This window comes from Bifidobacterium aemilianum (assembly GCF_003315635.1).
Lineage (GTDB): Bacteria > Actinomycetota > Actinomycetes > Actinomycetales > Bifidobacteriaceae > Bifidobacterium > Bifidobacterium aemilianum.
Window position 1 is genome coordinate 285533 of record NZ_PDCG01000001.1, and the last position, 57671, is coordinate 343203.

Annotated in this window: 38 protein-coding genes, 1 other RNA gene and 2 pseudogenes (1 of these 41 cut by a window edge); 12 read left to right on the forward strand and 29 right to left on the reverse strand. The window is 60.9% G+C overall.

What is annotated here, in order from left to right:
• Positions 1-34: 34 nt before the first annotated feature.
• Complete coding sequence (locus CRD60_RS01265; RefSeq protein WP_113859496.1) at positions 35-352, reverse strand: hypothetical protein; 318 nt, start codon at positions 350-352, stop codon at positions 35-37.
• Positions 353-397: 45 nt separating this feature from the next.
• Complete coding sequence (locus CRD60_RS01270; protein WP_330848971.1) at positions 398-1195, reverse strand: sigma-70 family RNA polymerase sigma factor; 798 nt, start codon at positions 1193-1195, stop codon at positions 398-400.
• A 218-nt stretch (positions 1196-1413) separates the two neighbouring features.
• On the opposite strand from CRD60_RS01270, the gene CRD60_RS01275 reads away from it, so the two are divergent.
• Complete coding sequence (locus CRD60_RS01275; RefSeq protein WP_236630757.1) at positions 1414-2130, forward strand: exonuclease domain-containing protein; 717 nt, start codon at positions 1414-1416, stop codon at positions 2128-2130.
• A gap of 229 nt (positions 2131-2359) precedes the next feature.
• Positions 2360-3967 (forward strand): Mur ligase family protein, encoded by a 1608-nt coding sequence (locus CRD60_RS01280; RefSeq protein WP_113859651.1) that lies wholly within the window; start codon positions 2360-2362, stop codon positions 3965-3967.
• A 74-nt stretch (positions 3968-4041) separates the two neighbouring features.
• On the opposite strand, the gene CRD60_RS01285 is transcribed toward CRD60_RS01280, so the two are convergent.
• The gene (locus CRD60_RS01285) at positions 4042-7791 is read right to left on the reverse strand and encodes an AAA family ATPase (RefSeq protein WP_113859497.1); all 3750 of its coding nucleotides are present in this window, start codon (positions 7789-7791) and stop codon (positions 4042-4044) included.
• 264 nt (positions 7792-8055) lie between these two features.
• Positions 8056-9513, reverse strand: coding sequence for a bifunctional folylpolyglutamate synthase/dihydrofolate synthase (locus tag CRD60_RS01290; protein ID WP_113859498.1), 1458 nt, complete (start codon positions 9511-9513; stop codon positions 8056-8058).
• 356 nt (positions 9514-9869) lie between these two features.
• Between CRD60_RS01290 and CRD60_RS01295 the strand changes: the two genes are divergently transcribed.
• From CRD60_RS01295 to CRD60_RS01315, 5 genes are all read left to right on the forward strand, one after another.
• Positions 9870-11468 (forward strand): aminopeptidase P family protein, encoded by a 1599-nt coding sequence (locus CRD60_RS01295; RefSeq protein WP_113859499.1) that lies wholly within the window; start codon positions 9870-9872, stop codon positions 11466-11468.
• Positions 11469-11590: 122 nt separating this feature from the next.
• Positions 11591-12112, forward strand: coding sequence for an NUDIX hydrolase (locus CRD60_RS01300; RefSeq protein ID WP_113859500.1), 522 nt, complete (start codon positions 11591-11593; stop codon positions 12110-12112).
• 512 nt (positions 12113-12624) lie between these two features.
• A complete protein-coding gene (locus CRD60_RS01305) occupies positions 12625-13629 on the forward strand; it encodes a retron St85 family effector protein (protein ID WP_113859501.1) in 1005 nt (334 codons plus the stop codon).
• Positions 13626-14555: a retron St85 family RNA-directed DNA polymerase gene (locus CRD60_RS01310; RefSeq protein ID WP_113859502.1), complete on the forward strand. Its 930-nt coding sequence runs from the start codon at positions 13626-13628 to the stop codon at positions 14553-14555. Before CRD60_RS01305 ends, CRD60_RS01310 begins: the two co-directional genes overlap by 4 nt.
• Positions 14556-14638: 83 nt before the next feature.
• Positions 14639-15001 carry a hypothetical protein gene (locus tag CRD60_RS01315; RefSeq protein WP_236630758.1) on the forward strand — a complete coding sequence of 121 codons (363 nt, stop codon included), beginning with the start codon at positions 14639-14641 and terminating at the stop codon, positions 14999-15001.
• Positions 15002-15236: 235 nt separating this feature from the next.
• Here the strand turns inward: CRD60_RS01315 and CRD60_RS01320 are convergent, their stop codons facing one another.
• From CRD60_RS01320 to CRD60_RS01330, 3 genes are all read right to left on the reverse strand, one after another.
• The gene (locus tag CRD60_RS01320; protein ID WP_407923157.1) at positions 15237-16502 is read right to left on the reverse strand and encodes an N-acetylglucosamine-6-phosphate deacetylase; all 1266 of its coding nucleotides are present in this window, start codon (positions 16500-16502) and stop codon (positions 15237-15239) included.
• A gap of 270 nt (positions 16503-16772) precedes the next feature.
• Positions 16773-17561, reverse strand: coding sequence for a glucosamine-6-phosphate deaminase (gene nagB, locus CRD60_RS01325; protein ID WP_113859652.1), 789 nt, complete (start codon positions 17559-17561; stop codon positions 16773-16775).
• Between the two features lie 411 nt (positions 17562-17972).
• Entirely contained in the window at positions 17973-18722 is a 750-nt protein-coding gene (locus CRD60_RS01330) for a copper homeostasis protein CutC (RefSeq protein WP_113859504.1), read from the reverse strand.
• A 215-nt stretch (positions 18723-18937) separates the two neighbouring features.
• Here CRD60_RS01330 and CRD60_RS01335 point away from each other — a divergent pair.
• From CRD60_RS01335 to CRD60_RS01350, 4 genes and pseudogenes are all read left to right on the forward strand, one after another.
• Positions 18938-20128, forward strand: a pseudogene (locus tag CRD60_RS01335) (ROK family transcriptional regulator); the annotation flags it as partial.
• A gap of 98 nt (positions 20129-20226) precedes the next feature.
• Entirely contained in the window at positions 20227-21123 is an 897-nt protein-coding gene (locus CRD60_RS01340; RefSeq protein WP_113859506.1) for a carbohydrate kinase family protein, read from the forward strand.
• Positions 21124-21279: 156 nt separating this feature from the next.
• Entirely contained in the window at positions 21280-22575 is a 1296-nt protein-coding gene (locus CRD60_RS01345; protein ID WP_113859653.1) for a glycoside hydrolase family 125 protein, read from the forward strand.
• Positions 22576-22704: 129 nt separating this feature from the next.
• Entirely contained in the window at positions 22705-23940 is a 1236-nt protein-coding gene (locus tag CRD60_RS01350) for an AGE family epimerase/isomerase (RefSeq protein ID WP_113859507.1), read from the forward strand.
• Positions 23941-23969: 29 nt separating this feature from the next.
• Here CRD60_RS01350 and CRD60_RS01355 read toward each other — a convergent pair whose 3' ends face one another.
• The 13 genes and pseudogenes from CRD60_RS01355 to ssrA all read right to left on the reverse strand — a co-directional run bounded on the left by CRD60_RS01355 (position 23970) and on the right by ssrA (position 43891).
• Positions 23970-25097 (reverse strand): ROK family transcriptional regulator, encoded by a 1128-nt coding sequence (locus CRD60_RS01355; RefSeq protein ID WP_161522157.1) that lies wholly within the window; start codon positions 25095-25097, stop codon positions 23970-23972.
• A gap of 54 nt (positions 25098-25151) precedes the next feature.
• Complete coding sequence (locus tag CRD60_RS01360; RefSeq protein ID WP_113859509.1) at positions 25152-26234, reverse strand: glycoside hydrolase 5 family protein; 1083 nt, start codon at positions 26232-26234, stop codon at positions 25152-25154.
• A 197-nt stretch (positions 26235-26431) separates the two neighbouring features.
• Positions 26432-27265: a carbohydrate ABC transporter permease gene (locus CRD60_RS01365; protein WP_113859510.1), complete on the reverse strand. Its 834-nt coding sequence runs from the start codon at positions 27263-27265 to the stop codon at positions 26432-26434.
• Positions 27265-27483: pseudogene (locus CRD60_RS01370) on the reverse strand (sugar ABC transporter permease); the annotation flags it as partial. The gene CRD60_RS01365 and the pseudogene CRD60_RS01370, both read right to left, overlap by 1 nt.
• Positions 27484-27516: 33 nt before the next feature.
• Positions 27517-30645: an alpha-mannosidase gene (locus CRD60_RS01375; RefSeq protein WP_113859511.1), complete on the reverse strand. Its 3129-nt coding sequence runs from the start codon at positions 30643-30645 to the stop codon at positions 27517-27519.
• A 156-nt stretch (positions 30646-30801) separates the two neighbouring features.
• Positions 30802-32088, reverse strand: a complete 1287-nt coding sequence (locus CRD60_RS01380; RefSeq protein WP_113859512.1) for a glycoside hydrolase 5 family protein — start codon at positions 32086-32088, stop codon at positions 30802-30804.
• A gap of 9 nt (positions 32089-32097) precedes the next feature.
• A complete protein-coding gene (locus tag CRD60_RS01385) occupies positions 32098-32931 on the reverse strand; it encodes a carbohydrate ABC transporter permease (RefSeq protein ID WP_113859513.1) in 834 nt (277 codons plus the stop codon).
• Positions 32924-33868 carry a carbohydrate ABC transporter permease gene (locus CRD60_RS01390; protein ID WP_113859514.1) on the reverse strand — a complete coding sequence of 315 codons (945 nt, stop codon included), beginning with the start codon at positions 33866-33868 and terminating at the stop codon, positions 32924-32926. The genes CRD60_RS01385 and CRD60_RS01390 overlap by 8 nt, the downstream gene beginning before the upstream one ends.
• Before the next feature lie 44 nt (positions 33869-33912).
• On the reverse strand, positions 33913-35226 hold the full coding sequence (locus CRD60_RS01395; RefSeq protein WP_113859515.1) for an ABC transporter substrate-binding protein: 1314 nt from the start codon (positions 35224-35226) through the stop codon (positions 33913-33915).
• A gap of 166 nt (positions 35227-35392) precedes the next feature.
• On the reverse strand, positions 35393-38599 hold the full coding sequence (locus tag CRD60_RS01400) for an alpha-mannosidase (protein WP_113859516.1): 3207 nt from the start codon (positions 38597-38599) through the stop codon (positions 35393-35395).
• A 139-nt stretch (positions 38600-38738) separates the two neighbouring features.
• Positions 38739-41996 carry an alpha-mannosidase gene (locus CRD60_RS01405; protein WP_113859517.1) on the reverse strand — a complete coding sequence of 1086 codons (3258 nt, stop codon included), beginning with the start codon at positions 41994-41996 and terminating at the stop codon, positions 38739-38741.
• Positions 41997-42294: 298 nt separating this feature from the next.
• On the reverse strand, positions 42295-43188 hold the full coding sequence (locus CRD60_RS01410) for a hypothetical protein (RefSeq protein WP_113859518.1): 894 nt from the start codon (positions 43186-43188) through the stop codon (positions 42295-42297).
• 305 nt (positions 43189-43493) lie between these two features.
• Positions 43494-43891: a transfer-messenger RNA gene (ssrA, locus tag CRD60_RS01415) on the reverse strand.
• 177 nt (positions 43892-44068) lie between these two features.
• Between ssrA and dtd the strand changes: the two genes are divergently transcribed.
• Positions 44069-44551: a D-aminoacyl-tRNA deacylase gene (dtd, locus tag CRD60_RS01420; RefSeq protein ID WP_113859519.1), complete on the forward strand. Its 483-nt coding sequence runs from the start codon at positions 44069-44071 to the stop codon at positions 44549-44551.
• Between the two features lie 122 nt (positions 44552-44673).
• Here the strand turns inward: dtd and CRD60_RS01425 are convergent, their stop codons facing one another.
• From CRD60_RS01425 to CRD60_RS01465, 9 genes are all read right to left on the reverse strand, one after another.
• Positions 44674-45882 (reverse strand): cell division protein FtsQ/DivIB, encoded by a 1209-nt coding sequence (locus tag CRD60_RS01425; RefSeq protein WP_113859520.1) that lies wholly within the window; start codon positions 45880-45882, stop codon positions 44674-44676.
• The gene (locus tag CRD60_RS01430; protein WP_113859521.1) at positions 45882-47570 is read right to left on the reverse strand and encodes a UDP-N-acetylmuramate--L-alanine ligase; all 1689 of its coding nucleotides are present in this window, start codon (positions 47568-47570) and stop codon (positions 45882-45884) included. Before CRD60_RS01430 ends, CRD60_RS01425 begins: the two co-directional genes overlap by 1 nt.
• Positions 47571-47832: 262 nt before the next feature.
• Positions 47833-49068 (reverse strand): UDP-N-acetylglucosamine--N-acetylmuramyl-(pentapeptide) pyrophosphoryl-undecaprenol N-acetylglucosamine transferase, encoded by a 1236-nt coding sequence (locus CRD60_RS01435; RefSeq protein ID WP_113859522.1) that lies wholly within the window; start codon positions 49066-49068, stop codon positions 47833-47835.
• Between the two features lie 44 nt (positions 49069-49112).
• Complete coding sequence (locus CRD60_RS01440) at positions 49113-50582, reverse strand: peptidoglycan glycosyltransferase FtsW (protein WP_113859523.1); 1470 nt, start codon at positions 50580-50582, stop codon at positions 49113-49115.
• Positions 50575-51993, reverse strand: coding sequence for a UDP-N-acetylmuramoyl-L-alanine--D-glutamate ligase (gene murD / locus CRD60_RS01445; protein ID WP_113859654.1), 1419 nt, complete (start codon positions 51991-51993; stop codon positions 50575-50577). The genes CRD60_RS01440 and murD overlap by 8 nt, the downstream gene beginning before the upstream one ends.
• An 89-nt stretch (positions 51994-52082) precedes the next feature.
• Complete coding sequence (gene mraY / locus CRD60_RS01450) at positions 52083-53186, reverse strand: phospho-N-acetylmuramoyl-pentapeptide-transferase (RefSeq protein ID WP_113859524.1); 1104 nt, start codon at positions 53184-53186, stop codon at positions 52083-52085.
• Between the two features lie 51 nt (positions 53187-53237).
• Complete coding sequence (locus CRD60_RS01455; RefSeq protein WP_113859655.1) at positions 53238-54896, reverse strand: UDP-N-acetylmuramoyl-tripeptide--D-alanyl-D-alanine ligase; 1659 nt, start codon at positions 54894-54896, stop codon at positions 53238-53240.
• A gap of 177 nt (positions 54897-55073) precedes the next feature.
• Positions 55074-55955, reverse strand: a complete 882-nt coding sequence (locus CRD60_RS01460; protein ID WP_236630776.1) for a UDP-N-acetylmuramyl peptide synthase — start codon at positions 55953-55955, stop codon at positions 55074-55076.
• A 104-nt stretch (positions 55956-56059) separates the two neighbouring features.
• Positions 56060-57671: the 3' portion of a peptidoglycan D,D-transpeptidase FtsI family protein gene (locus CRD60_RS01465; protein ID WP_407923150.1), read on the reverse strand. Its footprint extends 194 nt past the window's final position; only the last 1612 of its 1806 coding nucleotides appear in the window; its start codon lies off the right edge, out of view; its stop codon occupies positions 56060-56062.

Below are 57671 nucleotides of genomic sequence, written 5' to 3' on the forward strand. Positions count from 1 at the left end.
CCGGTGTGCCGTCTGGGGCAGGGCATGGACCAGACTACTGCTCGTCGTCCGCATCGTAGAGACAGCACTGGTCCAAGGTGGCGGAAAGCCTGGTGAAGAGGCACTGCGGAGCCGAGGGAGGGCGCAGGTAGCGGCGCAGGGAGGCAATCAGGGCCCTCTCCTTGGCATCACAGGAAATCTCTATGTCAAAGTGGTCAGCCACATCGGCTGCCTCGTTGGCCCCCAGCGAAACGATGGACGACTCCTCCTGGGGAGTATGAACATGGGTCAGGTGGACTTCGGCATGCATCGCACCGGTCGAACTATGACTGGTCACAGACATGTGGCTATGGTATTCCACAGTGTCACTCATACTGGTCACCCTCCTTGATTGATCGCCCACTCACTTCAGCCTTACTCACTGACGCTTCCCACTATTATGTACACCCGAGTGCTTGTCGGGGTTCGCGCTCAGAGAATACTTCTTCTGCGTGTCTGTCTTGTCACTACTGGTAGATGGCTTTGCCTGACCCTCTGCGCCATCAGGCAAAGACCCGGCCTCGTGACTGCCAGCCGGTGGAACCCTGGCGGTTCCTGCCAGGTCCTTGGGCCTGCCATAACCGCGCTCACGGGCAAAACCCGAAAGCTCCTCCTTCAACTGGGTACGTGCCCGGTTGAGCCGACTCATGACCGTACCGATCTTGATGCCTTGCTCATCGGCGACCTGCTGGTAGGACTTGCCATCAATGGCGGCGTCGATGAAGACCTGCCGGCGTTCCGGGCTGAGCTTGGCCAGAGCGGCCATGACCTCCTGGGGGGCAAAGGCCTCCAAATACTCCTGCTCGGCTGACCTCAGCCCCTCAGAGGAGTGCTCAGCCGCTGAGTATATGTCCCAGTCGTCGTATTCGCCGGTGGAGTCGTTGGCCCTGCGGGGGCGGCGCTTGGCTTTAGCGTACTGGTTGAAGTAGGCGTTGCGCTCAATGGTGACCATCCAGGCCTCGAAATTACTGCCGGGACGGAAGGAATCGAAGGCCTTGAAGCCACGCTCAAAGGTGTCCTGGACCAAATCCTGGGCATCCTCGGGGTTGTTGGTCAGCTTCATGGCCTGACGGTAGAGCACATTCACTGCAGGCATGGCCAGCTCTTCAAAACGCTTGCGCTTCTGAGCCAGGGTCTCATCCTTGATCTCGAGATGCTCGGTCTGCTCTGTTGTCATCACGACCTCCATACTAGTCGTCGGCCAAGTCAGCCAGAGTATGTCAGACGGTCTCATATACGGCAGACATGCCGGTAACCCGCCTGAGATAAGTCGGGAGAAGACCTACAGACCCATTGTCTTCAGACCATTCCCTGAAAAACGACAGGAATAACCCAGCGAATTTACAGACACCACTCACTACCATGTCAGGTATGACCCCTGTGTTCAAACAACTCATGCAAGCAATTGACAAAGCCCCTGCGCAAGGCAGCGACACCCTCCTGTGCGACTCCCAGCTCCTTGGTTTCGACACCGAAACCACGGGAACACGCGCAGGCAAGGATGCCATCGTCTCCGCCTCCTTGGTCCTGCGCGACCCGGCGGCAGGCTACCAGGGGGACGTGGTCGGCGAGTGGATCATCAACCCCCACTGCGCCATGAACCCCAAGGCCAGCCAGGTCAACGGCTTCACCGACGAATTCCTGGCCCAGCATGGCGAGGAACCGACCGAGGCTGTGGACCAGGTGGCTCGAATCATCGACGCGGCCCAGACCAAGCGCATACCCCTCCTGGCCTATAACGCCTGCTTCGATATCGACATGCTGTCGGCCGACCTCAAACGCTGGGGCCTGGCTCCGCTGGCCGAGCCGTTGGTGGTCGACCCCCTGGTCATCGACCGGGCCATCTCCAAGCGTTCCGGCCGCAGGACCCTGGAATACACCACCCAGTACTACGGAGTGGAACCGCACGGGGACTTCCACGATGCCCGGGCCGACACCGTGGCGGCAGTAGACCTGATCAAGCCCATGAGCACCCTCTACCCGCAGGTGGGGAAGATCAGCTTGGATGAACTGATGCAATGGCAGCGTTCGGCCTTCGAGACCTGGAAGGAATCCTTCAACGAATGGCTGTCCTCCAAAGGACGGCGGCCGGTGACGGACACCTGGCTCTAAGCTGCCTGCCCAACCTTGAGATGCCCGGGCAATGTTGGGATCTGGACCCATTACCATATTCCCTCCCCGGTGTCTAGCCTTGGCTATGCTGTAAGGCGAGGTCTGCCCGTCGGCGGTCAGGAGTATTAGTCGTGAGCAGAGACGGTAGACTCCAGACGGTCAAGGCATTGCCCCCCCCCAGAGCGCTACCGGGAACCACAGGCACAACGAATCGGATAGGACCATGGCCATGACAGCACCGCAGGCCCCAACACAGAAAGGGCCCGTACACCGCCAGGGTCTCACCTATGCCGACGCGGCACGCATCCTCCAGGAGCACGGTCTCCTGCGGGAGATCATCCAAGGAGATCTGTGGACCCTGAACCCCGACCGTATCCAGGGACTTGACCTGCCGATCGCCAGCATCAGCTATGACAGCCGGCAGGTGACGACGGGGACCATGCTCTTTGTCAAAGGCAACTTCAAGGCCCACTACCTGCAGGGACTGGACACCAAAGGCCTGACCTGCTACGTGGCCGAGACCGAATATTCCGCCATGACCACAGCGGCCGGACTAATCGTCTCAGACGTCCACCAGGCCATGTGCCTGCTTGCTGCCGAGTTTCATGGCCACCCCGAGCGCCGGATGACCCTCGTGGGCATCACCGGAACCAAGGGCAAGACCACCAGCACTTATCTACTCCACGCCATACTGAACGACTATTCCCATGGCAGGGCGGCCATGTCATCGTCAGCCGGCATCTGCCTGGATGGCAGGAGCTACCAGCACGCCGAGCTGACCACGCCGGAGTCCCTTGATCTGTTTGCCATGCTGCGGCAGGCGGCCGACCAGGGCATGGACTATTTCGTCATGGAGGTCTCCTCCCAGGCATACAAGGTCAACCGCGTCTACGGGCTGACCTTCGATGTCGGAGCCTTCCTCAACATCAGCCCCGACCATATCAGCCCCATCGAGCACCCGACCTTCGAGGACTACCTCTACTGTAAGCGCAGGCTCATAGCCAACAGCAGGACCCTGGTGCTGGGGGCGGGCTGCGACCATGAGGACCTGCTTAAGGAGGATGCGCGCCGGGCCGGCATAGCCGTCAGCCGCTTCGCCGCCGCCAGGCGGGGAGGAAAGGACCCGCTGACCACAAGCCAGCCGGGGGATCTGACAGCCCTGATCGGCGAGCAACCGACCCAAGGCTACGAACTCCTCAAGGCGGGTCATCGCTTGGGGACATTCCACCTTTCCATGGACGGCGATGTCAACATCCTCAACGCGGTTGGAGCCCAGGCCATGGCCCTGGCCTGCGGGATCCCAGCGGACGACCCCAGCCTTCATGCAGTCGACCAGGTCCAGGTCCCCGGGCGCATGGAGCATTTCATCAGCAAGGACGGCATTGTCGTCTATATCGACTTTGCCCACAACTATCTCAGCTCCAAGACCCTGGTCGATGAGGTGGAGGCCCTCTACGGCAACCGCAACCCCCGTATCACCATGGTCTGCGGGTCAACCGGCGGCAAGGCCCTGGACCGGCGCGAGGGCATCGTCAAGGGTGGCCTGGGTCGTGTCGAATCCTTCATCTTCACCATGGATGACCCCAATGATGAGAACCCCCAGGCCATAGCCGAGGAGATGCGCTCCTACGTGACCGACCCCAAGGCCAGCAGCCAGATCATCTTGGACAGGGAGGCGGCCCTGGCGGCCGCAGTTCAGGGGGCACGGGCCCACGCTGACCGGCTCAACGTCATCCTGGCCATCGGCAAGGGCAGCGACCAGTACATGGTCCTCAAGGGCCGCAAGAAAGCCTACCGGGGCGATCGGGCCGCGTTGTTGGAGGCCATGGGAGACTAGCGTGCCCGGCACAGCCGCAAGACCACTGTGCCCGAGGGCGCAGCTACTGTAGCCTACCTGGAGGCCTGGGCCAGCTACTGCTGACCTTCAGTCTGCTGCCCATCCTCGGCCGACCGGTACTCCAGCTTTTGGCTGATCACCGAGGTGACGCCGTCCCCCCGCATGGTGATGCCGTAGAGGGCGTCCGCGATGCTCATGGTCCGCTGCTGGTGGGTGATGATGATGAGCTGGGCATGCTCCCGCAGCTGGTTGAAGGCGTTGATGAGCCTGGTCAGGTTCAGGTCATCGAGCGCGGCCTCGACCTCATCCATGACATAGAAGGGGCTGGGGCGGGCCGTGAAGATGGCGAAGAGCAGGGCCAGGGCGGTCAGGGAGCGCTCGCCACCGGAGAGCAGGCCCAGCTGCTTGACCCGTTTGCCGGCGGGGCTGGCCTCGACCAGTACGCCGGTGGTCAGCAGATCGTCCGGGTTCTCCAGGCGCAGGCGGCCGGTGCCTCCGGGGAAGAGGGTGCCGAAGACGGTCTGGAAGGCCTCGGCCGTGTCATCGAAGGCCGATTTGAAGACCTGAATCATGGTGGAATCCAGGTCCCGGATCAACTGCATGAGGTCATCGCGGCTCTTGGCCACGTCCTTGCGCTGGTCGTTGAGGTATTGGTTGCGGGACTGGAGGGCGTCGTATTCCTCGGTGGCCAGGGGGTTGATCTTGCCCAGGGCCTCCAGGTCACGCTGGGCCTTCTTCAGGCGCTTGATCTGCTCCTGGCGGTCGTAGGGGACCGTTTGGTAGGCGATCGCCGGCTGCCGGCCATCGGTCTCCTCCCCCGGCCTGGATTCATCTACGCTCTGGTCCTCTTCGCTTGCCCGCTCAGCTTCAGCGTCGCCGGTTGAAGCAGAGCCCTCAGTCTCAGTCGCAGCCTCAGCCTGGGCGGACTCGGCACCCTCCAGGGGAATGGGCTTGCCCTGGTCGTCCAGCACAGGAACCGGCTGGTCGGGCCCGTAGTGGTCCAGCAACTCCTCCAGGCTCAGGCCCAGGTCGTCGGAGACCTTCTGGGTCAGCTGACCATAGGAGGCCGCCAGACGCTCACGGTCGACGTCAAGCTCATGCTCACGGGTCTGCAGGGCCTGGACCTTCGGTTCCAACTGGTCTCGCTGGCCACGCAGGGTCCTCAACTCCTGGTCATGGCTGGAGGCGGCGGCCTGCAGGGCCTCACGCTCCTTGACCACCTGCGCCAGGCTGGCTTCCACCAGGGCGGCCACAGCCAGGGCATCAGCGGCGATCTGCTCGACCGTCCGGGCCTGGGTGGACCTGCGTTCGTTCAGTTCCTGAAGCCTGGTCCGCCTGGCCACAGCCTCCTTGGCCTGGTCGTGAAGGAGACCTGCCTGCCGTTCCAGGGATTCTGCCTTGCGGCTGGCGTCCTTCCAGGCGATATTGGCCGTGACCTCCCGCTCCCTGGACTGGCTGAGGCCAGCTTCCAGCCCATGTTCACGTTCGGTCAGGTCGGAGAAGTCGGCATGGTCGGCCGTCGACTCCTGGGCTTGGGCCAGGGCCGTCTGCAGGTCCTTGAGCTTGATGGCGTGGGACTGGCCTTCATCCTGGACCTGCTCGATCTTGGCATCCAGGGCCTTAAGTTGGTCTTCCACAGCATCCAGACGCTGACGGGCCGATGCGAGCGACTGCTGGGCCTGCTGGGCCTTGACCCTGGCCTCGGTGCGCTTCTGGGCCTCCTGATCCACCGTGGCCCTGGCCTGGTCCCGGGCGGACTGGGCCTGGCTGATGGCCTGGTCCAGCTTGGCCATCTCCTCATCAAGCCCCCTGATCTCCTGCAGGGCCTTGTCTCGCCTGGCAGCCAGGGACAGGTCGCTCTGTGACAGGGAGGAGCCGCCGATGGCCCCCACCGGGTTGATGATTTCACCCTGGAGGGTAACGGCCAGCTTCCAGGGCTTCTGACCTATGGCCTCCAGGGCTTCCTTGCGGTCACGGGCCGCGAAGGTGTCGGCAAGCAGGGCCTGGACGGCCTGGACCACTTCCTGGGCCAGGGGCTGGTCCTCGGCGGCGGGATTGACCGACAGGAGGGCTGCGGCGCAAGGGTCCCGGAAATCCTTCTCCTGCGAGGGCTCCTGCCCGGCCATCCAGGGATGGAGGAGCACTGCCTTGCCCAACTTGTCGCTGGCGGCGCGTTCCAGCGCATGCAGCATGGCATCGGTGTCGGGCACGACCATGGCCGAGGCGAAGGCGTCCAGGGCATGGGCCACGGCCTCCTCCCAGCCCTCCTGCACATGGATGAAGTCGGTCAAGCGACCCATAGCCCCGACCTGCCCGTCCCGCTCCAAGGCACCGGAGGCATTGCGGCTCTCCAGGGTGTCGGTCAGGGCGTCGGCCTTGGCCTTGAGGGAGATGCGCTGGGCATCGGCCTTGCGCTGCTGGTCCTGGGCCTGGTTCAAGTCCTCCTGCGCCTCCTGCAGGGCCTGGCGGGCCTGGTCCAGGGCCTTGCCGTCATCGTCAGCCAAGTCTTGCACCTGGCCATCCAAGGTCTCCAACTGGGCCCGGGCCTGGTCGCGCTGACCTTCCAGCCCCTTGCGCTGATTGGCAAAGTCCCCGGACCGGCTCGTGGCCAGCTGCACAGCGGACTCCTCACGGGCCACCAGCTCGCGGAGATTGGCTATCTGGGCATCACGCTCCTGCTCGCTGGTCCGTAGCTCGGTCAGGGTCTGTCGCACCGAAGCCAGCTGCTTCTCGCGGCTGGCACGCTCCTCAACGGCCTTGTCGAGCTCAAGTCTGGCCTGGGAGACCAGGGTCTGCTGCTCCCTGGCCTGGCCATCCAACTCCTGGGCCCGCTGCTCCAGCATATCCGGGTCCTCGCCGAAGTTCTCGACCATCTGCCCCCGCAGGGATCCGGCCCGCTCCTTGGCCAAGGAAGACAAGGAGTTGAGCCGTTCCTGAATCCGGGAAAGGTCATGCCAGGTCTGGTTGATCTTGCTCATGGCCGGGCTGGATGCCGAGCTTAGGCCCTCCACCTGGTTGATGCGAACCTTGACCTGGGAGAGCTCCTTCTGCAGCTCCATGAGTTGCCCCCGGACCTGGGTCAGTTCCCGCCGGGTCTCCTCGCGCTGCTTGAGGGACTTGCTGGCATCCTCGGCGTAGATGCGGGACTGGGCGTCGCGCAGGGCCACCTGAATGTTCTCGGCCTTGCGGGAGATGCGGGCCTGACGGCCCAGGGGGCCCAGCTGCCGGTGGATCTCGCCCAGGAGGTCGTCCAGGCGGGAAAGGTTGGCCTCCGTGTTGGCGAGCTTGCGCTGGGCCCGCTCCTTGCGCTTGCGGTGTTTGAGGATGCCGGCGGCCTCCTCGATGAAGGCCCTGTGGCCGCTGGAGTCGGCCCGCAGAATGGCGTCAAGCCTACCCTGGCCCACAATCACGTGCATCTGTTGGCCCAGGCCGGTGTCGGACAGGAGCTCCTGTATGTCCAGCAGCCGGCATTGGCTGCCGTTGATGGCATACTCAGAACCCCCGTTGCGGAAGATGGTGCGTGAGATGGTGACTTCGCTGTAGTCGATGTCCAGGGTATGGTCGGAGTTGTCGATGGTCAGGGTGACCTGGGCCCGGCCCAGGGGCGGCCGGCTGGAGGTGCCGGCAAAGATCACGTCCTCCATGGAGGTGCCACGCAGGTTCTTGGCTCCCTGCTCACCCATGACCCAGGTCAGGGCGTCGACGATATTGGACTTGCCGGAGCCGTTGGGACCCACCACGGCGGTGATGCCGGGCTCGAAGCGCAGTGTGGTGGCCGAGGCGAAGGATTTGAAACCCCGGAGGGTCAGTTCTTTCAGATACATGCGGCTTCGATTCCTTCGGACAGTCCGTTCACTCCCGGTAACAGGCAAGCAGGCAGGCACTGTCACCCATCAACCGGCATACCCGACCATTCTATCGGTCGAGCTGATAATCCTCACAGTCATCCTGTTCGGGTGCCAACTGGGGAAGCAACACTCCTCGTCATCCTTCTTAGACCGCCAGCGAGGTCTCGATGACGTCATCCGCCGACAGTCCACTTACGGTCGAGCCGGATTCAGGCCCAGTCTTCCGCCCCTGGTCTGTCCCTATGCTTCGCCCTTGGTCTCCCCCGCAGACTCAGTGCCGGCGACCCGCTGGGCCTTGGTCTTCTTCAGGTCAGGGTCGACATGCTCGGCCAACATGGCCCGGGCATCACCGGCCGTCACGAAGGAGCCGCAGATCAGGACACCATGGCCGTAGCCCACACCCAGGTCGTCATCGGCATCGACCATGTTCACGGCGGCCTGTATGGCGTCAGGGAGGGCATCCACCCGGGTCACCCGGTCGGGACCGAAGACGTCCTTGGCGATCGCCTCCAGCTCCTGGGCAGGCATGACCCGCTCCCGCCAGGAATTCTCGGTCACCACAATCTGGCTGAGGATGGGCTCCAGCTCCCCCAGGTACTCCTCCACCTGCTTGTCCTTCATCATGGAGACCACACCGACCAGCTGGCTGAAGCCGTAGTTCTCCTCCAGGGCCTCGCGCAGGGATTCGGCGGCATTGAGGTTGTGGCCGCCATCAAGGATGATGGTGGGTGAGGTACGGATCTGCTCGATGCGGCCTGGGATTCTGACACCGCCGAGGGCCTCGCCCACCAGATCGCCATCCAGCACACCGTTGACCGGCATGACGGTCTCGGCCGCAGCCAGGGCCGCGAGCGCGTTATGGGCCTGGTGAAGGCCGAACTTGGCGATGGGCACGTCCTCGTAGGTGCCGTTGGGGGTGCGCAGGGTGGCCAGCTGTCCGCCGACGGCCGGCATGCGGCTGACAATCTCCATCTCCTGGCCGTCACGAATCATGGGGGCCTGGGCCTTGGCAGCGGCTACCTCCAGAATGGGCATGACCTCCTCGCCATGGGGCTGGGGGCCGATGATGGCGGTGGAGCCGGGCTTGATGATGCCTGCCTTCTCGGTGGCTATCTGTTCGACGGTGTCGCCCAGCCATTCCATATGGTCCATGTCGACCGGGCCGATGATGGCCGCGTCGGCATCAAGCACATTGGTGGCATCCCAAAGTCCGCCCAAGCCGACCTCAACGATGGCCACATCGACCGGCGCATCGGCGAACTTCCAGATGGCCATGGCGGTCAGGACCTCGAAGAAGCTCATCTTGGGGTGGCCCTCCTGGTCCATCCTGGCATCGACCAGGTCCACGAAGTCCCTGATTTGCTCCCAGGCATCCACAAAGTCGTCGTCGTTCAGCTGCTGGCCGTCGATGGCGATCCGCTCATTGACCTTCTCCAGGTGGGGCGAGGTGTAAAGGCCAGTCCTCATGCCGTAGGCCCGGCAGATGGCTTCGGCCATGCGGGCGGTGGAGCCCTTGCCATTGGTGCCGGTGATGTGGATGACCCGGAAGCTCTCCTCGGGATGGCCCAGGAGGTCCAGGATCAGATTCATCCGGTCCAAGTCCAGGTTGGTCTTGTTGTGCTCGGACGGTCGACTCATGATATCGCGCTCGACCAGCCGGATGTCCTGCCCTGCTTCGTTCGGATGCTCAAATGACATGTGACCCCTGTTCCTCGGCATACTGACTGCTCACATTCTATGAGAGGGAGCCAACAGAAGCACTCCATTCGTCGCACAGCCGAGTGAGCCCCGCTCCGGTAGTCCCACCCCACCCCCGCATACCGACTCACCACAAAGCCGCTTACTCGCTCACAACCCATGAAAAGACTGGCGTGGACTTTCCCTATATCGACTTAGGGTGAGCCCGTTCGTGGATGCTGTCCAGAAGGTCCGGTGCCAGCTGCGGAGACAAATCCCACAGGGCGTCAGCGTTGAACAGCGAACCCGGGCCGGCCGCTGACTATGATGGCAGGAAAGAGTAAGCAAACCAGCGAGTAGCAGACGGGTGAGGTGCCATGAGTCAGGTAGTGACCGACAAGGACAGGGAATATGAACGCCAGGAGGCCGCCAAGGCACCGGGGGCCAACCAGCCCATAACGGAACGGGTCAACAACCGTTCCCTGCGCCCCAACAGCCATGATTTCAAGGAGTTCATGACCACCGGCTGGGACAACCAGGAACCGACCATCGAACCTTTGGAATCCAGCAAGTACATTCCTGCCCGCCTCAAGACCTTGGGTCGCGCCTTCCCCGGCGAGCGCCTGGTCATTCCGGCGGGCCAGCCCAAGGTGCGCAACAACGACTGCGACTATGCCTTCCGACCTGACTCGGCCTTCTCCTACTACACCGGTCTGGGGCAGGATTATGAGGCCGGCGCCGTGCTGGTCCTGGACCCCCTAGATCCGCAGAGCACCGAGGCCAAGGCCGGGCAGACCCATACGGCACAGCTTTTCGTGGCCCCTCGCGCCGACAACTCCACCGAGGACTACTACCGTGACCCGCATTACGGTGAGTACTGGGTCGGCCCCCGGGCAGGCCTTCGCGAGTTGGCGGCCATGACCGGTATCGAGACCCACGACCTCGCCCAGCTTGCCGACGCCCTGGGTAAGGATGTGGGCGCCCAGGCCGGTTCCGTCCGTCTTCGGGTCATCAGCGATGCCGACAGCCAGGTGACCACCCTGGTCGAGGAGACCCGCAAGGCCAATGGCTTCCCTGACCCAGCCAAGAACAACGCGGCTGACGACAAACTGCATGAGTTCACCTCCGAGGCCCGCATGGTCAAGGACACCTTTGAGGTGCAGGAGATGCGCAAGGCCGTTGCCGCCACCAAGGATGGCTTCGACCGGCTGCTCAGCCGCCTGCCCCAGGCCATGGATAGGCCCCGGTCCGAACGGATGCTTGAGGGGGCCTTCAACTCCGTGGCCCGCGAGGAGGGTAACGAGGTCGGCTATGACACCATCGTGGCCTCGGGTGAGCACGCGCCGATCCTGCACTGGATGCGCAACACGGGCGTGGTCCGCCAGGGAGATATGCTCCTGGTCGACGCTGGCGTGGAGGTAGACAGCCTCTATACGGCCGACATCACCCGCACCTTCCCCGTCGGCGGCAAGTTCACGCCCCTGCAGCGCAAGCTCTACCAGGCGGTCCTGGACTCCCAGCAGGCCGGCTTCGAGGCGGCACAGCCCGGGGCCACCTACTCGGACATCCACCACGCCTGCATGAGGGTCATCGCGGAACGCCTGCACGAGTGGGGCATTCTGCCGGTCGACGTGGAGACCTCCCTGTCTCCCGAGGGGCAGCAGCACCGGCGGTGGCTGGCCTGCGGCGTGGCCCATCACCTTGGTTTGGACGTGCACGACTGCGCCCAGGCCCGTTATGAGTCCTACCAGGGCGCCCAGATTCGCCCCGGGATGATCTTCACCATCGAACCCGGTCTCTACTTCGCCAAGAACGACTTGCTCCTGCCTCCGGAGATGCGCGGCATCGGCATCCGCATCGAGGACGACGTGCTCATGACCGAGTCCGGCCCCGAATGGATCTCCAAGGACATCCCCAAGCAGATCGAAGACGTTGAGGCCTGGATGGCCGACCGGGCCAGCCATCCCACCTCCTGACAGCACCAAACCCAAGCCTCGGCAACTGCCCCAGTCACCGCCATCATTCCAGCGGCCCTGGCGGTGACTGGGGCTTGGTACCCAAACCACAAGAGCCTCACCCGGCGGTTTCAAGGAAGAACATGACCACTCCAAGCTTCATTCTCGACCTACGGCAGAAAGTTGGCCACGACCCACTCTGGCTGACGGGAGTGACCGGCTATGCTCTCGATGACCATGAGCGCCTACTCCTGGGGCGGCGTTCCGACACTGGTGAATGGGCCCTGGTCTACGGAATCAACGAGCCCGGCGAGCAGCCCGCTGACACGCTGGTGCGCGAAATCGCCGCGGAGACAGGCATCGAGGCCGAAGTGACCGACCTGGTCTCGGTCATATCCGACGACCGCATGCTCACCTACGCCAATGGGGACCAGGCCCAGTACATGGACCATTCCTTCCTCTGCCGACTGCTGCCCGACTCGCCCCGGGAGCCCAAACCCGTTGACGGCGAGAACCTGGAGGTCGGTTGGTTCGACCCGGCCGACCTCCCCCAGCCCCTGGCCGCCAGCACCTCCGAGCGCATCACACTCTTCAACCACTACCTAGCCGACAAGGCCACCGGCCACCCCCACACCTTCTTCATAAGCCAAGGCCAACTCCACTAGCCACCAGAACATAACTATGAGCACCATCTCACCTTCCCCTAAGCCACGAACAGATTCTTTAGGTACTCGTAGAACTGAGACTGCTGGCAATAAGAACTTAAACAGCAACTCGTCAACTTTTCAGGGCACACCGACCTTCGTGATACGCAATACATCAAAATTATGTCCGCGTACGATTGTATTAAACAGAGCAAGCATCAATAGACTCATGTACTGCTATCTTTATTTATTAGATGACAAATGATCGAGCAGGCCTTGCCGCAAAACTGTTCAGCCGCAAGCTATATGAAAAGCATTGGATTATTAAAAACCGGCACAGGGATGATAAACTTCAAATTGAGCACCTAGTTTTTTGGGTAATTGGTTCGTGAATTCAATTACCTCTATGCGTAAGCATGGACGAAAGATTGCTGGTCCTTTGAGTGATGTTTGTCCTCAACGGAACGAGCGGTCGACTCCGGTGATGACAAACATCACTCAAGTAGGTGCTCACTTTATTAAAGGGATCATTGATGAATAATAAAGATTTGCTTTTCGACAAAATATACAATGATGATTGCATCACGGCGTTGAAAAGTTGCCTAGACAAACGAAAAGATCAATCGAAGGCGGTCGTTAGTCACAAATTCGTTTTTGTCTGCGGAAGTATGCTGAACAGTTTTGCAAACGAATCTCTCAAAGGCAGTTATCTAACATCGGATAACAGGGGTTTTATACGTAGGTATATTCTTAGCAAAAACCCCACTATTCACGTCGTTTATTCGGAACGTTTATTCGAGCAGAACAGCAAAGTGGATTTACTCACCTTTGAGGAGTTTCTTGCTGAAATTAGCGATTTGATAATACTGCCTATTGAAAGCGCTGGGACTATATGTGAGCTAGGAGCCTTTGCTCATTCTGAAGGTTTATTAACAAAAAAATTACTTGTCATTGTTGATAACGAGTACAAGGATGCCGATTCTTTCATAGTCCAAGGACCAGTCAGAAAGGTCGCCAACAGTAAGGCAAAGGTGATATATGCGCCGGTAAACGCTGGAACGATATTAACAAGCGAGTTAACCGCATTCATAGATGAAAGATTGGCTGTATTCAAACAACCTCGGCGACAAGACAATTTTCACAGACTGAATCCTTCAAATATAGGTACCAATACCCTATATCTAAACTCTTTTATACATGAGCTAATCGAACTCATGCAAGTCGCTTCTCCAATCTCTCAAGGCAATGCTTTCAAACTTTACAAAAAAATCAAGGATATTGATTCACGCCTTCAATTCGTAAAAAGCAATGGCGAGCAATTCCATAAACAGATAACACAACAAATGATATTTAAACTGTTAAAAGATGCGGGCATTATCCGTCAAGTCGAAGAAGACTTATACTCCTCCTGTGAACCACTTAGCAACGAGAATCTTTTTCTATTCCAAGAAGAAGAGAGAATTCACAAGAAACTTGAGAATCAGCGGTTAAGTATGCTCTCAAGAATACGTAAACACAAAAAGGAGATGTGCTTATGAGTAAATCTCTTGTAGAAGAAATATCCGCCTCGCTCCGCATTTCAACCGAACGTACGCAAGAGATAATTATCAATGCTGACAAGCTGTATAAAATATATAGCATCCCCAAACATTCCGGGGGGAATCGGTTAATATACCAACCATCATCACAGCTTAAAGCTATTCAATACTGGACGCTGGATAACATTATCAGCCTATTCCCGGTATCAGATAGAGCTTTTGCCTATGTCAAAGGTCGTTCGATCGCATCCAATGCAAAAGCTCATCGCCAGTCAAAATACCTGTTTCACACAGATATACATAATTTCTTCCCCTCAATCACTTCCAGTTTGTTTGACAAACAATGTTTAAACCGTTTTAGCAGTATTCTGGAAGAGACTGGTTTTTCGTTTGGCGACACTAATAGCGTACTGCATAAAATACTCTTCCGCAAAGATAAACTAACTATAGGGGCCGTCTCTTCGCCAGCAATATCTAATGCAGTTATGCACGATTTCGATCAGTCACTAACCAATTACTGTTTGATTTCTGGGTATGTTTATACCAGATATGCTGACGATATTTACATTTCTTCCAAAAGCTTATTGCCTAAGCAAATAAAAGAAGATATCTTCGCTGAAATGCATAAATTCGGATTCTCCCCAAATTACAAGAAAACAAGCTTTTGGAATGGCTCATCGCATCTGAAAGTAACTGGCGTCAATGTACTCGCAGGCAGCGGAAGACTCACTATTGGTACGCGAAACAAGAAAATGATCAAAGGGATGTTATACGAGTATTTAATGCACGGAAAAGGTGATCCGACGAAAATACTCGGGTATTTGGCCTATGTCAAGGAAATCGAACCAAGCTTTTACAATACTTTGATTATTAAGTATTCAGAGTACAGAAATGAGCACATCATTAAATACCTCAAGGACAGTTGAAAATCAGCAGTACAACTAGATAGAATTGCTATTCACTATACGCGAATGGTGTGTTTTTACACTAATTGCGTATAGTAATGACTATGAAGCAAAGCATAGCCATTCAAACACTGTCTCGATGGGATGATGCTGGACGCTATGTCTTCCTTAACAGAGACCTTCGTAAGCTGTTCCCAGAGAACGACAATGCTTTCAAAGATGGCCTGAAACGACTGGTGTTCAACGGACTACTGGTTCGAGCGGCCCGAGGGGTTTACATATACGCTCTCAGCAAGCACATCGGCGAGGGAACACTGGATTTGATTGCGCGAAACCTGCGTCGCGGATTTCTCACCTACGAGAGCCTGGAAAGTGCACTCAGTTCCTACGGCATTATCAGTCAGATACCAATTGACCGACGCACCTACATGACAACAGGACGATCCGGCGAATATACAACCCCCTAAGGCACCATTGAATTTACACACACCAATGGGTCTCCAGCCCAAATTCTCCCAAATCTCATCACCACCACCGGCCGCGAACTACCGGTAGCCTCCCCCGAACTAGCCCTCCGCAATCTCAAAGCCACACGGCGCAGCATGGATTTGGTCCTTTCCGACCACATGTAGAAACCTCAACAAACAAGGAAGCGGGGCCGTCTGGAGGAAGATGGACGGTCCCGCTTGCTGATTGGGCGGCTTAGCGGAGTTTGCGGCCGGCGCACCAGACATCCTGGACGGCCCAGCTGGCGGGGTCGGTCAGGAGGATGTCGGCGGCGTAGCCGGGGGCCAGGAGGCCCAGGGGGACTCCGGTGACCGGGTTGGGGCGGTCGAAGCCGAAGGCCTTGGCCGGGGTAAGGGTGGCCGCTTCGATGGCTAGGGCCGGGGCGATGCCCAACTCCAGCACGGCCCGCTGGATGGCGACCTCCAGCAGCAGGGTGGAACCGGCGATGGCCCCGTTGGAGACCAGGCGTGCGTGGCCGTCCTCGACATCGACATCCAGGGCACCAAGCTTGTAGGCGCCGTCAGGGCAGCCGGTGGCGGCCATGGAGTCGGTGATGAAGGCGACCCGGTGGGGGGCGAAGTCGAAGCCCAGCTTCAGCATGGGGTCCTGCACATGGAAGCCGTCGTTGATCAGCTCAATGACCACGCGGGGGTCCTCGACAGCCGCCGGGATGGGGCCTGGCTTGCGGTGGTGGAGGCCGTTCATGGCGTTGAACATGTGGGTCATGATGCCGGCGCCGGCGTTGAAGGCCTTCTGGGCGATCTCGTAGCCGGCATCACTGTGGCCTACGGCGGGAACCACTCCGGCATCGGCGAACTGACGGATGGCAGAGAGACCATGGGGCAACTCTGGGGCAATGGTGATCTGCCGGATGCAGCCATCGGCGGCCTCCAGCAGCTGGTCAACCAGGGCCGGTTCAGGGTCCCGCAGGCACTGGGGGTCATGGGCCCCCTTACGTGTGAGGGCCAGGAAGGGCCCCTCAAGGTGGGCACCGAGAATATCGGGCCGGGTGTCCATCTTGGAGCGAACCGTACGTAGGTTGTCGCAGATATCATTCATGGGGTTGGTTATCAGCGAGAGCACCTGGCGGGTGGTCCCGTGGACGGCGTGGCCTGCCCTGGCCGTGTCAATGGCTTGGGGACCGTCATCAAAGGAGTATTCCCAGGATCCGTGGGAGTGAATGTCAATGTAGCCTGGGGTCAGCACCCTCCCTTGGGCGTCGCGGACCAGCGAACCGTCAGCCGGGTCCATGCCAAGCTTCCGGCAGGTGGCCTCGAACTCAGCCAGCCCACAGCCGGTTGCCTCTATCCGCCCCCCCAGGGATATGAGCCAGAAGTCGTCCTCGATGCCCTGGGCATCGACCTTGCGCGCATTGGTGATGGCGAACCTGCCGGGCCGCCCCTCCAAGGCACCTGTTACTTGGGCAACGGTTTGGGCCCGCGACTGACTATCCTCACACATCTGCATACCTTCCTTGTGTCGCCGTTGAAGCATCGACGTGGGCGGGTTGGCAAGAAGAGCCAGCCCTGGCACTCCGCCAGACTTCCAGCAAGCCCCCTATGACTATGACCTACATTACTGGCAGCGACAGCAGTCAGGCCACCGCCCTGCCGACAGCTCCGCCCACTGCCCTATCTGCTGCCTGGTGAGATGACAGGCCCAATACCCGCGGAACCTAAATCCGCCCAGGCACCCGAGCTGTCAGCACTCACCAATCAGCAATGCTGTCGCTCAGATGCCCTGCCAGGCCGGCTTGTGAGCGAAGGCGTACTTGTAGTAGTCCTTGTGGCGCAGGCGTGAGGCCGCTGCCTCGTCGATGATGACGGTGGCATGAGGGTGGAGCTGGAGGGCGGAGGCCGGGCAGAAGGCGGAGATGCCGCCCTCGCAGGTCTCCTCGATGGCCTCGGCCTTGTTGGCGCCGAAGGCCAGCAGAACCAGTTGGCGGGCCTTGAGAATCGTGCCGATACCCTGGGTGATGCAATGGGTGGGCACCTGGTTGATGTCGCCATCGAAGAAGCGGGCATTGTCGATACGGGTCTGCTCGGCCAGGGTCTTGATACGTGTGCCGGATGCCAGGGAGGAGCCCGGTTCGTTGAAGCCGATGTGCCCGTCGGTGCCGATGCCCAGGATCTGCAGGTCTACTCCGCCGGCGGCCTCGATAGCCTCGTCGTACTCACGGCCGGCATCCTTGATGGTGTCCAGGTTGCCGTTGGGCACGTGGACCAGATCGGGGTCGAGCCCCAGGGGCTCGACCACCGTACGGGTGATGGTGGAACTGTAGGACTGGGGGTGCTGGGGGTCCAGGCCGGCGTACTCGTCCAGGGCGAAACCGCGCACCTGGCTGACGTCAATGTGCTCGTCCTCGACCTTCTTGGCCAGATGCTGGTAGGCCGCCAGGGGGCTGGAACCGGTGGCCAGACCAAGCACGGTCTTGGGGTTGGCCTTGATGAGGTCGGCCACACGCTGGGCGTAGAGCTCTCCGGCCTCATCCTCATTCTTGACGATGATGATTTCAGGCATCTCAATCACCTTTCTTTTCTCTGCTGCCGGACCGTTCCGGCGACTTCCTTGTCATTCCAACTGCCCTAGTGGCCTGTCAACAAGCCAACTGCGCTGCTGCAGTGACCACAGATATTTAGTTAATAATAATTACAAATTATAGTATAGTACTGCTATGCGACCGGAAAGGCACACAAGCACATAGGCAATCAACACCCTCCCCCTGCCTTATCGCCGGACAGCCAAGACCAAGCGCAACAGATGAGCCCAAACCTCTATTGCCATAGATGCGCGCCCACAAGCAACACTCTGCGCCCCTACCGACTCCTCAGACATTAACCTCGACAAACCGAAACTCGCATATTCCACCTCTGTAAGACGTAAGCACATGCTTGCGACGCGTGGGCTTCTGGATGCACCAACCAGTCAAGATCACGAGGTCTCATATTGGCGGACGGCGGCTATGGCGGCTTGGACGGTGGGGCGGTCGGTTTGTTCGATGAGGGAGTTGGGGCCGCCGCCTCCGGGCCCACCGGCGGAGGGGACCTGGTGCTTGGCGGAGAGGTGAATGGCATCGACGCCGGTGGCAAGGATGCTGGGGATGGACTCAATCTGGACACCGCCGCCCGCTTGGATCTGAATGCGGCCCGCGGCCTGGGAGGCCAGCGAGCGCAGGGACTCCAGCCCCAGCTGCACCTTGGGGGCTCCGCCGGAGGTGAGCACCCGGGTGTAGCCCAGGTCGATGAGGGATTCCAAGGCTTTGGTAAGGTCGGGGAGCACATCGAAAACGCGGTGGCAGGTCAGTTGGACCCGCCGGCCAAGACCTTCAGCCTCCTCGTTGGCCACGTCGGCCAAGGCCTCCATGAAGGGTAGGTCCAGGCCACCGGACTGGGACATGCCTCCGACCACCACTCCCCCTGCCCCAGCGGCGACGGCTGCCTGGACGTCAGCCAATTGCACGGCCTTCTCATCGTCGTCGAAAATGAAGGAGCCGCCACGGGGTCTGATAAGCACCTGGGCCCCCTGTGGCAGGTTCTGGGCGGATACGGCTTGGATCAGGCCATGGCTTGGGGTGAGGCCGCCGGTCGCACCCAGGGCCTGGCACAGCTCGACCCGGTCGGCTCCCTCTGCCTTGGCTATGCGTGCACCGGCCAGGTCCTGGACCGCTATTTCTACCGTCATCTGATTCCCCTTTGATATCGGACCGACTTCTCCCCTCATCCTACACAGGAACCAGGCAAGGGCCAGGGGCTGGGCACCAGTCAACACACCGCATTTGTCTTTGAGTATTAACTCAGTTAACATTAGCGGGTCAGCGAGTTGCGACTACGGCGAACAGCGAACGCAAGGACGGACGATGACCAGCCCGGCCCTGCACAGGATGCAAGGAGGTATCAATGGCAAGCCCAGGCTCCACCATCTCCCAGGCATCGGTCTCCGAATCCAACCGGTCCCGTATCCTCTCCCACCTCTATCATCATGGGGTCAGCTCCCGCGCCCAGATCGCCAAGGCCCTGGACCTGACTCCCGCAGCCATCACCAAGATCACCGCCCACCTGATTGATGGCGGGCTCATCGCCGAGAGCCAGCAGACCGAAGCCAACCGCCGTGGCCGTCCCATCGGGCTTAGGCTCGACAAGGGCCGCTTCCATGTGGTGGGCGTCAAATTCGCCCGGAGTCTGGTCCAGATCGGTGTCTTCGACCTGGCCGGAAAGCGGATAAGCCTACATGAACTCCCGACCGTGGATGAATCGACCATCCAGCGGACCATCCACCTGATCCACCAGCAGATCGAAGAGCTGCTGGCCGGCGACCGGCTTATCATCGCCATCGGCATGGCAGTGCCCGGCCCCTACCTGCGCACCGTGGGCCGCACCGCCCTGGTCTCATCCATGCAGGGCTGGCGCAGGATCAACCTCATCAGGGAATTCGGGCGCAGCTTCTCCGTACCCGTGTTCATCGAGCAGGATGCCCGGGCGGGCGCCCTGGCCGAGCACCTCTTCAGCCAGGGACTCAAGAGCCAGAACATGGCTTACTACTTACTGGGCGAAGGCATTGGCCTGGGTGTGGTCGACCAGGGACGGCTCGTCAACGGAGCCTTGGGCGCCGCCAGCGAACTGGGCCACATCTCCATAGACATCAACGGACGCCCTTGCGACTGCGGCAACCTCGGCTGCCTGGAAGGCTACTGCTCGGCCATAGCGGTCCATCAGCTGATTGCCGACCGGCAGCTGGTACCAGGCGCGCAGGCCATGACCCACCGGCAGGCCTGCCAGGCACTCTTCGACCAGGCAGCAGCGGGTGATGCGCCCTCCTTGCAGGCCGTCAAGGAAATCGGCAGATATGTGGGCTATGGCTGCGTAACCATCATCAACGCCTTCAATCCCGAACGCATCGTCATCGGCGACATTGTCTCGGCGGCAGGCAAACCGCTGCTGAGGGCCATCCAGGACGTGGTCGACGAGCGAGTCATCCCCGAACTCAACGATTCCACCTCCATCAGCCTCTCCTGCCTACCCACGGATGCCATCATCTCGGGAGCAGCGGCTGTGGCCATCACCCAGTTCCTCAACCATCCATCGCTCTTCGCCAGGGGCGACCTATCATCAGGGCCGCCCTCGCATTCGTCCACCTCGCACTCCAAGCAACCAGCAGAGCAGTACCAACAGCAGTGAAAGGATTCAACATGTCCAAGCCAATCATGGTCTCCCTCGGCGAACTCCTCTGGGACATGCTCCCCGGCGGCAAGCGGGCCGGCGGCGCCCCCGTCAACTTCGCCTACCACGCCACCATGAACGGGGCCGACGGCTACGGCATCTCCGCCGTGGGCCAGGACCCCCTGGGCGACGAACTGGTGGGGGCCACCGACAAGGCCGGCATCAAGTCCATCATCCAACGCAACGCCTGGCCCACCGGCACCGTGGATGTGACCCTGACCAACGGCATACCCGAATACACCATCGTCAAGGGTGTGGCCTGGGACCATATCGTGCTCACGCGCGACCTGGTCGAGCTGGTGGAGCAGGCCGACGCCCTATGCTTCGGCACCCTGGGCCTGCGCTCCCAGGAGTCCCACGACACCATCATGGAGCTCCTCAAGCACGCCAAGACCGGGGCCATGAAATTCTTCGACATCAACATCCGCGCCGACCACTACTCCAAGGTCCTGATCGAGGAGCTGCTCAACGCCGCCACGGTCTTCAAGCTCAACGATGCGGAACTCCTGCTCCTGCGCGACATGTTCGACATCCGCGGAGAGAACGATGACGACGCCTGCCGCTGGTTCATCAGCCAGTTCGGCCTGGACTACGTGATCCTGACCGGCGGATCCACCTTCTCCACCGTCGTCTCCAAGACCGGCGAAAGCTCCACCCTGGACACCCCCCACGTCAAGGTCGCCGACACCGTAGGAGCCGGCGACTCCTTCTCAGGAACCTTCGCGGCAAAGATCCTGACCGGGTCGAACCTGGCCGAGGCCCACAAGGCCGCCGTCAACACCGCCGCCTTCGTGTGCACCCAGGATGGCGCCTGGCCCACCTACCCCGCCGCCATCCCCGACTACCTGGCCCAGTCGGCCAAGTAGGACAGGCCGGAACCCCACGGCCCCTCGCCGGCACCCGCCCACCGCTGGCGGCAATGCCGACCCCATGGCACAGCCACCAGCGGTGGACCACATGCAGGGCAGGGCCTTCAGCCGGCGAGGAGTCCAATCAGACCCATGATTGGCAAGGAGTCGAAGATGACATACCAGGACATACCCGCCTCCGTATCGGCATTCATGCAGCGCATGGACGACCTCTGCGGCAGCGGCCACCGGGCTTGGGCCCAGGTCTTCCAGGAGGCCTTCGCCAATACGCTGCTGACCACCGTCAAGCGGCAGGACGACGGGACCACCTTTCTGCTGACCGGAGACATACCGGCCATGTGGCTGCGCGACTCCACCGCCCAAGTCCGGCCCTACCTCGTCATCGCCCAAGACGACGACGACCTGGCGGACATGATCGCGGGACTGGTCAAGCGGCAGTTCGCATACATCTGCATCGACCCCTACGCCAACGCCTTCAACGAGACCCCATCGGGAGCCTCCTGGGACCCAGACGACAAGTCCGACTTCCACAGCCCCTGGCTCTGGGAACGCAAGTATGAGGTCGATTCGCTCTGCTACCCCATCCAACTGGCCTGGCTGCTCTACCGCAACACCGGCAGGACCGACCAGTTCAACAATGACTTCCACGAGGGCGCCCGGAAGGTTCTCGATGTCTTCGAGCTGGAGCAGGACCACTCGCGCTCGCCCTACTTCTTCATCCGCGACACCGACCTGCCCACCGATACCCTGCCCATGGAGGGCCGCGGCAACCCTGTGGCACCCACCGGCATGACCTGGTCGGGGTTCAGGCCCAGCGACGATTCCTGCACCTACAACTACCTGGTGCCCTCCAACATGTTCACCGTGGTGGCCCTGGGCTACTTGGAGGAGGTCTTCCAAGGCCCGCTCAAGGATCCGGAATTGGCAGGTCGCGCCCGCCAGCTCAAGGAGGCCATCGGCGAGGGGATCAGCCGCTACGGGGTGACGCGCAACAGCGCCGGGAACCATGTCTACGCCTATGAGGTGGACGGTCTGGGCGAGGCCAGCCTTATGGACGACTCCAACATTCCCAACCTGATTTCCGCCCCATACCTGGGTTTCTGCGGCATTGACGACCCCATCTACCAGGAGACCCGGCGGACCCTGCTCAGCCCGGAGAATCCCTATTATTACGAGGGCAGCCACGCCAAGGGCATCGGCTCATCCCACACTCCCCCGAATTACGTCTGGCCCATCGCCCTTGCCATGCAGGGCTTGACGACCGGCAGCAAGGCGGAGCAGGAGGAGATCCTCAACACCCTGGTGGCCACGGACGCCGGCACCCACCTCATGCATGAGGGCTTCGACGTCAATGACCCCAGCCAGTACACCAGGCCCTGGTTCAGCTGGGCCAACATGATGTTCTGCGAGCTTGCCATGGACTACTTCGATATCAGAGTGAGGCGCTAGAAGCCTGGCACACCATGGCCAGGCATCTGTCATACCCCATAACTAAACCGTTTCAGTGGTTCCTGCCCACCACGAGCCCGAACCGCCGCAACACCGATCAGCAGCACCCAAGAAAGGCGAGGATCAGCAATGACCACCAATCCCAAATATGAGCTTGGCAGCGAAGCCAACCGTATCTTCATGGCGTCCGAAAGCTATGAGCTCCTGGACTTCGGCACCGGTTTCCCGGCGCCCCAAGGCGGTTCCGGCTGGCTGGACGACCAGGGAGGCATCGACCAGAGCCAAGGCATCCACACATGGATCACCGGCCGCATGACCCACGTCTACTCCATCGGCGCCCTACTGGGCTACCCCGGGTCCGATGCCCTCGTGGACGCCGGGCTCACAGGACTCACCGGCATCCTCCACGATGACAGGAACGGCGGTTGGTACCCCTCCATCCAGGTGGACGGCAAGCCCGAGACAGGCAAGATCTGCTACACCCACGCCTTCGTGATCCTGGCCGCCTCCTCCGCCTTGCTGGCCGGCCGTCCTGCCGCCGCCGCCCTGCTCAAGGAGGCACTGGACACCTTCGACCAGTACTTCTGGGATGAGCGGATCGGGCTGGCCGTCGACACCTGGAACACTGAATTCACCGAGCTGGACCCCTACCGGGGCCTCAACGCCAACATGCACACCACCGAGGCCTTCCTGGCCGTGGCGGACGCCACTGGCGACAACCGCTACCGGCAGCGGGCCGGCCGCATCATCGACCATGTCATCGAATGGGCCTCCAGCAACAACTGGCGCATCCCCGAGCACTTCAACGACCAGTGGCAGCCCGACCTGGAGTACAACGCCGACAAGAAGGACGACCAGTTCAAGCCCTACGGGGCCACCCCCGGCCATGGCATCGAATGGGCGCGACTGATCACCCAGTGGGCCCTGAGCTCCTTTGCCAACAGGGAGGGCTCCCAGCCCTATATCGACGCCGCCGAGCAGCTGTTCAAGCAGGCCGTAGCCGATGCCTGGACCACCCAGGGTCCCGCCGGACTGGCCTACACAACCGACTGGGCCGGCAAGCCGGTGGTGACCGACCGGATGCATTGGACCCTGGCGGAGGGCCTCAACACGGCCGCCACCCTCTTCGCGGCCACAGGCAAGGCCGAATACAAGGACTGGTACGCCAGCTTCGCCCAGTATGTGGACGAGCACCTCATCGACCACGATGGCGGCTCCTGGTTCCACCAGTTGGACGAGAACAACCAGGTGATCGGCACGGTCTGGCCGGGCAAGTCAGACCTCTACCACGCCTTCCAATCCACCCTGATCCCCTTCAACGACCCGGCGGTGTCCATCTGCACGGCGGTCAAGAACGCCCGGTAATGCAACACGGTCAGGGTCTCGTCCGGCAGTCATTCAAGGCGAGACCCTGACGGCCTAGCAGCCAAGCCTGCCAGAATCAGGCACTTGTCAAGCACCAGGGCGCATACTCCCAAAAGGTTGGAATCCTCACCCAGCAGGGAACGGCGCACCCTGATTCCGTCTCCGAACTCAACACTGGTGTTGATATTGATCTCGTCTTCCATGGCCTGCATGAAGACGGTATTGACCACTTGAGGGTCACCAAGAATCACCATCTCCGGCAAGTCGAGCATGGCCGATGGAAGCGAAAGCACGCGGCCCAGCAACCGGCCCGACTCGACCAATATGTCGTCTTTCCTGTCGGGATTATCCTCTATGCGTGCCCGAAGTCGCGGCACGGAGATGATAGTCTCCAGGCAGCCGCGTTTACCACAGGCGCAGAGCTCCCCCTCCTGGTCAATCACCACATGCCCAATCTCGCAGGCCGCCATGCTCCAGCCGCTGACAAGCTGGCCGCCCAAGACAATGCCAAGACCCACACCCCGGGTCATCTGGACCAAAACCAAATCGGAGGTATCGCCACCGAAGCGCCCCTCCGCCACGGCCTCAGCATTGGCGTCGTTGGACACCAAGACCGGGCAATCGACCAATCCACCCATGTAGGATCTCAGATCCACATCCTTCCAACCCAAATAGGTTGAGTTGCTGACCACACCCTCAGGTGTGACTATACCGGGACTTGATATTCCAAGTCCCAATATGGGGGCGGCAGCAGCAGCCACAAGTTCCTGGGTCAGATCCGCCAACAAATCCAGGGAGACGCTTCCATCCTGGGAAATATCACGTTCCGCCCGGACCTGGACATGGCCCTGCAGGTTCATGACGGTCCCGCGAAAGACATAGGGTTGAGACAGGTCAAGCACCACAATGCTTCTGCTGTTTTCATCCAGCCTCAGCAACCGGCCACGCTTACCGGGGCGGGTGGATTGGTCCAGGCCCAGTTCAAGGACGAAGCCATCATCAATGAGCTGTTGGATGATTTCCGAAATGGCCACACGAGTCAGCCCGGTGGCCCGCGCCAAATCGGCCCTGGTCATCTCCCGCGAGAGGTAAAGCAACCGGAGCACAGCCGACCTACTATAGGTCCTGGCCTCAGCAGGAAGTGCCTTTGAAACCACGTCTCGTTCTCCCATGAGTCTAGCTCCTAGCTCTTCCTCTGGCGGGAAGCACCATCAGCAAGAGCCAAGCCTCTGCCCATCCATGAACTGCACGGCTGGCAGGAATCGGGCTTCCTCAAGGTCTCGCTCGCTCCGATAGACCTGGTCTTCGGCATTTCCCTGGCTCACAAAAGCAGGAAAATCCCCAGAGGACGCCCTTCGCATCCATTCCTCAAAGACATTACCACCAGGTGCGCAGGCCTCCCGCATTCCAGGAATGCCGTCAGGATCATCAGGAAGGATGAATGCCGACCTTCCCTGATTGGCTTCTGGACCCGACTGCCTGCTGCCATAGACCGCCACCACATCAGCAAAACCCCTCCCCAGCTCCTTGAGCTTCCCTTCTTGGTCGAACAGGCCAAGGTCGTACTCAAGTGGAGGAAAATCAGCAAGGGAGCGGCTGACATCATGGGAACACCACCAGGTGATGCCGTACAGGTCCGAGACAAGCATGAGATTCTCCACGGACTGCCGCATGAAAGCCGGCGCTTCCTCCCTACGCATGACATTGAGGGGCGCACCTATCTCCTGCACCCATACGGGCCTGTGCGGGTGGTTCTCATAGGCCTTGGCCAACTCTGCCGAGTATTGCCCATGCCGTACCGCCTCCTGACTGAGCGGTCCGTACTTCTGGGCGACTCCGTTAAAGACCCAGGCATGGATGACACTCAACGAGCCGATCCTTCCCTGATGAGAGGGGGTGAAGGCATGTCCGGGTAGGTACCATACCGCATCATCCTCGCTGTGGACAATAATCCGGCCATCCTGATCGACCTGGGATGCGAGTGGTCCAATCGGGGATTGGAGCCAGCTATCCACATCCTTGCTGCTGTCCTTCATTCCCAAAGGATGGGCCCCTCCTAGAAACTGATTGCACTCATTGCCGACAGTCAATCCCTTGAATGATGGCAAATCCCTCAGTGCTCCATACAGCTCCCGCACTAGCACCGCCTCAGCCTGAACCGTTGGGCCATCGCTGATGATATTGCGACCATGCCAGGTGGATACCCAGGACGGCAGGAAGTCGAAGCTGGACAGGTGGCCTTGAATCACATCCACATAGGAATCCAGACCCGCCGAGGCTGCGAGGGAAACCATATGGTGGAGGTCATCTAGGCCTTGATGGTTGATGAAGGTGCGGTTGGGCTGCAGCAGGGGCCAGAGGGGGAAGATTCTGACATGATCGACCCCTAGCGAAATCCCTGGCTATGGCTCCCCAATCCGGGTTCAGCCAGGCATGGAACCACCCGTGGGAGGGGGTGTAATTGACACCGAACCTCATGGTATGCGCCTTCCTATTCCTTGACTCCGCCAGCCTGGACCCCGCCAAAGAAGTAACGCTGGCAGGTCACGAAAAAGATGATGATGGGAACCAGGGCAAGGACGGCTCCTGCGGCGATGAGCCTGGGATCAGTGACAAAGGCACCCTTGAGCTTGTTCAGTCCAATGGTCAGCGTGTATTTGGATTCGTCACTGATGACCACCAGGGGCCACATGAAATCGTTCCAGGCACCCACAAAGGAGAAGATGGCCACAACCATGGCCGTACCCCTCACCTGTGGCAGGCAGATATGCAGGAAGCGTTGCCAGACATTGGCCCCGTCTACCTCGGCCGCCTCTTCCAGCTCATGAGGAATGGACGCGAAAGCCGTCATCATCAACAGTATGTTCATGGCCCCGCACAGGCCCGGCAGCACCACACCCGTAAGGGTGTTGTTCAGATGCAGACCACGAATGGTCAGGAACTGGGAAACCAGCACCGTCTCGCCGGGAATCAGCATGCAGCCGAAAATGAAGCCGGCCACCAGCCGCTTACCACGGAATTGCAGACGCCCCAGGGCATAACCGGCCAAGGTCGCGGTCAGCAGATTGCCCAGCACGTTGATGGCGGTGACGATCAGCGAGTTGAGGGCATAGCGGAATACGGGTATGCGCTGGAAGACCTGGGCGAAATTGTTCCAGCTGAAGTCCTTGGGCATGAAGTAGGGCGACACCGCATAGATATTGTTGCCGCTTCCTTTGAAGGCCAGGGAGACCTGCCAGATGATGGGCCCCACCAGAAGGATGAAGAGTACGGTGCACGCCAAGTAGCGTATGACCGTACCAGCCGTGATTCTTGTAGTGTTCATCACTGATTAGCCTTCCTCTGCACATAGAACTCAATAGAGGTGATGATGCCCAGGATGAAGAACATAATGATGCTCAGGGCACTGGCATAGCCGGTACGGGCGGTCAAGCCGGTACCCTCACGCATGATCAGCATGGTCATGGTGATGTCCATTCCCCCCAAGCCACCAGTGCCACCTGTCAGCATATATATCTCGTTGAAGACACGGAAGGCCGCCACAATGGGCACAGCCGACCAGAATAGTCACAGCCCTCAGTCCCGCTCAATCCTCAGGGTGCAGAGCTGGAAGGGTTCCAAGGTGATTACAGCGGCTTGAGCAGGCGAACGACCCGAAGCACTAAGGGCATTGGGCTCATCCTCGTAGTGCTCATCCATCTCCAGAGTATTGGTCTCCTGAACAGTGGCCGATGCGAGAGAGTCGCCCACACGAAGTTTCGCCCTGGCCTGGGATCCCGCGGCCTCATAGAGACGAACGATGATGTCTCCAGAGTCGTCGTCGGCCAGCTTCATCCAGTCGATCTGAGCGGTTCCCTGAATAAGGTCGAGGCTGACGGGGGCCGGCAAATCCGGCAGACCATCCAGCTCGGGGGCGTTGATCCACGCCGCCGCGGCCAAGGACTGGGCGGTTTCTATACTGGGGACCACAGACCAGTCAAACTCGTGGGCGCCCAAATCAGCCCGTGGGTCTGGAGCCGTGGGAGCCGCCAGCAATGACAGGCGGAGCATGGTGCCCGAATTCAGGCCTGAGGCAGTACGCAGCGGGGCCACATCGGACCCATAGGTCGATCCATTGACCACACCCACTCCGTAGGAGGAGTCTGCTATACGCACAAACCGGTGGGTGCAGCTCTCGAACATAGCCTCGTCACCGGCGGTGTTCTTGGCGATGGGCCGCGAGATCAGACCGTACTGGCATTCATACTGGGCCCTGGAAGCCTCTACCGCCAGGGGCAGGTCGACCTTGAGAAGCTTCTCGGGGACCCTCCAATCGACATCGGCGTGGAAGTCCAGACTACAGACCCCGGGCCTGAGCCGGATGGAGGTCCTGATGGAGGTCTCCCTATAGCGATGCTCGGCGACAACGACCACGGCACCACCGGCTTCCTGCGACAAGGAGCTAATGCTGCCTTGGTTCAAGCCGCTGGCACACAGGAAAGCATCTCGCTCAACATCCCAGGCGTCGAACATCCCAGGCTCATCCTTGAGTATCTCGTAGCAGCCCAGTCTGGCCCCTTCGGCAACCAACTCACGATTCTGCCGCACATCGCGCAGAGAGGAGACTGTTCCATCGGGTTCGATACGGACCTTCAGCAAGCCGTTGTCGAGTTCCACGGATCCGTCCTCATTACTGCGTGAATCCACGGCCGCCTGATCGCGTCCCGCAGACAAGGAACTTTCGGCCACAGGTCTCCAGGCCTGGCCTGCCTGCAGGGAGAATTGGCAGATACGGGCATGGTCCACCCGCTTGGCTTCGGGGTTGGCCTGTGCTATGGCCTCGATGGCGGCATCGGCCAGTTCCCTGAGTCGCACCAGGTCCCGCTGGTACTCCTTGCGTGCCACGGTATAGACCCATTCGATGGATGACCCCGGGAGAATATCATGGAACTGGTTGAGCAGGAGGGTTTTCCAGATGGAATTGAGCTCTTCGGTCGGATACTGATAGTCTTCCGAGTATAGGGAGGCCAGCAGCCCCAGATACTCAACGGTCCTGAGCCAAGACTCCTCCATACGGCAGCCGCGCTTCATGTCCTGTTGGCTGGTCAAGGTCTTGCGGTGGAGTTCCAGGTAGAGCTCCCCCTTCCATGATGGCATCTCCTGGCCAGCCTCTTCCCGCATCTCGCTTTCCAGCTTCCGGAAGAAGGAGTCGGGGTTGTCGTACTCGACCTTGGGCAAGCCTTCAAAATCCCTGAACCGGCGCTCCCGCAGAGCCATGTCCCGAGTGGGACCGCCACCTCCATCGCCATAGCCGAAGAGGAGTATGCCTCTATCAGACAGGTCCTTGTCCTTATAGTTACGTTGCACATAGGCAAGGTCCTTGGCCGACATATCCGAATCATACTTATCGGCGGGCGGGAAATGGGTGAAAATCTGCGAACCGTCCACACCCTCCCACATGAATGACTGGTGGGGCAAGCGGGTGGTGTCGTTCCAATTGAGTTTTTGGGTCAGGAACCAGCTGTATCCAGACCGCTTGGCGATCTGGGGCCACGCCCCGGTATAGCCGAAACTGTCAGGAAGCCAGACCCCCTGGGGCACCACATTGAACTTCTCCTTGAAATACCGTTTGCCGAAGGATATCTGGCGGATGAGCGATTCGCCCGAAGGAACCATGCCATCGGCTTCAACCCACATGCCTCCGACCGGCACGAACCGCCCTTCGGCCACCCGCTGCCTGACCCTTTCAAAGAGATCAGGATGGCATTGTTCCAGCCATTCATACTGTTGGGCCGAACTCATGGCAAAGGTGAAATCAGGGTCCTGGTCCATGAGCGCCAACACATTGGAGACCGTTCGAGCCACCTTACGCTTGGTCTCACGGACCGGCCAAAGCCAGGCCGAATCAATATGGGCGTGGCCCATGGCCCCCAGAGTCATGGCCGAGTGATTGGCTGGGATGGGGAGCACCTTGGACAAGGCCTGCATGGCGGGTTCCAGTGTGGAGTAATCCCTCTCATCCCATAGGTTGATGGACCGCTGCATGGCCTTGGCCAGCTTGATTCGCCTGGAGTCATCGGAATTCAGGCTTTCCACAGCCGAACTGACCACATCAAGGTCAACCCAATAGTCCTGCATCTTCCGGTCCAAGGCGGTGATGTCGATAGAACGGAACTCATACCGCTCGTCGGCCTTGCCGGTGGGCTTGGTACCCAGCTCCGTGACGGTGAAGGATGGGATGTTGGGGTTATAGGCACCCTCCACATATATGGTGAAGGAACCATCATCCTGAACCACCGAATCAGGATTGCCTTCGGTATCGACCAGTGGCATCCAGAAGTTCCGTGGGTGCAGAGCCTTGATGACGGTACCGTCTGGGCGGTATACCATGGCTTCGATATGGCCCCCGACCGGCCACTGCAACCATCCGAGATTGAATATCAGCTCAATGGGACGACCTTCAGGAAGTCTCATGGGCAGTTGCCCCTCAACCTTCATCCAAGTGGTCCCCCAGGATGTTCCCCAGGGCTCACCTGGTTCGAGGGGCTGAAAATCAACCATCCCCTGGCCCACCCTGGCCAGAAACTCGCGGGAGTCCTCCGGCTCTCCCGGATTCATGAAGGCCGAGACCGTGCACTCCCCCAATACCTGATGAATGTGCGGCTGCACCCGTTCGCGCATGACGCGCTTGCACCTTTCGGTTTCTCGCTCGACTTTGAGAAGCATGTGTTTCCTTTGGGTTCTTGTATATACCGGTTCGTATAGCACATAAGGAATCGCCCTAGCCGCGACATCCCTTTGCTACAGCGATTCCTTGTTGTTCAATGACTGGGCGAAGACCGAGGGGTGGGTAAACTACCCGGGCGGATTCGCCCAATCCGTTCAGCCTTGTTCGATGCTTGGGTCCGAAACTGTGTTATATACCGTGCCTGGGCGCAGTCCCACTTCAATACAGCGACTGATACCACGGGCGGCCAAGGCCTGGGGGTCAGCGGCGACAATGGAAGAGACCAGGGCGGGGCGCTCCCCTGCCTTGCTCAATTCCATCCATGCCTCGAAGACCGATCCGGTGGGGGCACAGGCGGCCCTCATGGTCGGGTTGCCCTCATGGTCACACTGCACCACCACAGCGGTGCTGCGAGCCGGAGCCACAGGATCCGATCTATGTTCCCTGACCAAATCACTGAAGGCCTTCCCGATGTGCTTGACCTGACCTTCCTGGTCGAATAGGCCCAAGTCATGTTCAAAAGGCGGGAAATCGCCCATGGATCTGTCGACATCATGGGAACACCACCATGTCAGGCCATACAGATCGGCGCAATCAAGAGCATGCTCAAGACTCTCTGTGCAGAAGCGTGAGGTGTCTGCCGGATCAATCACATTTTCCGGAGCGCCAATCTCCTGAAGCCAGACCTGACGCCGGGGATCATCCGCGAAGGCCTTGGAGAGCTCGACAAGGTATTCGGCATGTCGGGTCGTCTCCTGAGATAGGGATCCGTATGCCTGAGCCGTCCCGTTGAAGACCCAGGAGTGGATGGCGGTAAGATCGCCCGTATTCGAGGCCTGGCGAGGCAGGAAGGCATGGCCATCCTCATACCAGACAGCATCATTCTCGCTATGCAGCATGATCTGCCCACGGTTGGCCGCCTCCTGCCGCACCGGGTCAAGCAAGGCCCGCAGCCAACCCTCGACATCGGAGGCATCGGCCTTCATGCGCCGGGGATGGGAGGGGTCCGCGAACTGGTTGCACTCGTTGCCGATGGTCAGCCCCTTGAAATGAGGCACATCCTTGAGGCAATCATAAACCGCTTTGACCAGATCAGCCTGTGCCTGCACTGCATCCGCATCCGAAAACATACTGGTCTCATGCCAGGAGACCAACCAGGAGGGAACGAAATCGAAGCTCGACATGTGCCCTTGCAGGACATCGGAATAGACATCGAGTCCCTGCTCACCGGCAAGCTGTACCATATGGCGCAGGTCCGCCAGTCCCCGCTGGTTGATCCAGGTCCGGTTGGGCTGGAGGATGGGCCAGAGAGGGAAGACACGGACATGGTCCAGCCCCAAGTCGGCGATCTGCGCGAGATCATGAGCCACGCAATCCCAGTCGGGCTCCAGCCAGGAGTGAAACCAGCCTTTGGAAGGGGTGTAGTTGACTCCAAAACGCATGGATACCTCCTATTCCTTGATCCCGCCCTGTTCCAATCCTTGGAAGAAGTACTTCTGGAAGCAGGCGAAGAAGATCACGATGGGCAGCAGGGAGACTATGGCTCCCGCGGCAATCAGACGGGGGTCCTGGATGAACATGCCCTTAAGCCTGTTCAGGCCGATGGTCAGTGTGTAGTTCTTCTCATCCGATATCACAATCAGGGGCCAGAGGAAGTCATTCCATGCGCCGACGAAGGCAAAGATGCCGACGACCGTCATGGTGCCCTTGACCTGGGGTACGCAGATATGGAAGAACTGTTGCCAGACATTGGCCCCATCCATCTGGGCCGCCTCCTCCAACTCCTTGGGTATGGACTTGAAGGCGTTGGTCATCAGGATGATATTGATGGCCCCCACCAAACCCGGAAGGGCGATGCCGAGCAGGGTGTTCTGCAGATGGATGCTCTTAATAATCAGGAACTGGGAGATGATGATGCCCTCGACCGGGATGACCATGGTGAGCATGAGGATGGTGAATATCGTATCCCGACCCTTCCACTTCAGCCTTCCCAGGGCATATCCAGCCATGGTCGACAAGGCGACATTGCCCACGATGGAGATGCAAGCGACAATCAGGGTGTTCAACACGTAGTGCATGATTGGCACCTGGCGGAAGACTTGCTTGAAATTCTCCAAGGTCGGGGTCTTGGGCACCAGATACGGCGGAACAGCATAGACGTTATCTCCCGGCCCCTTCAGAGCCAGGGAAATCTCCCAGACGAAGGGCCCCACCAGGAGAAGGAACATCAGTATGAGAATCGTATACTGCACTACTTTGCCAACGGTTATCTTGTTCCTATGCATTGTCTCCTCCTACCCAACGCTCCACCACAGACTGCAGGATGAGCATGGCTCCCACGATGACCAGCACCACCAGGCTGATAGCACTGGCATAGCCCGTCCTTGCCATGATTCCGGTGCCTTCACGCTGGATCAACATGGACATGGTGATGTCCTGGGCTCCCGGCCCGGCCGTGCTGTTGGTCAGCACGTAGACCTCATTGAAGACCCGGAAGGCCGCGATGGTCGACAGCATGAGAATGAGGAGCATGGTGGACCGCACCCCCGGCATGGTGACGGACACGAATTGCCTGATGGGGCCGGCTCCATCGAGCTCGGCGGCCTCGTAGAGGGAGTCGTCGATGTTGGCCAAGGCTGTCAGATAGATGACCATGTAATAGCCCAATCCCAGCCAGATGGTGACGAACATCGAGCTGAAGAGAATGAGCCAACGGTCGGAGAGGAAGGGTATGGGTTCCTTGCTGATATGTAGTGATTCCAGCAAAGAGTTGACCAGCCCCTTGGGATCGAGAAGATTGGACCAGATCATGCCGACCACCACTGCGGACATCACCACAGGGGTGTAGAAGGATGTTCTGAAGAAACCCATGACCCGGGAATTGCCGGCCACCAGATTCGCCAGAATCAGCGGCAGAATCACCATGAAGGGAACAACACAAACCACGTAGAGGGTTGAGTTGAGCAGAGCCGTCAGGAAATACTCATCATGGAACAGTTCCACAAAGTTCTGCAGGCCGACGAACTTGCCGGGTTTGAGCAGAGTCGAGTCGGTGAAAGCCAGACGGAAGGTGTTCAAGGCGGCTATGAACACGAATACCACCACTATGCACATAGCCGGGAGGACGAAGAGATAGGGGGCGAGGGTCGTACCCAGGCTGCGATGGACCCGAGCCGGGCGTGACTCCTGATGTGAAGGCCCCCCATCAGGGGTGGCGGACATACTCACCACCCCTTCTGGAGATGCGTGTTTGCTTGTCATGTTCGTTACTTTTGCTGCAGCTTCTTGTTGGCGAAGGCAACGGCCTTATCCAGGGCCTGCTTGGCGGTCTGCTTGCCCTGGAGGGCCATGGCGACCTGCTCACCGTAGTAATCGTTGCCATTGGAATCGGTGAATTCGGCAGGACGGGAGGCGCTGCCGTTCTTGACGGCATCCAAGGTGATCTTCAGAGCCTGACCCTTGACCGAATCCTCACTGGCGGCCTCGGCGAAGTAGGGATCGTCGATCGTGCCGGCGCTGGAGGGAAAGACAGCGGCCTTCTTGTCGAACTCCAACTGGTTCTTCGAGTTGGTGACATACTGTGCGAAGGCCAGGGCCAGCGGCTTGTTCTTCGTGGTGGCGTTGACGCCCAGCATCTCGTATCCAACAGTCACCGAGTGGGGGGTGTCGTTGATCTTGGGGCCGACGGCCAGGTTCTTGTACAGGTCGGGGGCATTGAGCTTGAAGCCGTCAGCGGAGTAGGCCGAACCACCCATGGAGGCGATGGTGCCGCGCTGGAAGAAATCGGACTGCTGGCTCCACTTGGCGTCAAGAGCCTCCGGAGGGATACCACCCTTCTTGTAGAGGTCGACGAAACGCTGCAGGAAGGCGACGGCCTTCGGGGAGTTGAAGACATACTTGGTGTGGTCATCATTGATGATCTTGATGCCTGCGGAAGCCAGATCACCCATGTCGTTGGCCATCATGGTCGACATGTAGTCGCCCTTGCAGTTGTCGGTCAGGGTGTTGGCGGCGTCAAAATACTCATCCCAGGTCTTGGGCAGCTTGTCCGTGCTGACACCGCACTTCTTCAGGACCTCGGTGTTGTAATACTGCGGGCCGTCATTGACATACCAGGGGAAGGCATAGACGCCTTTCTCGACGCCGTTGCCACTGAAGGTTGCAGCCTTCCAACCACCGGGGGTGTAGTTCTTCGCGGCTTTGGGCGCTTCCTTGGAGACATCCATGAGGATGCCAGCCTTGGCCAGCATGTACATCATGGAGGCGCCGGCGTCGACGATGTCGGGCAGCTGCCCGGCGGCGGCATCGGCTGAAAGCTTCTGCTCATAGCCATCGGAGGGCTGGTCAATCCACTTGATGGTGGTCCCCGGATTCTCCTTCTCGAACTGCTTGATCAGATCGTTGAAGTAGGGGGTGTACTTGTCGTTCTTCAGGTTCCAGGTCTGGAAGGTGATGCTGCCGCTCAGCTTGCCATCCTTGGAAGCCGAGTTGCCACTGTCATCAGACCCGCCACATGCGGCGAGTGAAACCAGTATTGCCGTGGCAGCGCTCAGAGCCACTGCCTTCTTAGTCGAGAACATATTGTTTCCCTTTCTTTACTTACTTGTGAGTTGTTCCCATCTCGCCCTGTCCGCCATGGACAGGTAAGCATTGCGTGCGGTAAGCGCCGGGTCTTGCCTGTGTTCAGAATCCCGGCCCGTGCTTCCATTCCTGCGAACAGAAAAGACTGCAGCCGGGCGGCCGATCTCACCGTCGTATTCTCAGCGTCGCCAACTGGAAGGGCTCAAAAGTCAGTACCGCACCTTCGGCTGTATCCACATGGTCAGGAGCCAGCGCCCTATTCAGATCGGCGGGTAGTTCACCCCCCTCCATAAGGTCAACCTCCTCAAGGGTGCAATCCTTGAGCTCATCAGTTAGGTGCAGCCGCCCGGAAGCCTGGCCACCGGCTGCCTCGTAGAGGCGCAGGATCAGGTCTCCGGAACCGTCGTCGGCCAGCTTGACCCAGTCGAGAACAATCAGCCCCTTGATGCTTTCCACCTGGGCCAGGGGCTCGAAGGCCGGCAGTTCCGGCAGAACGGGGGTGTTGAGCCGTGAGACCGAGGAAAGCACCCGATCCATGCCGGCATCGGCGACCAGGGACCATGCGAAGGCATGCATGCCCTGATCGGTATGGGGATCGGGGTATAGGGGGGCCGACAGGAGTGAAAGCCTCACCATGCTGCCAAGAGTCGCCGTATCGGCCGACCTGCCACGGATGGGCAGCACATCGGACCCGTAGGTAGTGGCGTTGACCACGGCCGCGGCGTAGGAGGCATCGGCTATACGCACGAACCGATGGGTGCAGCTCTCAAACTTGGCCTCCTCGCTGCGGGAGTTCTTCTGGATGGGCCGTTCAATCAGGCCGTACTGGCATTCATACTGGGCATTGACGGCCTGGATGGCCACAGGCATGTCGACCTTGAGGAACTGCTCGCAAGCCCTCCAATCCACCTGGGCCTTGAAATCAAGGCTATGGGACTGGGGAAGCAGACTGATCTCGGTGAGAATGCGGACACCCTTGGCCTGGGTCAGCACCCGTACCTTGGCGCTGCCGTCGGGCAGGCTTTCGGACGATTCGATCCTGGACTCCTCCAGGCCACGGGCGGTCAGGAAGGCATCACGCTGGATGTCCCAGGCATCCCAGTTGTAGGGTTCGTCCTTCATCAGCTCGTAGCGGCCCATGCGCGTGCCTTTAGGAACAAGTTCCCGACAGTCCGCGCTCTTGTCGATGACCGAGGAGACCGTGCCGTCGGGTTCCACGCGGACCCTGAGCATGTCGTTGCCCAATATGACCGAACCGTCAGGGTTACTGTCAACGGCGACGGGCCGCCCTTGAATGCGGGTCTCTCCACCCCGGGGCTCACACTGCTCCGCCGACTCAATGGAGACAGCCACGGTCTTGCATTCGGCGGCGAAACCGTCGGCCTGACGCACCCTCCAGGAATCGACTCCGTCATAGGCCGGGATCATCGCGTTGCCAACACGGGCGATCTGCGGCTGGGTCTTGCCGATGGCCTGTGCCGCCTCCTGTGCGATGGCCTCCAACCTGCCCAGATCACGAAGGTATTCCTCCCGGGCCTGGCGATGGACCCAGGCGATGGCCGAGCCAGGCAGGATGTCATGGAATTGGTTGAGCAACATGGTCTTCCATATGGAATCCAAGTCCTGCCGCGGGTAGCTGTAGGCGGGGTCCTTGATGGAGGCCGCGGCGCACAGGTATTCGACGGTGCGCAGGAGCGACTCCTCCAAACGGCAGCCCCGCTTCATGTCCTGCTGGGCCGTGAGCGTGCCGCGATGGAGCTCCAGGTAGAATTCGCCCTGGTATACGGGCGTCTCCCCCTGGGCATGGTCCACAATGTCCTCACGAACCATGTCGAAGAGCTCGTCGGGGCTGCCGAAGTCGACCCGCGGGGCCCCATTGAGATTCTGGAGCCGATGGATTCGGCTGTTCATCTCCCGGGTGGGGCCACCACCGCCGTCGCCATAGCCGTAGAGCATGATGGCGTTACGGGAGAGGTCCTTGTCAAGGAAGTTCTTCTGGGAATACATGACCTCATGCATGCTCACCGACGCGCCATAGGTGTCGGAGGGCGGGAAATGGGTCAGGATGGGGGTGCCGTCTATGCCCTCCCACATGAAGGAATGATGGGGGAACTTCGTGGTGTCGTTCCAGGAGATCTTCTGGGTCAGGAACCAGTCGTAACCCGCCCGGCGGGCTATCTGCGGCCAGGAACCGTTGTAGCCGAAGCTGTCCGGCAGCCAGATGCCCCGTGGCTCCACACCCAGGTGCTCCTTGAAGTAGCGACGCCCAAAGCTGATCTGCCTGACCAGGGACTCGCCCGCAGGTATCATGCCATCGGATTCGACCCACATGCCGCCGACCGGAATGAACCGCCCCTCCTTGACACGCTCCAGCATCCGCTTGAAGAGGTCAGGGTGCCCCTCCTCCAGCCAGGCGTACTGCTGGGCGGAACTCATGGCGTACTTGAACTCAGGATCGTCGTCCATGAGGGCCAGCACATTGGAGACGGTGCGGGCCACCTTGCGCTGGGTCTCACGCACAGGCCAGAGCCAGGCGGAATCAATGTGGGCATGGCCAATGGCCACATGCCGGATCACCGAGGAGGACGCGGGCTCCGCAAGCACGCCTTCCAGCTCATGCCGCGCCTGGGCAACCGTGCTCAGATCGCGCTCGTCATAGGCGTTGAGCGAGCGCTGCAGGGCCTTGGCCAACTGCCAGTACCTGGGGTCGTCGTCCTTGAGTTCGCGAATCAAGGAGGAGACGGTCTCCAGGTCCATGAGATAGCCATAGACGTCGCTGTCGAAGACCGACACGTCAATCTTGCGGAAGGTGTACGGCTCCTCCACCTTGCCGGTGGCGCGCTCGCCCAGATTGGTGGGTGCGTATGGTGTGGGACCCTCAACAAAGGGGTTGGCGGCCGCTTCAATATACACCGTGAAGTCACCGTGTCCGTCAATATCGCAGGTCGGCTTGCCGTCGGCCGATATGAGCGGAATCCAATGGTTTCGTGGGTTGGCGGACTTGATGGCTGTCCCATCGGCCCGGTAGACCAGGCCCTCCGCCTGGAATCCTGGTCCACGGTGCCCCAACCAGCCCAGGTCGATGACCAGTTCCACCTGTTTGCCGGCGACGGCCTCCAGATCGACGTGACCGCTGACCTCAAACCAGGTGGTGCCCCAGGTGGTGCCCCACAGGCCGGGAATGGAAAAGGGCTTGAAGTCGACCTGGCCCTGGCGGACCCTCTCAAGAAACGCGGACGAGGGCTCTGGCTCTCCGGGATTGTCGAAGGAGCGAAGTGTGCAGCTACCGGCCGGGGTGTAGACGTGCGGTTCGACACGCTGCTGCATGACACGCTCGCAGCGGCTGAGCTGCTGATCTGCGACAAGGAACATGATGGTGAACTCCTGTTGTGCTGTTCTGGGTTTAGGTTGCTTGGGCTTGTGCTGGTTGCTGCGCCTCTTCCGCGCTTGCCTGTGGGACCGTCTCAATCCTGGCTGTTCACAGGGGAAAAGGGCCGTAGCGGTGCGACGTCTACCCATGTCGCTGACGCTCCTCCCTGCGCAGACGCAATGTCGTCAGCTGGAACTGCTGGAGGCTGAGGGGCGCCCCGTCGGCTGGTTCGCCATCAGCCTGCGCCAAGCCACGGGGAAGATCCTCTGATGCTGGATACGAGGCGGATTGGGGCTGGCTCAGCTGCTCAAGCAAATCAGTCTCATAGACCTTGGCACCGGAAAGGGGACCCGACAGGTTGAGTCTGGCCTCGGCCTTGCCACCCAGGGCCTCATAGAGACGCACGATCACATCTCCTGAGCCATCGTCCGCCAGCTTTACCCAGTCGATGATGGCCAGTCCCTCCAGATTCTCCAGGCTTACCAGGGGTTCTAGGGCGGGCAGGTTGCCAATTGTTGGGGCATTGAGTTCCGCAGCCAGGGCGAGGGCATCTTCCCGACTGGCTCCAAGCTGCAGGGACCAGGTGAACTCATGCTGGCCCAAGTCAGTGCGAGGGTCGGGGTAGACGGGGGCCGATAGGAGCGAAAGCCTGAAGAGGGTGCCCACGGTGCGGCCTCGTCCCGTCAGCTCCAAGAGCTGGGTGGTGTCCGACCCGTAGATGGAATCGTTGACCACAGCAACCGCGTATGTGCCATCCGCAATGCGGGCGAAGCGGTTGGTGGAGCTTTCAAATTTAGCCTCGTCAGACGGGGTGTTCTTGACGATGGGCCGCCGGACGGTGCCGTACTGGCTGTCGTACTCAGCCCAGTCGGCCACCAGGGCCAGAGGCAGACCGACTTTGAGGAACCGCTCTCGCTCCTGCCAATCAATGCTGGCGTGAACATCGACATGATCGGCCTGGGCCCTCAGGGAGATGACCGTTTCGATGGAGCTCTTGCCAAACCGGTTCCCGACCGTCAGGCTGATTCGATCCTGGAACCTGCTGGTGGCAAGCACCCGACCTCCCTCAAGGGGCTTGGCCTGCAGGAGGGCATCACGCTCGATTTCCCAAGCATCATATACGGACGGCTCATCCTTCATCAGCTCATAGATGCCCAGCCGATGGCCCTCAGCCACCAACTGGCGCTGGAGACGCAGATCCACCAGGGAGGAAATCCCCCCGTCCGGGTCAACCCGAAGCTCGACTATGCCATTGCTCATTATCCAGGAACCGGAATCGGTCTGCCTCAGTTCCAGGCCTGTCCCCTCGTCCGATGACCTGGCAGTTGTCTCTGGGGCTGCGCTGTCGCCGGTATGGGGGTTCAGCTGACTGTCGAAGCTGCTGGGAAGGGAGCTGGCGGCCTTGGCCTTCCAGGACTGCCCATCCAGACGATACTGGCTGATACGCCCTTGTGGCAGTAGTGGTATGGAGCTATCAGCCAAGCCGATGGCCTGGCAGGCCTCCTGGGCGATCTCCTTGAGCCGTACCAGGTCTCGCGCGTACTGCTCCCGGGCCTCACGGTGGACCCAGGAGATGCCGGAACCAGGCAGAATATCGTGGAACTGATTCAGGAGCAGGGTCTTCCAGATATGATCGAGCTGGTCGCTGGGATAGCGGTAATCGGCACTGTAGAGACTGGCGGCCGCACATAGGTATTCCACAGTGCGCAGCAGGGACTCCTCCTTGCGGCAACCGTATTTCATCTGCTGTTGCGAGGTCAGGGTTCCACGGTGGAGCTCAAGATAGAGCTCACCCTTCCAGACCGGCATTTCATCACCGGCACTCTCCCTGAGCTGGTCGTAGGCAGCCTGGAAGAACTCATCGGGACCATCCAAGGTCACCCTGGAGATGCCCTCCAGGTTGTTGAAGCGACGGGCGCGCCCCAACATCTCACGCGTTGGGCCACCACCGCCGTCGCCATAGCCGTAGAGCATGATGGAACGATCGGCCAGGTCCTTGTCCTGGAAATTGCGCTCGGCATAGGCCAGTTCCTGCGCCGTGACGGAAGCGGCGTAGGTGTCAGAGGGCGGGAAGTGGGTGAAGATTCGACTGCCGTCAATGCCCTCCCACATGAAGGAATGATGGGGGAACTTGCTGGTGTCGTTCCAGGAGATCTTCTGGGTCAGGAACCACTCGTAGCCCGCCCGGCGTGCGATTTGCGGCCAGGCGCCTGTATAACCGAAGCTATCGGGAAGCCAGATGCCCTTGGGCTCAACTCCCAGGTGCTCCTTGAAATAGCGCCGGCCGAAGCTGATCTGCCGGACCAGGGACTCGCCCGTGGGGAGCATGCCATCGGATTCCACCCACATGCCACCGACGGGAATGAACCGCCCCTCGCGCACCCGCTGCAACATCCGCTTGAAGAGGTCCGGGTGCCCCTCCTCCAGCCAGGCGTACTGTTGGGCGGAGCTCATGGCGTATGTGAAATCAGGGTTCTCATCCATGAGCGCCAAGGCGTTGGAGACGGTGCGGGCCACCTTGCGCTTGGTCTCGCGCACAGGCCAGATCCAGGCCGAGTCGATGTGGGCATGGCCCACCGCCGTCACCTTCATAGCCGAGGCGTTGGCGGGTTGGCTCAGTACCCCAGCAAGAGCCTGTCTGGCTGCAGGCAAGGTCTCGTGGTCCATTTCATCGAAGGCGTTCAAGGAGTACTGAAGGGCCTTGGCCATCTTCCAGTACCGGGGTGAGTCCTTGTCCACTTGGGCCATCAGGCTGCTGACGGTATCCAGATCCAACCAGTAGTCCTCCATCTGCTGGTCATAGCCGCACAGGTTCGCGGCACGGAACACATAGGGCTCATCCGGCTTGCCGGTGGCATGGTCGCCCAGCTCCGTCTCGATGAAGGGAGGGACACCAAGCAGCAGTGGGTTGCTGGCTGCCTCCAGGTAGACGGTGAAGGAACCGTCGTGGGCGATCGGCAGCTGGGCGACAGCTTGGTCAGAGAGCAGGGGCACCCAGAAATTGCGTGGATGGACGGACTTGATGACGGTGCCATCGGGCCGATAGACCATGCCTTCGATATGGCCGCCCACCGAGTGGTCATACCAGCCAAGGTCAAGAATGAGTTCCAAAGGATGGCCGGCATTGGCCGGCTCATTGGCTTCAGTGGGTATCTTGCCGGAGATCTCGAACCATACCGTACCCCAGGTGGTTCCCCAGGGATCGCCGATGGTGAAGTCCTGAAAGACTATGTCCCCCCGCCCCAGCTCCTGGAAGAACATGTCACTGGGCATAGGCTCGCCAGGAATGTCGAAGGACCGGACCTTGCAAGCCGACAGCACCGGATGGATGCGTGGCGAGACACGCTGCCGCATGACTCGCTTGCACCGTTCGAGCTGCTGCTCTGCCTTCAGGAACATGATCCGTTTCCTTCTCTTGCCCTCTACCCTCGGTTGCCGCCCAAGCTGAGGATGACCCTTCCTCAGCTCCGCTACAGTACCGATTCACTGGGTGACGGGAATATGACATCCTCGCCAGCCCGTGCCCCGCTTCAGTGGAACTAAAACGCTTTAGTTGTATTCTGCCTTCTTGATGACCACTTGTCAAATTGGCCGCCGATTCCCACGGTCGGTCCAGCCACGGCATTGGCCCGAATACTGCTTGCCAGCACCTCTATCGTTGACAGTCTTATACGTCCGTATTCAGGGAAGCTTCCTACTACCCTTGCGCCGCAGGCTCGGCAGTATGGGGCTGCTCCTCTTGCCTCTGCGACTGCCCGTCATGGGGATTGTTTGCCGTTTGAGACCGCACCCCCGCCATGGCATCCAGACGGTAGCGAAGCCTCGCGTTCTCCCTCAACAACGCACCCTTCGCACCCAGGCTCTGCAGGGTGGAGCCGGTTATGGAACAATACACGAGCAGGAACCCGCCAACAATCAGCAAAGACAGGGGAAGGCTGATGTCCTGCTCACCTTGGTATTGGTCCCTCCAGTGCAGGAGTCCTATTCCCAGAACGATGCTGACCAGAGACGCGAGTGCCGCCACCAACCGGACGAAACGGTTCTGCGAGAAGCCGCGACCGAACCCGAACCAGACCTTGAGGCTATTGGAATGCACACAAACCCAACGGAACACGCTCCGCAGCCGAGCAAGAAGCCAACGCCAAGCCCCCTTCAGGAACTGCCAGACCCATAGGGCAATGCTTACCAGCAGTCTGACGACCGAGGCTACCAGGCTCTTGACACTCCCCCAGAGTCCCTTGCGCTGCTTGTGGTGGACACTTTCGACATCCTGGCGGACTGCCTTGTCTGCGGGATCCACGTTGCTTCCCTGTGCCGCTTCGTCCGCTTCGATCTTCTCGACCCGCTTGTGCTGGTTGTCTGCTGTTCGCTCACCGCTTTTCTTGTTCGCCATGCTCGGCGAGCTCTCGTCATGCCCGGCTCCCTGTTCGCCCTGCCGGCGTGTTTCATCAGCCTTGTCAGGTTCAAGCTGCCGCTGGGCTACGGTCCCCTTGCCTTGCCGTGCTTCCTTGCCGGTATCCTGCCGCCGGCCTTGCCGTCCAGTCTTGGCATCCTTGCCACGCCCGCTACGCTCATCCGATGGTTCAGCCATAATCGTTCGCCGTCCTTTCTACAGCATCTCAAACCGCTACGGCCTACCTCCACCATAGGTCCACTTGCCCCTCTCATCTCTCCGCAAACTCCAACACACCCAATCACTAGGTTTCAAGACAGCCAGGCTCGACAGCAGAAACAAGTAGGATCAGCTAGACAGCCGCAGCCGAAGATTGGCGGCAATGGGCAAACACCACGACGTAATCTGAACGCACGAAAACAGTCAGGGAACCAGGCAAGAAGCACAGACGATAAGCAGAAATACAAAAAAGCGCCACCCCTTACGGGATGGCGCTTGATGATTGGTGGAGCTGCGGGGAATTGAACCCCGGTCCGGTAACCGTACCCACAGTCTTCTACGTGCGTAGTCTGCTGGCCTAATGGCAGTTTTTCTGCCCCCACCTGTGTCGCAGACAACCGATGGCGGGCATATCTACAGTAAAAGTCCCCAAGTCACCCTGCGGTCCAATGACTCAAGCAAGTCCTCTCATGACGTCCAACATCCCCCCGAAGACGTGAGGGAGTGGGCGGAGCCGCAGCTCGCTGGTTAATCCTGGCTTAAAGCTCAGGCAGCGAGAGCGAACTCAGTGCGGTTAGATTTAGCACTTGTTCTTTTACGGGAGCACGTTAACGAGTGGACCCCCGCGTTCTCGGCACGCTTCCCTGCGACGAACAGGTCACCGTCGAAACCGATCAGCCCCAATCTTGAATTATCAAGCTTCCGATCTTTCGACCGGACTCCTCAATATACACCTGCCTGCCCCCAGACCCCACCTCTCAGCCGCAGGCATAGCGGGCAACCCCAGGGAAAACATGGCGCCGGCCTCCACCAGGCTGGCGCACAGACCCAGGTAAGGCGCGGGAGCTAGGCTGAAGCTATGAGAATTGTCCTACAACGGGTCAGCAGGGCTTCGGTCGATGTCCTTGGCGAGCAGACCGGCAGGCTTGATGAGACTTTCACGCCCCAGCACATCACTCAGGGCTACCTACTGCTGGTGGGAGTCAGTGACGATGACGGCCAGGAGCAGATTGACTGGCTGGCCCATAAGATAGCCAGGCTCCGTCTCTTCGAGGACGAGCAAGGCAAGACCAACCTCTCCATCGGCCAGATTGGCGGTCAGGTCCTGTCAATCTCCCAGTTCACCCTCTATGCCGACGTTCGCAAAGGCAACCGCCCCAGTTTCATTGCTGCAGGCAAACCCGACCATGCCAAGATGGTCTGGGAGGGGTTCAACAAGGCTTTGGAGACGGATGGACTGACGGTGAAGCGTGGCAGGTTCGGCGCCCACATGCGACTGGACCTGGTCAATGATGGCCCTATGACCATATGTATGGACACCGAACAGCTGATGGGGCATTAGAACCCAAGCGCCTCGTAGGAGGAGGCCGCACCCCAGCGCACAGCCTTGTGGCCCAAGGCACTGCCGCGTAGCCCAGCACAACACAAGCCGAGCCGCAGGGAGCCAAAAGGCCCGAACACCGCCTATTTGATGATGGGTCGTAGGGGTGCGGAGACATCCACCTGTTGCTTGTCACCGATCTTGCTGGGATCGTTGATGATCTTGTCGGTCACGGCCTGCTTGAGTTTCAGGTCAGACGAGTCGCCCCAAATCACGGTCAGGCTGCCGGAGTCCAGTTCGGTGGTGATGGAGTCCTGGGTCTCGGCCGTCACCTTGCTGATCCTCTGGCGCATGGTTTCCGGCAGGCTGCCGATGATCTTGACGGCCTCCTTGACGGCACGGGAGTCCAGGGCCGGCTTCAGCTTGGGCACTTCGATGACTGGGATGCCTTCGGGCGAGCCAGCGCCGACCGAGTTCAGGGTCCGCCCCTTGATGTCGACGGCGGTCATGGACCCATCCTCCGTCTTGAGCATGGCAGCGGGCTTTTGGGATTGCACGGTGACACTCAGGCTACGGGGGAACTTCTTGTCGATCTGCGCCTTGGTCACACCAGGAATCTCCACCAATTCCTTGGAGACATCCTGGGAGGAGACCAAAAAGAGCGACTTGCCGGCCTGCTGGTCGGCGATGCTCAGTATCCGTTCCTTGCTGACCCAGCCGTTGTCGCCCGAAACACTGATAGCCGAGCTTTCCAGCCGGAAGACGGTCGAGAAGAAGAGCAACCAGACCAGACCAGACAGCAGAGCCGCGGCGACCAGGCCGACCAGGACCTTGACGGCGACGGCACGGACGTTGACCTTCTGCTTCTCCCTGCGCCGGGCGTTGAAATCCACGACCTTGGGCCGGGCTGTCACTCCTAGCGGACCGGCTGTCTCCTCCAAGGTCCGCCCTATGAGATCCTCGCTGCGCAGCTGGCGGGCATCGACAAAATCTCCCGAACTGCTGGCGGCCACCACCCTGCCCTGCCGCTGGGGGCCTGACGCCGCGGCCTGGGCCGGACGATCCTGCCGCTTGCCTGATTGCCGTGAGGCGGAGCACCCTGTCTTGCACCCCTGTGCCTTCGTGGACCGATGACGGCAAAGAAGGTTCTTGAGGGAGGACTTACCAGCCCCGGCCCCTGTGGAGTCCTTGGGTTTTTCCCCCACCACGGCATCGATCTTCCTGGCAGCCGTCCGCTGGCGGCCAGCAGCCTGCCCGCCTACGATTCGGCGACCGCTTGGCTGACCGTCCTTGCGCGAATCATTGCCCTCTTGACCAGCTCCCCTGGAGCTGCGCGTGATACGACCGGCCATCAGTGCCCCTCGCCTTCTGACCCCTGCCGGCCATGGCCGCCGCCATCTTCCTGCAACAGGTCCAGCAACACCGGGCCCATGGCGGTGATGCTACCGGCGCCCACCGTGAGCAGGAGGTCGCCCGGCCTGGCCCGGCCCGCCAGGATGCCGGCAGCCTTGGTCATGTCGTCAACGGCGCTGATCCATGCTTCCCCTCCAGCCGAGCCAGAGGCCTTTCCAGGAGTCGTGTGGGAGTCCTTCAAGGCGAGTGCCTGGTCGACTATGGTCCTGGGGCCTACGCCAGGGAAATCCTCCTGCCGTTCGCGGGCCGGGTAGATGCCGGTGACTATCACATCATCGGCCTTGGCCAAAGCCTTGGCGAAGTCCCGGGCGAAGATCTGCGTCCGGGAGAAGAGATGGGGCTGGAAGAGGACCCGGATGCTGCTGTTGGGGTAGCGCCGCCTGGCCGCATCCAGCAGGGCCGAGATTTCCGTGGGGTGATGGGCGTAGTCGTCCACCACACTCACACCGCCACGCTGACCCTTGAGGTCAAAGCGGCGCGAGGCGCCCAGGAAGGATTCGGCCGCCCCTGCCGCCTGTGCAGGATCCATTCCCAAGAGTATGGCGGCCATGATGGCCTCGCTGGCATTGCGGGCGTTGTGCAAGCCAGGAATGGCCAGGCTGACCGGCAGCAGCGGGTCTTCCGGCCGAGTGCCAGCGGGCGACTGTGAGCCCAAGGACACGTCCCCAACCTCTGAAGCAGCAGCCAGCAGCTTGCCGGGAATCTCCAGGGTGAAGCTCTCCCTGCCGCTCCCCTGGCTCTCACGCTCGGAGCGGATGCCGACCAGACCGGCCACCTGGTCCGCCAAGCCTTGGGGCAGATCGGCCACAGTGCCGGTGGAGTACAAGATGGTATGGGAGAGTGCCCTCTGGTCCAGGTCCTGCAGCACATCCAGGGAACCTTGGTCGTCGGCTCCCATGATAATCCAGTCCCGGGCATGGCCCAGGTGGTCCACGAAGGCCTGCCGGTAGTGCTCTGCCGTTCCGTAATGGTCCAGATGGTCGGCCTGGGCGTTGGTCACGATGGCGATGGAGGGGTGATATTTGAGGAAGCTGCCGTCTGATTCGTCAGCCTCGGCCACCAGCACCGTTCCCTTGCCGGCGTGGCCGCCATCCAGACTCCTCCCGTCGGGCCCTTGGATGGAAGCGCCGATGGCGTAGCTGGGGTCGGCCAGCTGCCCCTGGCCGCCATGGATCAGGATATGGGCCAGGAGGGAGCTGGTCGTGGTCTTGCCATGGGCCCCGGCCACGCTGACGGAACGGTGGCCGGCCATAAGCAGGGCCAAAATGTCACTGCGGTGAACAATCCGCGCACCGGCTTGAAGGGCCGCCTGTATCTCCGGATTGTCGGCCTTGATCGCGCTGGAATAGACCACGGTATGCGCACCGGCCACGTTACGGGCCTGCTGGGGGCAGTTCACGGTGATGCCCAGGGCCTGGAGCCGGTCCGTGCGGGCGCTGGCCTGGCTGTCGGATCCACTGACGACGATGCCCTCCTCATGGAGCATCTCCGCCAGCACACTCATGCCAGCCCCACCGATGCCGATGAAGTGGGTGGGGCCCAGGTCCTTGAGGCTCTCCCCCGGCCCAAAGGCCGGTTGCTCCGGGACCAAGAGACCATCCTTGCTTGCCGTCTTGCGTTCAGACACCACGTTCTCCTTGGGATTGTTGCTCCGCCACCAAAAGCATGACAGGGGACCTGCACGGACCTGGGGCCGATCGGCGCGGGCACTGCCGCCACCAGCGTCACTGGAGGCAATACTAATAGCTACAGGCCATGGGTCGGCGGCGGCTGACCCAACTCACACAGTTTCGACCAAACTACAGCAACGCACGAACCACAGCACCAACCAAAGCAAACCCCAGACCGGCTGTGTCTACCGGTAACCCGGGTTACCTGATCGACCTTCCCTAGTTGCCCGCGCCAGCGGCCAGGTCCAGTATCTTACCGGCCATGACCTGGGCCGCATCCCGGATGCCGTAGGTCCAGGCCTTGCCACCCATGGTCTTCAAGCGGTCAGGGTCACTCAGAAGTTCGGGCACTGTGCTCCGTATCCAGTCCGGGTTGAAGTCCCCGTCGTCCACCAGCAGACCTCCGCCGGCCCGGACCACGGGTTCGGCGTTGAAACGCTGTTCCCCGTTGCCGATGGGAAGGGGCACGTATATGGCCGGCAAGCCAAGGGCGGCCAGTTCGCACACCGATCCGGCACCCGACCGGCAGATGACCAGGTCGGCGCAAGCGAAGGCCAGGTCGATCCGTTCCAGGTATTCAGCCAGATGATAGTCACCCTGGCCCTTATGGCCGGGGTCCAGGTCATTCATGACATCCGGCCCTGCAGTGGCCGAGACCTGCTGGCGGACCTCGTCCATCTTGCCTTTGCCGGTCAGGTGGACCAGCTGGGCATGCTCCAGCAGTTCTGATGCCGACCCGGCGACCGCCCTGTTGATGCTCAGAGCCCCCAGGGAGCCACCAGTCACCAGGACAACGGGCCGTTCGGGGTCCACCCCCAGGGCCGCCGCAGCCCGCTGCCTGCTGCTTGAGCGGTCCGTCTGAAGGTCCAGGCACAACTGGGCTATGGTCGGCCGCAAAGGCAGCCCTACCCGCTGCAAGCGGCCGCCTGAGCCGACCTTGAGGCCGGTTCCCTCAAAGGCGGTTCCAACGAAGGAGGCCCAGCGGGCACCCAGCCTATTGGCCATGCCGGCCCGGGCATTCTGCTCATGGACGACTATGGGAAGCTTCATCCGGTGGGCGGCCTGGTAGACCGGCGCGGAGGCGTATCCGCCGAATCCCGCCACTATCTGCGCTTGACGGCTCTCAAGGATGGCCCGTACCTTCCGGTTCGTCCTCAGCCATCGGCCGGGGAAACGCAAAGCTGCTGCATTGGGCCGCCGGGGAAAGGGGAGCTTCTCGATGGGGTCAAGTTCAAAGCCGGCCGCCGGGACCAGCTCGTGTTCAAGTCCCGCATTGGTGCCTATGACACTGATCTGGGCCTGTGGTTCCAGTTCCCTGATGGCCGCGGCTACCGCCAGCAGAGGATTAACATGACCGGCGGTCCCTCCCCCGGCCAGTACGATGCGGTGGCTGGGTCCGGCCTGCTGGACCTGACCTGCAACCACCGACCCACTGACCTGGCCCGACTCGCCCATGCTCGCTCCCCTCGTTGTCACAATCAACTCATGGCTCTTCCAGCTTACGAGTGTAACGCCACCGCATCCGCCCGAATCTCGGGCTGCTGCCGCATCATGCTGGCCGCCACACCGGCAGCGATCAGGCACATGACCAGCGAGGAGCCGCCCGCCGAGACGAAGGGCAGGGGCACTCCCATGACCGGCAGGAGCCCGACCACGACCATGATGTTGATCAGGGCCTGGCCCACAATCCAGACAGTGATGCACACCAGGACCATGGACACGTACCGGTTGCCGGTCTGCAAGGCCACGCAGATCATGCACCAGCCCAGGATGGCGAAGATGATGATGACCAGGGCGGCACCGATGAAGCCGGTCTCCTCGCCGATGATGGCGAAGATGAAGTCGTTATGGGCCTCGGGCAGGTAGTTCCACTTCTCACGAGAGTTGCCGATGCCGACACCGAAGAGCCCACCGGACCCCATGGCGTACTTGGCATGCAGGGCCTGGTAGCATACATTCTGCTGCGCCTTGCCGGAGCAGCCCTGGTAGGCGGCCATGATGCGCTTCATACGGTTGGGGCTGGTCACCACCGTGAGGGCCACGACCACAAGCAGAGCGGCCGCCCCACCGGCCAGCCACTTGCCTGGAAAACCGCCGATTATGAAGGCCACAGCTCCGATGATCACCACGATCATGGCCGTACCCAGATCCTTGCCCAGCATAATCGCCAGGAGGCTGGCGGCATAGCCAACGATCGGCCGCGTATAGGCCTTGATGCCCTCCTCCTCATAGTGGCGGCCGGCGATGCTCAGGGAGGCCGGCAACCATACGCATAGGGAGAGTTTGACCACCTCGGCGGGTTGCATGGTGAAGACACCCCGGATGCCGATCCAACCGGTGTTGCCGTTGACCTGCACACCCAGTGGCGTCAGGGTCAGCAACTGCAGGCATATGGACCCGACCACCAGCCATGGTGCCAGTTTTCGGTAGACCGCCACCGGCACGGCCATAGCCCCCAGCCCCAGGAGGATGCCAAGAACGCAGTATATGCCTTGGGTGAAGGCCTGCTTCCAGGGAGAGAGATCCTGGGAGATCATGGTCACAGATGAGCTGGAAAAGACCATGATCACGCCAAAGCAGGTGAGTATGGCCACCGCCACCCTGAAGCCGTGATAGCACCAGAGGGGGTTGAAGATGCTGCGGATGCCTTGGTAGTCAGCGAACTTGACAACCGGGTCCCGACGAGCACCGCCGCCGGCGGCTTGCCCACCCCGGCCCGTGGACCTGGCGGCGCTCCTGGCGGCCCCAATCAGGCTCTGGAACAGATCCGAACCGACCGATGCGGCAGGGGCTTTCCTCCTGCCGGCGGTCTTGGTCCCCACCCCAGCCTTGGGTCCTTTACGACCTACCGGCGGATTGGGGGTCCTGCCGGCCCGGCCCGCAGCCGCCCTGCCCGAGGGGCTGGATGTCGACTTGCGCGCCCCTGCCCCGGACGAGGCCCTACGCCCTGTCTGCTTGCCCTCAGTCATGCTGACTCACCCACTGTCGCGCCTGGTTGGCAAACTGGTCACCCCTATCGGCATAGGAGCCGAACTGGTCCATGGAGGCGCAGGCCGGTGCCAGGAGCACCACGTCACCCGCCTGGGCATAGGAGCCCGCAGCCGCCACGGCCCTGGCCATGACCGTATCGGGCTCCTGGGGATCAATGAAACTGACTGGAATCTCAGGGGCCTGGCTGGCGAAGGCCTGACGGAAGGGTTCCTGGTCGACGCCAATGACCACTGCGGCCTTGATGGTGGCCGCCTGGCTGCTGATCAGGTCCTCGAACCGGCTGCCCTTGGCCAGCCCTCCCGCGATCCACACCACGGATTTGGGGCCGAAGCTGCTGAGCGAGGCCTGGGCCGCCAGGGTGTTGGTCGCCTTGGAGTCATCAACAAAATCAATGCCAGCCCCCTTGGCTCCATGGGTGCTCGCCACGGTCTGGATCCGATGGCCATCTGGGGCGAAGGCCCGAAGGGCCTCCAGACAGGGATCCAGGTCGGCTCCCAGCCCCAGGCACAAGGACAGGGCTGTCATGGCATCGGCCAGAAGGTGGGGGTAGGGCTGCCCGTCTGTGCGGCACAGTCGCGGGAAGCCGCTGACCTGTGCCACGCGACGGGCCTGCCCAACTTCGGCGGTTAATCCGCTCATATCAACCAGCCACCCCTGAGCCACTCCCATCTGCCCGGCGGCGGGTTCCTGGAGGGTCAGGCCCACCTTCCGGCAGCCATCCGCCAGCTGCACCTTATGGGCCAGGGAGGTCACCAGGGCGTCCTGGGCGTTGTAGACCAGGGTGTGCCTGACTCCCTGGAAGACCTTGGCCTTATCGGCGGCATACTGTTCGAATCCACCATGCCAGTCCAGATGGTCGTCGGCGATGTTGGTGATGGCCGCACAATCCAGGGCCAGGGACTTGGTGAAGTGGAGCTGGAAGGAGCTGAGCTCCACACACAGGGCATCGTTGTAGGGGTCCACAGCGGCCTGGGACAGGGGTTTGCCGATATTGCCGACGGCGGGTGCCCGCAGGCCGGCTGCCGTCAGCATGGAGGCCGTCATCTCAGTCGTGGTGGTCTTGCCGTTGGTTCCGGTGATACCCAGCCATGGGGCGGGCAGACCGGTGCGTGCGTTGCCGACCCGTAGCCGCCAGGCCAGCTCCACCTCACTGATGACCTCTATGCCCCGTGACTGGGCCTCGTGGATGAAGGGGGTCCGGGGGTTGAATACCGGCGAGGTGACCACCGTGTCGATGGCTGACCAATCAATCTCTTCAAAGGAGTGCAGGTCGGCCCGGGCCTGGCCCTGGTCAAGAGTGATGACCTGGTGGCCACGCTCGGTCAGGAGCTGGGCTGCGCTGCGCCCGGATATGCCCAGACCCGCCACCAGTACGGTCTTGCCCACCATAGTGCTTCCGTCCTCCCGTATCTCGTCCACAGCCTGACCTCCTTGAGGCCGGCACCGCTACATGCCTTGTCCGGCCTGCACTCCCCCACTCAGAAGAGCGTGCCTGACCGGCCTACCCAATCCCCGTAGAAGATCATGAGCCCAATGAGCACAAAGATGAATTCGACCATCCAGAAGCGGACCACCACCTTGCCCTCACTCCAACCCAGGAGCTCGAAATGGTGGTGGATGGGAGCCATTCTGAAAACCCGCTTGTGGGTGAGTTTGAAGCAACCCACCTGGATGACATCAGAGGCCGATTCAATCACGAACAGGCCGCCGATGATTACAGCCAGGAACTCCGTATGGGTCGTGATGGACAGGGCCGCGAAGAGACCACCCAGGGCCAGGGAGCCCGTGTCGCCCATGAAGATGGTGGCCGGGTTGGAGTTGTACCAGAGGAAGCCGAAGCATGAAATCGCCGCGCACAGAGCGATGATGGTGGTGTCCAGAGGGTCGGAGACGGCATAGGTGAAGCCCGCGTGGCCGGACCCCCGCAGGTGGTAGCTCTCCCAAAAAGCGATCAGGGCGTAGCCGCAGAAGGCGATCATGGTGGTGCCGGAGGCCAGGCCGTCCAAGCCATCAGTCAGGTTGACAGCGTTGGTCCATGCCGTCATCAGGAAGGTGACCCAGAGGATGAAGATGACCATGGCCAGAACACGGCCGGCGAAATCGAAATTGAAGAAGGGGGTCTCGATGAAGCTCATGCCGGCCTGGGCGCTGGGGAAGCCCGACTTGGTGGGTACGATGAGGGCCAGGACCGCGAAGATGGCGGCCAGGATGAACTGCCCGATGAATTTTGCCCTGACCGATAGGCCGGTGTTCTGCTTCTTGCTGACCTTGGCAAAGTCGTCGATGAAGCCCAAGAGCCCCATGGACACGGTGGCGAAGAGGATCAGCAGGGCAGAGTTCGAGGGAGCCACACCTCGGGTGAACAGACGGTAGAGCGCCGAAGACAGCCAACCCAACACGATGGCCAGGATGATGACCAGACCTCCCATGGTGGGGGTGCCACGCTTGATCATATGGGATCGGGGCCCGTCCTGGCGGATGTACTGGCCGTAGTGCAGCTTGTTGACCAGACGGATGAGCAGGGGGGTGCCGACGATGACTACGATCAGGGAGACCGCTATGCCAATGATGAGTGAAATCAATCTACCCGCTCCGCTTCTGTCTCATAGGAGCCCATGTCTACCGCTCTCATGCTATTCGCCTTTCCCACTTGCCTCACCAGCCTGATCCCCTGCCAGGGACTTGGCCTGTGACCCCCACTCCCCAGCCAGACCACTGAGGCCCGAGGCATGGGAACCTTTGAGCAGGACCACTGCTGCAGGATGGCCCTCCAGCATGGTGTCCAAGAGGGCTCCGACCCCTTCAGGCCCATGAAGCAAGTGTACCGAACACCTGCAGCGGACACGTGAGGCTTCAAGGTCCTCGCCGGATCCCGGCCCGCCGGTGTCGGCGCTCTCGCTTGCCAAGGCCTCCCTGGCCCCCTGGGCCAAGGCTGCGGCAAGGGTGTCCAGATGGGTATCCTGCTGGCTACCCACGGCGATCAGGGCATTGATGCCCGTCATCGCCGCGTAGGCGCCGATCTGTCGGTGCAGGCCCAGCTCGTCCCCGCCCAGTTCCAGCATGGCACCCAGTACGGCCACCCGGAAGGGTTGATGGTCCAACTCCGAGGCCCAGTCCCTTACAGCATCCAGACCGGCCCTCATGGAGTCAGGGTTGGCGTTGAAGGAGTCGTCGATCAGGGTGAAGCCGTGCCTACCCACAGTGACCCTGGAGACATCCATCCGGTGGGGACTGATGCCCTTGACCTGTGTCAAGCAGCTGGTGATGGCTTCAAGGGGCATGCCGTAGTGGGCGGCCACAGTCGCCGAAGCCAGGGCGTTCATGACATTGTGACGGCCGCTGATGCCTAGATGGACCTGGGCGCGCTCACCCTGGGGATTGCTCAGGGTGAAGACCGGCCGATCATACTGGTCGACCTCCAGGTCGCTGGCCTTGGTCATCGATTGGGCGATTGGCCCCTTGCCGTCGCCTGCCCCAGGTCCAACGGCGGCATCGGACCCATCCATGCCAAACCAGAGCACCTGCCCGGGGGCCAGGTCGGCCATGGCCGCAACCCTGGGGTCATGGGCATTGAGCACGGCGACCCCACCCGGGCGCAGCCCCTGGATGATCTCGCTTTTGGCCTGGGCTATGCGGTCCACGGAACCGAACTCCCCCACATGGGCCGTGCCCACCTTGAGGACCACAGACACGTCCGGAGGTGCGATGCGGGTGAGATTCGCTATCTCCCCCACATGATTGGCGCCCATCTCTGCCACCAGGAAGCGGGTGTCAGGGCCCACACGCAGGGCGGTCAGCGGCAGGCCTATCTCATTGTTGAAGGACCCAACCGGTGCCACGGTAGGCCCCAGATGCCCCAGCAGGGCAGCCAGCAGATCCTTGGTGGTAGTCTTGCCGACCGATCCGGTGATGCCGATGATGTCAAAATCCCCAGAGGCCCGGCGACGGCGCTCAAGGTTGTACTGGGCCAGGCGACCCAGAGCCAGCACCGTATCATCCACCTGTATCTGAGGCAGGTCGGCCCCGGGAACCGGGTGGTCCACCAGAGCCGCCAAAGCGCCGGCACTGCCGGCACCGGCCACAAAGTCATGGCCGTCCACCCGCTCGCCCGCTATGGCCACGAACAGGCTGTCGAGGCATAGGTCGCGCGAGTCACTGAGCACCTGGGAGAAGACACGCTGCGATTGGGCTTGCCCTGTCTGCCCCACCTTGGGGGCATCCGTGAACTGGCCGGTTTCTATCAACCGTCCACCCACTGCCCGCACCAGCTCATCAATGGTCATAGGCATCATGATCTTGTCAGCTCCCGGCATCACAGTCCCATCTCTTCTCGGCTCGCCACGCTTTCCTGTATGCTATTTCCTGGCCTGATGGCCCGTGCCTGGTTGCTTGGACGATAGGTCTCACAGCCCACACCGCGGGTGAAGCCTCCAGCTGCCCATTGATTCCTCGTCAACGCCTTGACCCCCTCAGCCCAAATCGCGGGAGACCCGCAAGGCGCCCTTGATGCTGCTCTTACGCACCCCCGCCGCAAGGACCATGGCTATGGAGAGGGACAGGTGACCACGGCTGTCGGCGTCATAGACGACAGTTGTCTGGTCCGCCATGGCGTCGGACTCGTCCGTCCGCAGTGTCAGCGACAGGTCCTTGTCCGCCTCGAATCCGTAGTGGGCGGCCGTCTTGGAGACCAGCTCCCGACGCTTGTACATCACCGGCCTGCCTTGGCAGCCCAGCACGTCAATGGTCACGGATTGCAGGGAGTTAGGCCGCAAGGTCTGCTGGTCCAGGGCCACCACCACAGCTGAGGCGCCATCCTCGGCACACACTGACATCAGCCCCTGAATATCAAGGATTCCCAGGGGGTAGTTGAGCTCGAGCTTGCGTTCCAAGGAGGAGGAGCCGGCGGCGCTGATCAGGCCCACCGGGTTGCCGAGCATGTGCAGGAAGTCAGACAGGCGCAGGGCATTGGCCTGGACCTCATCGGGGTCATGCCCGCAGATGGCGAAGATGGCCAGGGTGTCGGAGGCCGAACCGGCCATCTCAGCCGCCATGGCTCCCATCTGCTGGGCGGAGGGCTGGCCGAAGAGGATAGGCAATTCGGGGTTGCCGACGTGCCCACGCATTGCGGGTGGCACCAGGGCCGCATAGGCACCCTGGGCCTGGGCCTGCTCAATCTGGGCCAAATCAACCTGGCCAGCAGGGATGTACAGGGCACCTGGCCTGACTGATTCCAGCCGATCTGCCAAGGAGGTGATGGTCACACCCGAAGCGAAGCCAGGAGCAAGCTCAAAACCGTAATGGCTGACCAGGTATCCCAGGGTCAGCCGCCGTGAGGACGCCTCACTCACCATGCTCACTGCCAACCCCCTCTCATTGTGGCCCCTTCCCGCATACCCTCGTTTTTACCTTTCTCAGGCCCATGGCCCACGAGTGGCCCCGACGGCCTGGATGGCAATCACCACTGTACCGGAATAGCATCTGTCCGGGGCTGGGAGGGGGGTATCTGGTACTTCTGCATAAGGAATTCACCAATCTGCTTGAAGAGGGGGCCTGCGGTGACACCGCCCAAGGAACCCTGGGGGTCCTTCATGACCACGGTGACGACGAAGCGGGGATCCTCGGCAGGCAGGGCCCCGGACCAATCGCTGATGATGGAGGTCAATCGGCCATTGGCGCCGGCAACCTCCGCAGTGCCGCTCTTGGCGGCGACCCGGTAGCCGTCGACCCCAGAGAATTGCGCATAGTGTTCAGCCGAGGATTCCATGGCGTTCATCACCTGGTTGGCCACCTGCTCGTCGACTACCCGGACCGGCTCCCCACGGGGGACCTGACTGGCCTGGCCGTCCGCGTTCACGACCTCCTTGACAATCGACTGCTGCTGCTTGACGCCCTTGTTGGCCACAGTGGCCACAGCGTTGGTTATCTGCAGGGCATTGGTCGAATAACCCTGGCCGAAGAGGACCGTCTCCTTGGTGCGCACGTCCCAGGCCTGCGGGTTGGTCAAGCGACCGGGTGACTCACCGGGCAACCCCAGGCCATCGTCCTGGCCGATGCCGAACTTGACCAGGTTGTCGTAGCGCTGGTCGGAATTGTATTTGCCGTCGGCCGCCATGATCATGCCCACGTTTGACGACTGCTCGAGGATGCCGGCCAGGGTCCAGTGGGCAGCCCCGTGCATGACGGCATCCTTGTAGTTCTGATTGTTATGGCTCAGGTGGTCGGGCACCGTGTACTGGTCGGTCAGGTGGCTGGCCCCGGACTGGAGCATGCCGGCGACAGACAGGACCTTGCCGATGGATCCCGGCTCGAAGGTCTGGCTGACGGCCCGGGAAACGTTGAGCTTGGCGTCAGAACTACCGGCCGCGTACTCGTCCGAATCCTCCAGGGCTATTATCTCCCCCGACTTGGCGTCCTGGACCACCACGGTCACCCAGCCGGCCTTGTATTTCTCCATGCCTTCCCTGATGACCTTCTTGACATACCAGTCCACATCGGAGTTGAGGGTCAGTTTGACATCGGATCCGTCCAGGGCATCCTTGGCATCGGTGACGGTTCCGGGAATCTCCTCACCGCCATTGCCGCGCTGGTAGATCCTGTAGCCGTCCGTTCCGGTCAGGTTCTTGTTCTCGACCTGTTCGAGACCAGCCACACCCTTGCCTTTGTCGTCCACTCCGCCCAGCAGGGTTCCCATCATGGTGCCGGTCGAATAGTAGCGTTGGCTGCTGAGTTCGGCGTAGACGATCCAGCCCAGGTTGAGCTTGTCGATGTTGCGTTTGACTTCGGGCGTCACGTCCTTCTTGATGACCACGTACTGGCCGGTGCCGCTGAACTTGGCGCCCAATTCCATGGGGTTCATGTCCAGGACCGGTGCCAACAGCCTCGCCACGGCCGCAGCTCCGGTGGTGCCCACGGGCTTGCCGTCGATCTGATGACAGCGGCCCTTGGTCTGCTTGCCGCAGGGTGTGGGCTCAAACTCCTGGGCCAGTTCTGGGTTGCCGATGATGGTGTAGCGTTCCACGCTTTGGGCCAGGACGACCCCGTTGGTGTCCAGAATCTTCCCCCGCTTG

Bases quoted from the DNA above. Each gene is read 5' to 3' on its own strand.
- CRD60_RS01460 (WP_236630776.1), bottom strand. From the start codon at position 55,955: ATGGTGAGTGAGGCGTCCTCACGGCGGCTGACCCTGGGATACCTGGTC.
- CRD60_RS01440 (WP_113859523.1), bottom strand. From the start codon at position 50,582: ATGACTGAGGGCAAGCAGACAGGGCGTAGGGCCTCGTCCGGGGCAGGG.
- CRD60_RS01270 (WP_330848971.1), bottom strand. From the start codon at position 1,195: ATGACAACAGAGCAGACCGAGCATCTCGAGATCAAGGATGAGACCCTG.
- CRD60_RS01330 (WP_113859504.1), bottom strand. From the start codon at position 18,722: ATGACGGTAGAAATAGCGGTCCAGGACCTGGCCGGTGCACGCATAGCC.
- CRD60_RS01365 (WP_113859510.1), bottom strand. From the start codon at position 27,265: ATGAACACTACAAGAATCACGGCTGGTACGGTCATACGCTACTTGGCG.
- CRD60_RS01300 (WP_113859500.1), top strand. From the start codon at position 11,591: ATGACCACTCCAAGCTTCATTCTCGACCTACGGCAGAAAGTTGGCCAC.
- CRD60_RS01340 (WP_113859506.1), top strand. From the start codon at position 20,227: ATGTCCAAGCCAATCATGGTCTCCCTCGGCGAACTCCTCTGGGACATG.
- CRD60_RS01410 (WP_113859518.1), bottom strand. From the start codon at position 43,188: ATGGCTGAACCATCGGATGAGCGTAGCGGGCGTGGCAAGGATGCCAAG.
- CRD60_RS01435 (WP_113859522.1), bottom strand. From the start codon at position 49,068: ATGGGCGAGTCGGGCCAGGTCAGTGGGTCGGTGGTTGCAGGTCAGGTC.
- CRD60_RS01265 (WP_113859496.1), bottom strand. From the start codon at position 352: ATGAGTGACACTGTGGAATACCATAGCCACATGTCTGTGACCAGTCAT.
- CRD60_RS01425 (WP_113859520.1), bottom strand. From the start codon at position 45,882: ATGGCCGGTCGTATCACGCGCAGCTCCAGGGGAGCTGGTCAAGAGGGC.
- CRD60_RS01290 (WP_113859498.1), bottom strand. From the start codon at position 9,513: ATGTCATTTGAGCATCCGAACGAAGCAGGGCAGGACATCCGGCTGGTC.
- CRD60_RS01295 (WP_113859499.1), top strand. From the start codon at position 9,870: ATGAGTCAGGTAGTGACCGACAAGGACAGGGAATATGAACGCCAGGAG.
- dtd (WP_113859519.1), top strand. From the start codon at position 44,069: ATGAGAATTGTCCTACAACGGGTCAGCAGGGCTTCGGTCGATGTCCTT.
- CRD60_RS01350 (WP_113859507.1), top strand. From the start codon at position 22,705: ATGACCACCAATCCCAAATATGAGCTTGGCAGCGAAGCCAACCGTATC.
- CRD60_RS01315 (WP_236630758.1), top strand. From the start codon at position 14,639: ATGAAGCAAAGCATAGCCATTCAAACACTGTCTCGATGGGATGATGCT.
- CRD60_RS01305 (WP_113859501.1), top strand. From the start codon at position 12,625: ATGAATAATAAAGATTTGCTTTTCGACAAAATATACAATGATGATTGC.
- CRD60_RS01345 (WP_113859653.1), top strand. From the start codon at position 21,280: ATGACATACCAGGACATACCCGCCTCCGTATCGGCATTCATGCAGCGC.
- CRD60_RS01405 (WP_113859517.1), bottom strand. From the start codon at position 41,996: ATGTTCCTGAAGGCAGAGCAGCAGCTCGAACGGTGCAAGCGAGTCATG.
- CRD60_RS01375 (WP_113859511.1), bottom strand. From the start codon at position 30,645: ATGCTTCTCAAAGTCGAGCGAGAAACCGAAAGGTGCAAGCGCGTCATG.
- nagB (WP_113859652.1), bottom strand. From the start codon at position 17,561: ATGCCTGAAATCATCATCGTCAAGAATGAGGATGAGGCCGGAGAGCTC.
- CRD60_RS01395 (WP_113859515.1), bottom strand. From the start codon at position 35,226: ATGTTCTCGACTAAGAAGGCAGTGGCTCTGAGCGCTGCCACGGCAATA.
- CRD60_RS01380 (WP_113859512.1), bottom strand. From the start codon at position 32,088: ATGCGTTTTGGAGTCAACTACACCCCTTCCAAAGGCTGGTTTCACTCC.
- CRD60_RS01455 (WP_113859655.1), bottom strand. From the start codon at position 54,896: ATGATGCCTATGACCATTGATGAGCTGGTGCGGGCAGTGGGTGGACGG.
- CRD60_RS01385 (WP_113859513.1), bottom strand. From the start codon at position 32,931: ATGCATAGGAACAAGATAACCGTTGGCAAAGTAGTGCAGTATACGATT.
- CRD60_RS01400 (WP_113859516.1), bottom strand. From the start codon at position 38,599: ATGTTCCTTGTCGCAGATCAGCAGCTCAGCCGCTGCGAGCGTGTCATG.
- CRD60_RS01280 (WP_113859651.1), top strand. From the start codon at position 2,360: ATGACAGCACCGCAGGCCCCAACACAGAAAGGGCCCGTACACCGCCAG.
- CRD60_RS01390 (WP_113859514.1), bottom strand. From the start codon at position 33,868: ATGTCCGCCACCCCTGATGGGGGGCCTTCACATCAGGAGTCACGCCCG.
- CRD60_RS01285 (WP_113859497.1), bottom strand. From the start codon at position 7,791: ATGTATCTGAAAGAACTGACCCTCCGGGGTTTCAAATCCTTCGCCTCG.
- CRD60_RS01275 (WP_236630757.1), top strand. From the start codon at position 1,414: ATGCAAGCAATTGACAAAGCCCCTGCGCAAGGCAGCGACACCCTCCTG.
- CRD60_RS01360 (WP_113859509.1), bottom strand. From the start codon at position 26,234: ATGGTTTCCCTCGCAGCCTCGGCGGGTCTGGATTCCTATGTGGATGTG.
- CRD60_RS01320 (WP_407923157.1), bottom strand. From the start codon at position 16,502: ATGTGTGAGGATAGTCAGTCGCGGGCCCAAACCGTTGCCCAAGTAACA.
- murD (WP_113859654.1), bottom strand. From the start codon at position 51,993: ATGGTGGGCAAGACCGTACTGGTGGCGGGTCTGGGCATATCCGGGCGC.
- CRD60_RS01310 (WP_113859502.1), top strand. From the start codon at position 13,626: ATGAGTAAATCTCTTGTAGAAGAAATATCCGCCTCGCTCCGCATTTCA.